Annotated in this window: 47 protein-coding genes and 2 pseudogenes; 35 read left to right on the forward strand and 14 right to left on the reverse strand. The window is 32.7% G+C overall.

Annotated features, from left to right (window positions below; genetic code table 11):
• Positions 1-161: 161 nt before the first annotated feature.
• Complete coding sequence (locus tag HMPREF2658_RS10610; protein ID WP_001030703.1) at positions 162-1,799, reverse strand: APC family permease; 1,638 nt, start codon at positions 1,797-1,799, stop codon at positions 162-164.
• Between the two features lie 180 nt (positions 1,800-1,979).
• On the opposite strand from HMPREF2658_RS10610, the gene HMPREF2658_RS10615 reads away from it, so the two are divergent.
• The 10 genes and pseudogenes from HMPREF2658_RS10615 to HMPREF2658_RS10660 all read left to right on the forward strand — a co-directional run bounded on the left by HMPREF2658_RS10615 (position 1,980) and on the right by HMPREF2658_RS10660 (position 10,788).
• Positions 1,980-2,579 carry a YdeI/OmpD-associated family protein gene (locus HMPREF2658_RS10615; RefSeq protein WP_001291523.1) on the forward strand — a complete coding sequence of 200 codons (600 nt, stop codon included), beginning with the start codon at positions 1,980-1,982 and terminating at the stop codon, positions 2,577-2,579.
• Between the two features lie 34 nt (positions 2,580-2,613).
• Positions 2,614-2,723: pseudogene (locus tag HMPREF2658_RS14635) on the forward strand (hypothetical protein).
• A 79-nt stretch (positions 2,724-2,802) separates the two neighbouring features.
• Positions 2,803-2,922 carry a hypothetical protein gene (locus tag HMPREF2658_RS10620; RefSeq protein ID WP_016528771.1) on the forward strand — a complete coding sequence of 40 codons (120 nt, stop codon included), beginning with the start codon at positions 2,803-2,805 and terminating at the stop codon, positions 2,920-2,922.
• A 326-nt stretch (positions 2,923-3,248) separates the two neighbouring features.
• Entirely contained in the window at positions 3,249-4,475 is a 1,227-nt protein-coding gene (locus HMPREF2658_RS10625) for a betaine/proline/choline family ABC transporter ATP-binding protein (protein WP_000948985.1), read from the forward strand.
• Positions 4,472-5,107, forward strand: coding sequence for an ABC transporter permease (locus HMPREF2658_RS10630; protein ID WP_000569116.1), 636 nt, complete (start codon positions 4,472-4,474; stop codon positions 5,105-5,107). Before HMPREF2658_RS10625 ends, HMPREF2658_RS10630 begins: the two co-directional genes overlap by 4 nt.
• 16 nt (positions 5,108-5,123) lie before the next feature.
• Positions 5,124-6,065, forward strand: a complete 942-nt coding sequence (locus HMPREF2658_RS10635) for an osmoprotectant ABC transporter substrate-binding protein (RefSeq protein ID WP_000721563.1) — start codon at positions 5,124-5,126, stop codon at positions 6,063-6,065.
• Positions 6,065-6,760, forward strand: a complete 696-nt coding sequence (locus HMPREF2658_RS10640) for an ABC transporter permease (protein WP_000399188.1) — start codon at positions 6,065-6,067, stop codon at positions 6,758-6,760. The genes HMPREF2658_RS10635 and HMPREF2658_RS10640 overlap by 1 nt, the downstream gene beginning before the upstream one ends.
• A gap of 292 nt (positions 6,761-7,052) precedes the next feature.
• Positions 7,053-8,453, forward strand: a complete 1,401-nt coding sequence (locus HMPREF2658_RS10645; protein ID WP_000381267.1) for an MFS transporter — start codon at positions 7,053-7,055, stop codon at positions 8,451-8,453.
• Positions 8,454-8,678: 225 nt separating this feature from the next.
• Positions 8,679-9,614 carry a 2-dehydropantoate 2-reductase gene (locus HMPREF2658_RS10650; protein ID WP_000684053.1) on the forward strand — a complete coding sequence of 312 codons (936 nt, stop codon included), beginning with the start codon at positions 8,679-8,681 and terminating at the stop codon, positions 9,612-9,614.
• Positions 9,615-9,936: 322 nt separating this feature from the next.
• Complete coding sequence (locus tag HMPREF2658_RS10660) at positions 9,937-10,788, forward strand: NAD-dependent epimerase/dehydratase family protein (RefSeq protein WP_000034518.1); 852 nt, start codon at positions 9,937-9,939, stop codon at positions 10,786-10,788.
• A 106-nt stretch (positions 10,789-10,894) separates the two neighbouring features.
• Here the strand turns inward: HMPREF2658_RS10660 and HMPREF2658_RS10665 are convergent, their stop codons facing one another.
• Positions 10,895-12,394, reverse strand: a complete 1,500-nt coding sequence (locus tag HMPREF2658_RS10665; RefSeq protein WP_000208573.1) for a serine hydrolase FLP — start codon at positions 12,392-12,394, stop codon at positions 10,895-10,897.
• 231 nt (positions 12,395-12,625) lie between these two features.
• Between HMPREF2658_RS10665 and HMPREF2658_RS10675 the strand changes: the two genes are divergently transcribed.
• Complete coding sequence (locus tag HMPREF2658_RS10675) at positions 12,626-14,455, forward strand: APC family permease (protein WP_000483051.1); 1,830 nt, start codon at positions 12,626-12,628, stop codon at positions 14,453-14,455.
• A gap of 138 nt (positions 14,456-14,593) precedes the next feature.
• Here the strand turns inward: HMPREF2658_RS10675 and HMPREF2658_RS10685 are convergent, their stop codons facing one another.
• Together HMPREF2658_RS10685 and HMPREF2658_RS10690 are read right to left on the reverse strand one after the other, a co-directional pair.
• The gene (locus HMPREF2658_RS10685) at positions 14,594-16,672 is read right to left on the reverse strand and encodes a cation:proton antiporter (RefSeq protein WP_001185675.1); all 2,079 of its coding nucleotides are present in this window, start codon (positions 16,670-16,672) and stop codon (positions 14,594-14,596) included.
• A 137-nt stretch (positions 16,673-16,809) separates the two neighbouring features.
• Positions 16,810-18,219 carry an amino acid permease gene (locus HMPREF2658_RS10690; protein WP_000101538.1) on the reverse strand — a complete coding sequence of 470 codons (1,410 nt, stop codon included), beginning with the start codon at positions 18,217-18,219 and terminating at the stop codon, positions 16,810-16,812.
• A 284-nt stretch (positions 18,220-18,503) separates the two neighbouring features.
• On the opposite strand from HMPREF2658_RS10690, the gene HMPREF2658_RS10695 reads away from it, so the two are divergent.
• Positions 18,504-19,310 (forward strand): metallophosphoesterase, encoded by an 807-nt coding sequence (locus HMPREF2658_RS10695; protein ID WP_000690210.1) that lies wholly within the window; start codon positions 18,504-18,506, stop codon positions 19,308-19,310.
• Positions 19,311-19,372: 62 nt separating this feature from the next.
• Here HMPREF2658_RS10695 and HMPREF2658_RS10700 read toward each other — a convergent pair whose 3' ends face one another.
• The gene (locus tag HMPREF2658_RS10700) at positions 19,373-20,029 is read right to left on the reverse strand and encodes a C39 family peptidase (RefSeq protein ID WP_001080281.1); all 657 of its coding nucleotides are present in this window, start codon (positions 20,027-20,029) and stop codon (positions 19,373-19,375) included.
• 112 nt (positions 20,030-20,141) lie between these two features.
• On the opposite strand from HMPREF2658_RS10700, the gene HMPREF2658_RS10705 reads away from it, so the two are divergent.
• The gene (locus HMPREF2658_RS10705) at positions 20,142-20,615 is read left to right on the forward strand and encodes a GyrI-like domain-containing protein (protein WP_000456491.1); all 474 of its coding nucleotides are present in this window, start codon (positions 20,142-20,144) and stop codon (positions 20,613-20,615) included.
• 122 nt (positions 20,616-20,737) lie between these two features.
• Here the strand turns inward: HMPREF2658_RS10705 and HMPREF2658_RS10710 are convergent, their stop codons facing one another.
• The 3 genes from HMPREF2658_RS10710 to HMPREF2658_RS10720 form a co-directional block, all read right to left on the reverse strand.
• Positions 20,738-21,949, reverse strand: a complete 1,212-nt coding sequence (locus HMPREF2658_RS10710; protein ID WP_001191975.1) for a putative multidrug effflux MFS transporter TcaB — start codon at positions 21,947-21,949, stop codon at positions 20,738-20,740.
• A 179-nt stretch (positions 21,950-22,128) separates the two neighbouring features.
• Complete coding sequence (locus HMPREF2658_RS10715) at positions 22,129-22,788, reverse strand: membrane protein (protein WP_000831298.1); 660 nt, start codon at positions 22,786-22,788, stop codon at positions 22,129-22,131.
• Positions 22,789-22,847: 59 nt separating this feature from the next.
• Complete coding sequence (locus HMPREF2658_RS10720; RefSeq protein ID WP_001176860.1) at positions 22,848-23,990, reverse strand: glycerate kinase; 1,143 nt, start codon at positions 23,988-23,990, stop codon at positions 22,848-22,850.
• A gap of 267 nt (positions 23,991-24,257) precedes the next feature.
• On the opposite strand from HMPREF2658_RS10720, the gene gtxA reads away from it, so the two are divergent.
• The 12 genes from gtxA (at position 24,258) to HMPREF2658_RS10780 (ending at position 34,736) form a co-directional block, all read left to right on the forward strand.
• The gene (gtxA, locus tag HMPREF2658_RS10725) at positions 24,258-24,644 is read left to right on the forward strand and encodes a flippase GtxA (RefSeq protein ID WP_000779354.1); all 387 of its coding nucleotides are present in this window, start codon (positions 24,258-24,260) and stop codon (positions 24,642-24,644) included.
• A 133-nt stretch (positions 24,645-24,777) separates the two neighbouring features.
• Complete coding sequence (locus tag HMPREF2658_RS10730) at positions 24,778-24,885, forward strand: type I toxin-antitoxin system Fst family toxin (protein ID WP_000482647.1); 108 nt, start codon at positions 24,778-24,780, stop codon at positions 24,883-24,885.
• Positions 24,886-24,911: 26 nt separating this feature from the next.
• Positions 24,912-25,079, forward strand: coding sequence for a hypothetical protein (locus HMPREF2658_RS14730; protein ID WP_000301894.1), 168 nt, complete (start codon positions 24,912-24,914; stop codon positions 25,077-25,079).
• Between the two features lie 377 nt (positions 25,080-25,456).
• On the forward strand, positions 25,457-27,196 hold the full coding sequence (locus HMPREF2658_RS10735) for an ABC transporter ATP-binding protein (protein WP_001064831.1): 1,740 nt from the start codon (positions 25,457-25,459) through the stop codon (positions 27,194-27,196).
• Positions 27,197-27,244: 48 nt separating this feature from the next.
• Complete coding sequence (locus HMPREF2658_RS10740) at positions 27,245-28,978, forward strand: ABC transporter ATP-binding protein (protein ID WP_000488492.1); 1,734 nt, start codon at positions 27,245-27,247, stop codon at positions 28,976-28,978.
• A 230-nt stretch (positions 28,979-29,208) separates the two neighbouring features.
• Positions 29,209-29,376, forward strand: a complete 168-nt coding sequence (locus HMPREF2658_RS10750) for a hypothetical protein (RefSeq protein WP_031785511.1) — start codon at positions 29,209-29,211, stop codon at positions 29,374-29,376.
• A 54-nt stretch (positions 29,377-29,430) separates the two neighbouring features.
• Positions 29,431-30,117: a dethiobiotin synthase gene (gene bioD, locus HMPREF2658_RS10755; protein ID WP_001217908.1), complete on the forward strand. Its 687-nt coding sequence runs from the start codon at positions 29,431-29,433 to the stop codon at positions 30,115-30,117.
• Complete coding sequence (bioA, locus tag HMPREF2658_RS10760; RefSeq protein WP_001110067.1) at positions 30,095-31,453, forward strand: adenosylmethionine--8-amino-7-oxononanoate transaminase; 1,359 nt, start codon at positions 30,095-30,097, stop codon at positions 31,451-31,453. Before bioD ends, bioA begins: the two co-directional genes overlap by 23 nt.
• 1 nt (position 31,454) lies before the next feature.
• On the forward strand, positions 31,455-32,462 hold the full coding sequence (gene bioB / locus HMPREF2658_RS10765; protein WP_001046647.1) for a biotin synthase BioB: 1,008 nt from the start codon (positions 31,455-31,457) through the stop codon (positions 32,460-32,462).
• Positions 32,440-33,555 (forward strand): aminotransferase class I/II-fold pyridoxal phosphate-dependent enzyme, encoded by a 1,116-nt coding sequence (locus tag HMPREF2658_RS10770; protein WP_000971558.1) that lies wholly within the window; start codon positions 32,440-32,442, stop codon positions 33,553-33,555. Before bioB ends, HMPREF2658_RS10770 begins: the two co-directional genes overlap by 23 nt.
• A gap of 10 nt (positions 33,556-33,565) precedes the next feature.
• Positions 33,566-34,258 carry a 6-carboxyhexanoate--CoA ligase gene (locus HMPREF2658_RS10775; protein WP_000286884.1) on the forward strand — a complete coding sequence of 231 codons (693 nt, stop codon included), beginning with the start codon at positions 33,566-33,568 and terminating at the stop codon, positions 34,256-34,258.
• A gap of 10 nt (positions 34,259-34,268) precedes the next feature.
• Positions 34,269-34,736, forward strand: coding sequence for a QueT transporter family protein (locus HMPREF2658_RS10780; RefSeq protein ID WP_000200952.1), 468 nt, complete (start codon positions 34,269-34,271; stop codon positions 34,734-34,736).
• A 58-nt stretch (positions 34,737-34,794) separates the two neighbouring features.
• On the opposite strand, the gene hlgB is transcribed toward HMPREF2658_RS10780, so the two are convergent.
• The 4 genes from hlgB to sbi form a co-directional block, all read right to left on the reverse strand.
• Complete coding sequence (gene hlgB / locus HMPREF2658_RS10785; RefSeq protein WP_001056918.1) at positions 34,795-35,772, reverse strand: bi-component gamma-hemolysin HlgAB/HlgCB subunit B; 978 nt, start codon at positions 35,770-35,772, stop codon at positions 34,795-34,797.
• Between the two features lies 1 nt (position 35,773).
• On the reverse strand, positions 35,774-36,721 hold the full coding sequence (gene hlgC / locus HMPREF2658_RS10790; RefSeq protein ID WP_000916696.1) for a bi-component gamma-hemolysin HlgCB subunit C: 948 nt from the start codon (positions 36,719-36,721) through the stop codon (positions 35,774-35,776).
• A 567-nt stretch (positions 36,722-37,288) separates the two neighbouring features.
• Positions 37,289-38,218, reverse strand: a complete 930-nt coding sequence (gene hlgA, locus HMPREF2658_RS10795) for a bi-component gamma-hemolysin HlgAB subunit A (RefSeq protein WP_054194513.1) — start codon at positions 38,216-38,218, stop codon at positions 37,289-37,291.
• Between the two features lie 535 nt (positions 38,219-38,753).
• A complete protein-coding gene (gene sbi, locus HMPREF2658_RS10805) occupies positions 38,754-40,067 on the reverse strand; it encodes an immunoglobulin-binding protein Sbi (RefSeq protein WP_000792549.1) in 1,314 nt (437 codons plus the stop codon).
• A gap of 94 nt (positions 40,068-40,161) precedes the next feature.
• On the opposite strand from sbi, the gene HMPREF2658_RS10810 reads away from it, so the two are divergent.
• The 3 genes from HMPREF2658_RS10810 to HMPREF2658_RS10820 all read left to right on the forward strand — a co-directional run bounded on the left by HMPREF2658_RS10810 (position 40,162) and on the right by HMPREF2658_RS10820 (position 42,574).
• Positions 40,162-40,266, forward strand: a complete 105-nt coding sequence (locus tag HMPREF2658_RS10810; protein ID WP_001791249.1) for a hypothetical protein — start codon at positions 40,162-40,164, stop codon at positions 40,264-40,266.
• 428 nt (positions 40,267-40,694) lie between these two features.
• On the forward strand, positions 40,695-41,561 hold the full coding sequence (locus HMPREF2658_RS10815; protein ID WP_000019132.1) for a cation diffusion facilitator family transporter: 867 nt from the start codon (positions 40,695-40,697) through the stop codon (positions 41,559-41,561).
• Between the two features lie 326 nt (positions 41,562-41,887).
• A complete protein-coding gene (locus HMPREF2658_RS10820; RefSeq protein ID WP_001125208.1) occupies positions 41,888-42,574 on the forward strand; it encodes a 2,3-diphosphoglycerate-dependent phosphoglycerate mutase in 687 nt (228 codons plus the stop codon).
• Between the two features lie 153 nt (positions 42,575-42,727).
• On the opposite strand, the gene HMPREF2658_RS10825 is transcribed toward HMPREF2658_RS10820, so the two are convergent.
• Positions 42,728-42,832 carry a putative metal homeostasis protein gene (locus HMPREF2658_RS10825; RefSeq protein ID WP_000762708.1) on the reverse strand — a complete coding sequence of 35 codons (105 nt, stop codon included), beginning with the start codon at positions 42,830-42,832 and terminating at the stop codon, positions 42,728-42,730.
• 173 nt (positions 42,833-43,005) lie between these two features.
• Here HMPREF2658_RS10825 and mdeA point away from each other — a divergent pair, with 173 nt between their 5' ends.
• The 4 genes from mdeA (at position 43,006) to HMPREF2658_RS10845 (ending at position 46,773) form a co-directional block, all read left to right on the forward strand.
• On the forward strand, positions 43,006-44,445 hold the full coding sequence (gene mdeA, locus HMPREF2658_RS10830; RefSeq protein ID WP_000038955.1) for a multidrug efflux MFS transporter MdeA: 1,440 nt from the start codon (positions 43,006-43,008) through the stop codon (positions 44,443-44,445).
• A 120-nt stretch (positions 44,446-44,565) separates the two neighbouring features.
• Positions 44,566-45,345: a transporter substrate-binding domain-containing protein gene (locus HMPREF2658_RS10835; protein ID WP_070854408.1), complete on the forward strand. Its 780-nt coding sequence runs from the start codon at positions 44,566-44,568 to the stop codon at positions 45,343-45,345.
• Positions 45,326-46,045: an amino acid ABC transporter permease gene (locus tag HMPREF2658_RS10840; RefSeq protein ID WP_000479573.1), complete on the forward strand. Its 720-nt coding sequence runs from the start codon at positions 45,326-45,328 to the stop codon at positions 46,043-46,045. Before HMPREF2658_RS10835 ends, HMPREF2658_RS10840 begins: the two co-directional genes overlap by 20 nt.
• Positions 46,042-46,773, forward strand: a complete 732-nt coding sequence (locus tag HMPREF2658_RS10845) for an amino acid ABC transporter ATP-binding protein (RefSeq protein WP_000615468.1) — start codon at positions 46,042-46,044, stop codon at positions 46,771-46,773. Before HMPREF2658_RS10840 ends, HMPREF2658_RS10845 begins: the two co-directional genes overlap by 4 nt.
• A 96-nt stretch (positions 46,774-46,869) precedes the next feature.
• Here HMPREF2658_RS10845 and fmhA read toward each other — a convergent pair whose 3' ends face one another.
• Entirely contained in the window at positions 46,870-48,120 is a 1,251-nt protein-coding gene (gene fmhA, locus HMPREF2658_RS10850; RefSeq protein WP_054194512.1) for a FemA/FemB family glycyltransferase FmhA, read from the reverse strand.
• A gap of 254 nt (positions 48,121-48,374) precedes the next feature.
• Between fmhA and HMPREF2658_RS10855 the strand changes: the two genes are divergently transcribed.
• The 3 genes and pseudogenes from HMPREF2658_RS10855 to HMPREF2658_RS14940 form a co-directional block, all read left to right on the forward strand.
• Positions 48,375-48,737, forward strand: a complete 363-nt coding sequence (locus HMPREF2658_RS10855) for a DUF4467 domain-containing protein (protein ID WP_000819842.1) — start codon at positions 48,375-48,377, stop codon at positions 48,735-48,737.
• An 18-nt stretch (positions 48,738-48,755) separates the two neighbouring features.
• Positions 48,756-49,355: a DsbA family protein gene (locus HMPREF2658_RS10860; protein ID WP_000162809.1), complete on the forward strand. Its 600-nt coding sequence runs from the start codon at positions 48,756-48,758 to the stop codon at positions 49,353-49,355.
• An 18-nt stretch (positions 49,356-49,373) separates the two neighbouring features.
• Positions 49,374-49,468 (forward strand): annotated as a pseudogene (locus HMPREF2658_RS14940) (hypothetical protein); the annotation flags it as partial.
• Positions 49,469-49,678: the final 210 nt, after the last annotated feature.

Raw genomic sequence — 49,678 nt, forward strand, 5'->3', positions numbered from 1 at the left:
GTAGAGCATAGAACATTGATTTATGTCCCAGCCTCCTCACCATCTTGTTATGTTAGTTATTTATAACCCATTTTCAAAATAAAAAACCAACCAAGATGTTGAAATCAATGGTTGGTTAATGTGTGTGTTGAAATCATATATGGCACTGCATTTTAAAATATTTAATGAGATGACTTTGATTCATTATTTAGTGACTCACGCATCTTCGTATTGATTCGTGTTGCGCGACGGAAATAGACGCTTTCAAATGAACTCGTTGTACCGATGTAATAGAAGATAAGCGCCACAATAATAATAACGATAAAGTCAAATGGATAGTGAATCATATTTAAGCCTTTAAATTCTTTGCTTCCTATAAATGACAGTATTGATAGCACGATTAAATATACAATAATCCATAAGCTACCACCAATTTGTTTCTTTGTATTACGCCAATTCATACGATATTCATAGAAGAAGTAGATTGGTAAGCCAAGTATAATGATTAAAATAACTTCAGCCGTTGTTGGCCACATTGCCCAATATATAGCTAATGAAGCTAATACAAATGATAATGGTGCCATTACTTTTAAAATTTTTGCTCTAAATGGACGAGTCATTGTTGGTCCCATTTTTCTTAATGCAATCACTGTCGTTGGGCCAGTTAAATAGGCTACTAAAGTTGCAGTAGAAATAACTGCTGCTAGCGTACCCCAATCTCTAAATAACGTAACCATAATCATACTAATGATGGCATTAAAGATAATTGCTACACGTGGAATATGATATTTTTCATTCATCTTCCCAAGAAATTTAGGGATATGTCCATTTTTCTCCATTGCTCGTAAAACTCGACCTGTAACGGCGACAAATGACACGCCAGTACCGAATGGTGATACAAAAGCTTCAATATATAGTAAAATTGCGAGCCAATTAATTCCTAATAAGATAGCTAAATCAGCAAATGGTGAATTGAAGTTGATGCCATTCCATCCACTATGTTGTAACATTGATTGAGGCATAGAAGTGATAAACGTACTTTGTAAAATGATGTACAACACTGCACTGATTGACAGTGAGATAGCGATGCCTCTTGCGATATTTTTTTCAGGATTTTTAATTTCTGAACCCATATTAATAATTGTCTGGAATGAATTGAATGAAAAAATAATCCCTGATGCTGTTGTTGCAGCAAAAATTGGTGCACTTCCGTAAGGCATAAATGTGCTTGCCGAATGGCCGTAATTTGAAGTGTCGAATCCTGATAACATCAACATGATGATGGTTAACATGGGTACGCCTAATTTAAATACAGAAATTAAACTCGTAAATGATGTTAAAAGTTTTACGGACCAATAGTTTAATAATGAAAAAATAACAATGATGAGATATACAGCTAGCAATCCGTATGTGCTAATAGAGCCATTTTCCATTAAATGTTTCATTGGTTTCGCCCAATGCCACGGCCAAGAACTCATATATTGAACAGCTGACACAGCTTCGATAGGTATTATTGTCACCAAAGACACCCAGTTCGCCCAAGCAGCAATAAAGCCTAATAATGAGCCATGTGTATACTGGGCATAGTTACTCATGCCACCTGATTGAGGAAACATTGTGCCGATTTCAATGTAGTTATAGGCAATGGTTCCAATGACTAGGAATCCAAGAACCCATGATATGATTGCTGCTGGTCCAGCTATTGATGATGCTTCCCACGCACCAAATAGCCAACCAGATCCTATTAAAGAACCTAACCCTAATAAGACTAATTGGGATAGATTGATTTTGTCGTTGTGCAATTGCTTGTCTTTATTCATAAATACTCCTTCGTTATTGCCGAAAATTCAAAAAATAGTATGCGAAAAATTATACGCTTATTAGTATAATAGTCAAATTTATTTTTTGTAAGAACGCAAAAGCATTTGTAAAATTAGTTTTTTATAAAATTAGGATATATAATACAATGTGTATTGAAAAATAAAATGGAAGTAATGACTATGAGTGAGAAACAATCGAATGAACAAGTTGAGGCATTTTTAAATAAAGAGAGTCAATGGCAAGAAGAATATAAATATTTGAGAACGTTAATCTTTAATGAAACAGAATTAGAGGAAGCGTATAAATGGATGCATCCTTGTTACACGTTGAATAATAAAAATGTAGTACTTATCCATGGCTTCAAAAATTATGTTGCACTATTATTTCATAAAGGTGCCATTTTGGAGGATAAATATCATACACTCATTCAACAGACTGAAAAGGTGCAAGCAGCTCGTCAGTTACGATTTGAAAATTTAACAGAGATTCAAGCACGTACCGAAGAAATTAAATATTATCTAGCTGAAGCAATTAAAGCTGAAAAAGCTGGTAAAAAAGTTGAAATGAAGAAAACAGAGGAATATGTTATTCCTAAAGAGTTAGAAGCTAAGTTCGAAGAAATGCCACAGCTAGAGTCGTCATTTTATAAATTAACGCCAGGCAGACAACATCAATATATATATCATATTGGACAAGCTAAACGCAGTGAAACAAGACAAAAGCGTGTTGAAAAGTATATTAACCAAATACTAGAAGGTAAAGGGATGCATGATAAGTAATTAATGAGTAAAAGCATACCGGTTATACAACAACATACAAGATGACACGAAACAACCAATGGCTCATGCTGTTGGTTGTTTTTTAGGTGTGCCTGTCATGGGCAACACTTTGACGGTGAAATGCCGTTACAGGCTTGGGAGTAGGAACTGTTAGCAAAAGGCAAGGGTGTCTACAATAAATGATGAAGATATTAAAATATAAGGATGACTTTGTGAGTGGCGGATGGACGTTTATCCGCCTGTAACAATGGATGCGTGTGCATTATTACAAAAATTCGACTTTTGTAATAATATTTCACATTTTCGACACTTTTTTGCTATAAAACAACCAATTGAGCGATAATAAATTCGCTTTTGAAAAATATGAGTTATCTATTTAGTTGCAAAAGATAAAATGATAATGTTTAATAACATCATATAGAGTATGTTAGTTTTAAATGTCGAATATACGAATGTGCAAACAAAGTAATCGGTAGAAATTCAACATACATAGCGCCGTTTACTGTTAAGTATTCACATTACAGATGAAAAATATAAAATTCTACATAATCAAGACCATGATGTGTACTTGTTTAACTTATGACTCTATTTGTTTAACAATTGCGATGATGGTCTTTTTATTTTATGCGTATCATTCGTCATATTTTTTATGAGGAAGGAGAAATGATTATGTTAAGTATTAAGCATTTAACGAAAATTTATTCTGGTAATAAAAAGGCAGTAGATGACATCTCTTTAGATATTCAATCAGGCGAATTTATCGCGTTTATAGGAACCAGTGGGAGTGGCAAAACGACTGCTTTAAGAATGATCAACCGTATGATTGAAGCGACAGAAGGACAAATTGAAATTGATGGTAAAGATGTTCGGAGTATGAATCCTGTTGAATTACGTAGAAATATTGGCTATGTTATTCAACAAATTGGCTTAATGCCTCATATGACGATTAAAGAGAATATTGTGTTGGTACCCAAATTGTTGAAATGGACTAAAGAAGAAAAGGATAAGCGTGCAAAGGAATTAATTAAACTTGTGGATTTACCGGAGTCATTTTTAGAGCGTTATCCAGCTGAACTATCAGGTGGGCAACAACAACGTATCGGTGTCGTAAGAGCACTTGCGGCCGAACAAGATATTATTTTAATGGATGAACCTTTTGGTGCATTGGATCCTATTACGAGAGATACGTTACAAGATTTAGTTAAAACGTTACAACGAAAATTAGGCAAGACGTTTATCTTTGTAACACATGATATGGATGAAGCGATTAAATTAGCAGACAAAATTTGTATTATGTCAGAAGGTAAAGTAGTGCAATTTGATACACCGGACAATATTTTAAGACATCCCGCAAATGATTTTGTACGTGATTTTATAGGACAAAATAGACTGATTCAAGACCGTCCTAATGACAAGACTGTAGAAAGTGTAATGATTAAACCAATCACGATACAAGCAGAAGCAACACTGAATGACGCCGTTCATATTATGAGACAAAAACGTGTTGATACTATTTTTGTAGTAGATAGGGATAACCATTTACTAGGATTCTTAGATATTGAAGATATAAATCAGGGTATACGTGGACACAAAAGTTTACGAGATACCATGCAACAACATATTTATACCGTTCAAATTGATTCTAAGTTACAAGATTCTGTACGTACGATTTTAAAAAGAAACGTTAGGAATGTACCTGTCGTAGATGATCAACAGCGTTTAGTAGGACTGATTACGCGTGCCAATGTTGTTGATATTGTATATGACACGATTTGGGGCGATAGTGAGGATACAGTGCAAACAGAACATGTGGGGAAAGACACTGCGTCCTCAAAAGTGCATGAGCAACACACTACTAATGTCAAAGTACGTGACATAGGAGATGATAAATCATGATCGAGTTCCTACATGAACATGGCGGACAGTTGATGTCGAAAACACTGGAACATTTCTATATTTCTATAGTGGCATTATTACTTGCCATCATTGTTGCAGTACCTATAGGCATTTTATTATCAAAAACAAAGCGAACTGCCAATATTATATTAACTGTGGCAGGTGTGTTACAAACTATTCCAACACTAGCTGTACTTGCTATTATGATACCGATTTTTGGTGTTGGTAAAACGCCTGCAATTGTAGCGCTATTTATTTATGTATTATTACCTATTTTAAATAACACGGTACTCGGCGTTCAAAATATTGATAGCAACATTAAAGAAGCTGGAAAAAGTATGGGAATGACACAATTTCAATTGATGAAGGATGTTGAATTGCCGTTAGCCTTACCGCTTATACTAGGCGGTATTCGCTTGTCGTCTGTGTATGTAATTAGTTGGGCTACACTTGCAAGTTATGTAGGTGCGGGTGGATTAGGTGATTTCATTTTCAATGGTTTAAATTTATATGATCCACTGATGATTGTAACTGCAACGGTACTCGTTACTGCACTAGCATTAGGTGTTGATGCCTTATTAGCTTTAGTTGAAAAATGGGTAGTTCCTAAAGGGTTAAAAGTATCTGGATAATTAGGAGGCTAAGATAATGAAGAAAATTAAATATATAGTTGTCGTGCTTGTCTTATCGCTTACCGTATTATCTGGATGTAGTTTGCCCGGACTAGGTAGTAAGAGTACGGAAAATGATGTCAAAATTACAGCATTATCAACGAGTGAATCACAAATCATTTCACATATGCTGCGATTATTAATAGAACACGATACGAAGGGTAAGATAAAGCCAACATTAGTAAATAATTTAGGGTCAAGTACGATTCAACATAATGCCTTAATTAATGGGGATGCTAATATATCAGGTGTTAGATATAATGGCACAGATTTAACGGGAGTTTTAAAGGAAGCACCAATCAAAGATCCTAAGAAAGCAATGATAGCAACGCAACAAGGATTTAAACAGAAATTTGATCAAACGTTTTTCAATTCGTATGGTTTTGCGAATACGTATGCCTTTATGGTAACGAAAGAGACTGCTAAAAAATATCATTTAGAGACGGTTTCAGACTTAGCAAAGCATAGTAAAGATTTACGTTTAGGTATGGATAGTTCATGGATGAATCGTAAAGGCGATGGCTATGAAGGATTTAAAAAAGAGTATGGTTTCGACTTTGGTACCGTGCGACCAATGCAAATAGGTCTCGTTTATGACGCATTAAACTCAGGGAAGTTAGACGTTGCATTAGGTTATTCTACAGATGGTCGAATTGCGGCGTATGATTTGAAAGTACTTAAAGATGATAAACAATTTTTCCCACCTTATGCTGCGAGTGCTGTTGCAACAAATGAATTATTACGCCAACACCCAGAACTTACAACGACGATTAATAAGTTGACTGGAAAGATTTCAACTTCAGAGATGCAGCGCTTGAATTATGAAGCGGATGGTAAAGGTAAAGAACCTGCTGTCGTCGCAGAAGAATTTTTGAAAAAACACCACTATTTTGATAAACAGAAAGGTGGTCATAAGTAATGGAAGGAAGTTTATTACAGCAATTATTCAATTATTATGTTACGAACTTTGGCTATCTATGGGATTTATTTTTCAAACACTTATTAATGTCTGTCTATGGTGTGCTGTTTGCAGCTTTAATTGGTATTCCATTGGGAATCTTGCTTGCAAGATACACAAAACTTTCTGGATTTGTAATTACAATTGCAAATATAATTCAAACAGTTCCAGTCATTGCAATGTTAGCTATTTTAATGTTAGTCATGGGTTTAGGCTCAGAAACAGTAGTTTTAACAGTGTTTTTATATGCGTTACTTCCAATTATAAAAAACACTTATACTGGTATAGCTAGTGTTGATGCGAATATTAAGGATGCTGGCAAAGGTATGGGAATGACACGCAATCAAGTGCTACGAATGATTGAATTACCGTTATCTGTTTCGGTTATTATCGGTGGCATTCGTATTGCCTTGGTTGTTGCGATAGGTGTTGTTGCCGTTGGATCATTTATAGGAGCACCTACGCTTGGTGACATTGTGATTCGTGGTACAAATGCGACGGATGGCACAACGTTTATTTTAGCAGGTGCGATTCCGATTGCTATCATTGCAATCGTCATTGATGTACTATTAAGATTTTTAGAAAAACGATTAGACCCAACGACACGACATCGAAAAAATCAATCTAATCATCGGCCGCAAAGTATTAATATGTAATAGTAGAAGATGTTTATAATTTAGCGATTCCGTTTCATGGTTTATAAAAATGAGGCTACTCAAGGAGCTCAAATAATCTTTGAGTAGCCGTTTTATAGGTTGTATTTGTATGCGTTTACACTAAAATAGCAATTATTATCACGAAAGTTTTTGGATAAAAAGCGTTAATTATTGTAAAAATACTAAAAAATGAGATGTTTTATTTATAATTTTCTGCAAATTTATGATATTGTTTCTTAATATATCATATTAAAAATTTGTTTTTCTTAAACATAGGAGGCTTATCTAATTCATGGACACATCAAAACAATTTAGAGGTGACAACCGATTGCTTTTGGGTATCGTTTTAGGGGTCATTACCTTTTGGCTATTCGCGCAGTCACTTGTTAATCTTGTTGTCCCATTACAATCAACATACAGTAGTGACGTTGGAACGATAAATATCGCTGTTAGCTTATCTGCCTTATTCGCTGGTTTGTTTATCGTAGGTGCTGGTGATGTTGCTGATAAATTTGGTCGCGTCAAAATTACTTATGTAGGATTGATATTAAATGTTGTAGGTTCATTACTCATCATTATTACACCTTTGCCAGCATTTTTAATTATAGGTAGAATAATTCAAGGTTTGTCTGCAGCATGTATTATGCCATCCACACTTGCTATTATTAACGAATATTATATTGGTACAAGAAGACAACGTGCCTTAAGCTATTGGTCTATTGGTTCTTGGGGTGGTAGTGGTATTTGTACGTTGTTTGGTGGCTTAATGGCTACATATATAGGTTGGCGTTCAATATTTGTTGTTTCAATTCTATTAACATTATTAGCAATGTACTTAATCAAACATGCACCTGAGACTAAAGCAGAACCAATCAAAGGTATGAAAGCAGAAGCTAAAAAGTTTGACGTTATCGGGTTAGTCATTTTAGTAGTGACAATGTTAAGTTTAAATGTAATCATCACACAGACGTCTCATTTTGGTTTAGTTTCACCGTTAATTCTAGGTTTAATTGTAGTGTTTATCTGTTCATTAGTTGGTTTTGTATATTACGAAAATAAAATAAAGCATCCACTTGTTGATTTTTCAATTTTTAAAAATAGAGGATACAGTGGTGCAACTATTTCAAACTTCTTATTAAATGGTGTAGCAGGTGGTGCACTTATCGTCATTAACACGTATTATCAACAACAATTAGGATTTAATTCTTCGCAAACGGGTTATATTTCATTAACATATTTAATAGCAGTGTTGTCAATGATTCGTGTAGGTGAAAAGATTTTATCGCAACATGGTCCGAAACGCCCACTATTACTAGGAAGTGGCTTTACAGTGATTGGGTTAATCTTATTGTCGTTAACATTTTTACCAGAAATGTGGTATATCGTATCTAGTATAGTTGGATATTTATTGTTTGGTACTGGTTTAGGATTATATGCTACACCATCAACTGATACAGCAGTTGCAAGTGCGCCAGATGATAAGTCCGGTGTTGCTTCAGGCGTATATAAAATGGCGTCATCATTAGGAAATGCATTTGGAGTAGCAGTATCTGGTACGGTTTATACTGTGTTAGCAGCTAATTTAAATTTGAACTTAGGTGGTTTCACAGGTATGATGTTTAATGCCTTGCTAGCAATTGTTGCATTTTTAGTCATTTTACTATTAGTTCCTAAAAATCAAACGAATTTGTAAAACTGAAATGAAAGCAAGTTATTATGTAAATGTTTTAAAGAAAATTTTGTGAAAGTGAGTTTATCATACACACTTAATGTTGCGTATTGACGTTTAATGTTAGGTGTGTTCTTTTATAGATGATAAAAGCTGTGTGCATATTAAGCGAGTGATTTTCAAATTGACGCTAATATACGAAAGTAGTATTTTAAAAATGAACAACAACGATGAAGAGGGGTTTATAGGATGAAAATTGCAATTGCTGGATCGGGTGCATTAGGTAGTGGCTTTGGTGCCAAACTATTTCAAGCAGGATATGATGTCACACTTATTGACGGATATACATCTCATGTTGAAGCGGTTAAGCAACATGGATTAAATATAACGATTAATGGAGAGGCATTCGAGTTAAACATTCCGATGTATCATTTTAATGATCAACCGGACGAAAGCATTTACGATGTTGTCTTTCTATTTCCAAAGTCTATGCAATTAAAAGAAGTGATGGAAGCTATGAAGCCACATATTGATAATGAAACGATTGTCGTATGTACGATGAATGGCTTGAAGCATGAAGAAGTCATTGCGCAGTATGTTGCTCAATCACAAATTGTCAGAGGTGTTACGACTTGGACGGCAGGTCTTGAAAGCCCTGGACACAGTCATTTACTTGGTAGTGGACCAGTTGAAATAGGTGAACTAGTTGATGAAGGTAAAGAAAATGTTATAAAAGTTGCTGATTTACTTAACGAAGCGGAATTGAATGGTGTCATGAGTAAAGATTTATACCAATCGATTTGGAAAAAGATTTGTGTTAATGGTACGGCAAATGCATTAAGCACAGTGTTGGAGTGTAATATGGCATCACTGAATGAAAGTAGTTATGCGAAGTGTTTGATTTATAAATTAACGCAAGAAATAGTGCATGTAGCGACGATTGATAATGTTCATTTAAATGTTGATGAAGTATTTGAATATTTAGTTGATTTAAATGAAAAAGTTGGTGCGCATTATCCATCCATGTATCAAGATTTAATTGTTAATAATAGAAAAACTGAAATTGATTATATTAATGGCGCAGTTGCAACCTTAGGTAAACAACGTCATATTGAAGCGCCAGTCAATCGCTTTATTACTGATTTAATTCATACTAAAGAAAGTCAGCGACATGCACAGGATTAATTAGTGTTTTTAGGTATGATTATAAGTAAATGACAATCACGTGATAATTATGGTCATTATTAAGATTGAAATGTAATAAATAAAGAACAGCAGTAAGGTACTTTCAAATTGAAATGATCTTGGTGCTGTTTTTCTTAATTGGTCTTCTTCATAATTCAGATTTGTCATAGGTCTACGACATACTACTAGCATTTGCTAGACAGTTTTTACGACGACACTTTGAAAAATTTTGAGGCAAATCATTTGGAAGTCTTACGTGAATTTTGTACACTCATCAAGCAAGTATTTATATTAAAAGACAAATAGAGAAAAGGTGTTTATAATGAGTAAAATTTTTGTAACTGGTGCAACGGGCCTTATTGGCATTAAATTAGTTCAAAGACTAAAAGAAGAGGGGCATGAGGTTGCTGGTTTTACTACATCTGAGAATGGTCAACAAAAGCTAGCTGCTGTTAATGTAAAAGCATATATTGGTGATATATTAAAAGCTGATACCATTGATCAAGCGTTAGCAGATTTTAAGCCAGAGATCATTATTAATCAAATTACGGATTTAAAAAATGTTGATATGGCAGCAAATACGAAAGTACGTATTGAAGGTTCTAAAAACTTAATTGATGCAGCGAAAAAGCATAACGTTAAGAAAGTAATTGCCCAAAGTATTGCCTTTATGTATGAACCGGGCGAAGGATTAGCAAGTGAAACGACAGCACTTGATTTTAACTCAACTGGTGACAGAAAAGTAACAGTTGATGGTGTTGTTGGTTTAGAAGAAGAAACGGCTCGTATGGATGAATACGTTGTTTTACGTTTTGGCTGGTTATATGGCCCAGGTACTTGGTATGGAAAAGATGGCATGATTTATAATCAATTTATGGATGGTCAAGTGGCACTTTCAGATGGCGTAACATCATTTGTGCATCTTGATGATGCAGTTGAAACATCTATTCAAGCTATTCATTTTGAAAATGGTATCTATAATGTAGCAGATGATGCACCTGTTAAAGGTTCTGAATTTGCAGAATGGTATAAAGAACAACTTGGTGTTGAACCAAATATTGATATTCAACCTGCGCAACCATTTGAACGTGGCGTAAGCAATGAGAAGTTTAAAGCGCAAGGTGGTACTCTGATTTATAAAACTTGGAAAGATGGCATGAATCCAATTAAATAATCGGTTTCTGCATATAGCATGTTAATAATGAAGACTTGTTCAAATCGCTAATCCTCATACATAAATATGTATGTTTCGGATTGATGTGCGATTGAACAAGTCTTTTTTATGGTTTCTTAATTGTCGTTGTATGTAGTACTAACAGAATTGTAATTAACATACTGAATAATGCAATAAATGTTGTAGTTAACGTTAATTTAATTTCTATTGGCAGCCAAGTCAGTACAAAAGACCAGTTATTGCTACCGAGAATGAGATATGGTAATGCATATAATATGAGCGCTATAGCGATACATAAACATAAAGTTAGCCAACTTAAAAATGTGGTAAGTTTTGATTTGCGCAGGATGATTTTCCCGTGACGCATTTGCCAAGCACGATAAGCTGAGAATATAAATGCTAATAAAATAAGTGTTGTCATCAAAACGGTAACAATATTAAATTGATCTTTATGCGCGTTCAGTACAGATGCTACAGTAGAATATTGTTTATGATTTAATAATTGTGTGTTAAGATGCTCAACTAATTTGGGTACATATTCCGAATTTAGATTTGCAAGCACAACAATTCCATAATTTTGTTTTGGATTTAGTAAAATAAATGATGAAAAGTTATCGAGCGTTCCTGAATGAAACACTAAATGTTCATCATTATTGGTAAACCAGCCGGAAGCATATGCATTGGCATTAGGTTCACCGATTGTTGATGATAAATTTTTATGTGATTGTTGAACTAATGATTTGTATTTATTAGGTGGATTAAGTTGGAATTTTATCCAATGTTCCAAATCTTCAGTTGATGTCAACATATATGCTGATGGTGTATCCCAAAGGTTAAATTCAGGTTTAGAGACGACAGGTGTCGAACCTTGTAATTCGTAGCCAATAGCATCATGTTTTGATTTGTTATTGGTTTGTTTGAATGATGTATGTGTCATATGCAAAGGCTTGAGCCATGAATTTGTAATATATTTTGTATAGGATTGCTTCGTAACGTTTTGGATAATTAAACCTAATAAATCATAGTTCATATTTGAGTATTCAAATTCTTTTCCGGGCTTATGATGTAATTCATCACCCATAATTGCACGGGTTACATCATTTAAACGATTATTTTTATTTGTTACGGAGTCTTCGCTTGTAATATCACTAGGTATACCACTTGTTTGAGCCAAAAGTTGCTTAATCGTAATAGTTTCATTTTGACCATTATAGTTCATTTTAAAATGAGGCACATGTTTGGATACGGCATCATTTAAGTTTAATCGACCTTCTTGAGCTAATTTTAAAATTGCAAGACCTGTGAAAGCTTTCGTATTAGAAGCAATTTCATACTTTGTTGTGGGAGAAGCTTTGACTTTTTTATCAACATCTTGATAACCATAACCTTTATTTAAAAAAACTTTGCCATTTTTTACTATTAAAATTGATGCTCCAGGAATATGTCCCTTTTGTAAATCATGCTCGATAATTGTATCTATTTGTTGTTGCGAATCATTGGTTAACCGTGTCTTCGTATTGCTATTTAATGTTATATATATAGCAATTGAAATGGCGACTAAAATGATAATAGAAATGGATAGAAAATACAGTTTTTTAGTAGTCATAAACGTTCCTTTTTATATGTTAAATTTACTTAAGTGCCTAATGAGATTTATTTTATTATACCAGTTCTATTGAATAAATTAATTAAAGAGGTATATTTACCATTATTTTTGACACCTTATATGTTAATAGGTGTATAATTACATAAAAAATATTAATTAACTCTCTATACTTTTTGGGAAGATAGGCGTATAGTGATATCCATCAAAAAGTATAAAAAGGAATAGGAGATTATGTTCAATCAATTTAAAAGACTTATTATAGGGCAACCTAAAAAAAACAGAGAACTAAAAGACGAAAAGATATCGAAGTTTAAAGGGTTAGCGATTCTTTCGTCGGATGCATTATCTTCAGTAGCTTACGGTCCCGAACAAATACTGATTACATTATCAGTAGTGGGTGCAGTTGCAACTTGGTATACTTTACCGATTGCAGGTGCTGTTCTGATCTTATTAGCTGCTTTAATTATGTCTTATAGGCAAATTATTTATGCATATCCTAAAGGTGGCGGCGCGTATATGGTGTCCAAGACCAATTTAGGAGAAAAATGGGGATTGCTTGCAGGAGGCTCATTATTAGTCGATTACATACTGACTGTCGCTGTTAGTATATCATCTGGTGCTGATGCATTTGTTGCTGCATTCCCAAGTTTATATGGGCATAAAGTACTGATTGCATGTTTACTTGTACTTTTTATTTTAATATTAAATTTACGTGGTTTAACTGAATCTGCCACCGTATTATCCTATCCAGTATATCTTTTCATTATAGGGTTAGTGATATTAATATTTATAGGTACTTTCCGTGTGGCGACAGGAGATATTCAACCACATATGCATGCATCAGTAGGAACTGCGGTTCCTGGAGTAACATTATTCTTGCTATTAAAAGCATTTTCATCAGGGGCTTCATCATTAACAGGTGTTGAAGCTATTTCAAATGCGGTAACCAATTTTAGAGAACCAAGTGCTAATAATGCTGTAAAAACGTTAATTGCTATGGGTTCAATTTTAGCGTTTTTATTAGTTGGTATCGTTGGTTTAGCATATGTTTATGGAATTATGCCACAAACGGAAACGACAGTTTTATCACAATTAGCTATGCAAATATTTGGTGATAATGCTGCCTTCTATTTTGTACAGGCAACGACCGTGATGATTTTGGTATTAGCAGCCAACACTGGATTTACAGCTTTTCCGATGTTAGCGGCTTCAATGTCTAAAGATAAATATATGCCTAGAATGTTTACTGTTAGAGGTGATCGCTTAGGCTACTCTAACTCGATTATTATTTTAGGTGTATTAGCCATTATTTTAATTATTGTATTTGATGGTATGACTGAAGATTTAATTCCATTGTATGCGGTTGGTGTATTCATTCCATTTACACTAGCACAATTCGGTATGGTTATTAAATGGATTCATGAACGTCCTAAGAATTGGTTAAGTAAGTTGTCTGTGAACTTACTTGGTGGTATCGTGACATTTATTGTTTTTATGATTTTACTCATAACTAAATTTAGCCAAGTTTGGCCGATACTTATTTTCTTGCCGTTCGTGGTAATTTTCTTCTTGAAAATTAACAAACATTATCGAGATATCGCAGAACAATTGCGTTCTGATATTGATGTTCATAATGTAGAAGTAGTAGATCGTAATTTAGCAATTGTTCCGATAACAAGCATTACAACTGCAGTTGATAAGTCTATTTATTACGCACAAATGCTTGCGAATAATGATGTCATTGCAGTACATGTATCATTTGGAGATGAAGATGAAAAAGCATTCCAAGAGAAATGGAAACGTCATTTCCCAGATGTAAGATTAGTTATTTTACACTCGGAATATCGCAGTATTATACGACCAATTTCACGTTTTATCGATAAGATTAATCGTAAAGCCAACGATCAAAACTATATGATTACAGTAGTGATACCAGAATTTATTACTAAGAAACGTTGGCATAATTTATTACACAATCAAACTAGTTTGCGTATGAAATTGTATTTAATTTATCAAAAGAATGTTAACGTATGTACAATTCCATTTAAACTTAAAAAATAGATTCTATAATCAAATCGGATTGATGAAAGGTTATTTACTTTTCATCAATCCGATTTTTTGATGTTGAATATAAAAACCCCGTACATATGAGATGATCATGATTTTGTCTCATATGTACGGGGTGTTGTTATGTCTTGCTTAATGTTTGGACTGTAAAGACAAGACAATTTCGTTGTAATTGATATTTTCTCGAATTTGAGCTGCAACGATATTGTTGATTTTATTTTTGCGAATTAATTCATCTAAAAGATGACGTTGTAAGTACAATGCTTCCAATTTGTGGTTATGGAACATAGCTTGCGGTATGATTTGATTGCTGTTTTCTTGACGTTCTTTTCGACGTTGCGCACGCCACTTTAATGAGCGACTCATATCATAGTAATGATTAATGACTAAGCTAACCTCAAGTACATTTGTACTATTTTGTTCTTCTTTTAAGCGTAAAATAATATTGTGATTCACAATACGCATAATTTTTTGAACATCTTTGAATGAATTTTCAAATTCTTGCTTCTTAGATTCTTTGTTTAAGGATTTGTAGTGCTTCATCGCTTTAAGTCTAAGCCATAACATCTTGAAGAAGTTTGCAAATTTTTCAACAAATGAAGCAGTACGGTGTGTCTCTGTTAATTCGACAATATTGCGGTAATTATTTATATCCTGATATGTTGCCTTACCTTTATCAATTAAACGCTCAAGTGTAGATGTTTCGATTACTTTTGCAATATCTTCTAAACGTTTGAGTTCTTTTGTATTTTGATTATCAGGTTCTGAATTTAATAAAAATAACAATTCTCCAAAGTATTGGTTTAAAACTGGGCGATAATTTGTATCGTTTTTGTCTTTTTTACTTTCGTTTTTAAAATGTTCGATAACTTTTTGGACAATGAAAATTTTGGCAGATTGATAAGTCATACCTTTAAAAGTAGTATCTTCGGCAGATGGTGTAATTAAAGGTAAAACAATTTGCGCTAAGATTAAACTAATTAATACCATGAAAGATGCAATAAACAATAAATCATTACGGTATTCGAATGCTTGTCCTTTTGTAATGATAAATGGTAATGTAAGTGCCATTGAAAGTGAAATTGTACCGTGAATACCACACATGGTCATAATAAATGCGTAACGCACACGAGAAGGTGGTGTTTCATGTGAATCATGTTCCTCGTCTAGATAAGATTGTATATTTTTCGGGAAATAAAAATCTTTGTACCAGAAATAAACCCAAACAAATCGACATACATAAATTGCAATAGCGATTAATATAGTGATCACTATTAAAAATGAAAAGTTGTCAGGCTCTGTTTGGAAAATATCTATGACTACAGTAGGAATCATAAAACCTAATACAACAAATACAAAACCATTTAAGGCATAACTAAATGTATTCCAAATTTGATGGTAATTCATTTGTAGTTCCGTTTGTGCTCTAATTAAACGGTCGCGTTCTAAACCATGGATTAGACCTGCGATTACAACTGCAATGATACCTGAAGCATGAACTTCTTCTGCTAAAAAGTATACGACAAAAGGAGTTAATAATTGAATAAAAGTTAAGGTATTGTTATCTTTTAAACCTTTATTAGCGGTTAAGTCTATACGTATTCTAACGACAACGAATCCAATAATTGCACCAATAAGTACACCTAGTATTGTTGAAATGATAAATTGTTCAACAGCTTGGAATAATGAAAAGGTACCAGTTACTAATGCAGTAACAGCAATTTTAAATGAAATGATACCTGCTGCATCATTGAGTAAAGATTCACCTTCTAAAATCGTCATAGAACCTTTAGGTAATAATTTTCCGCGTGTAATAGCAGATACTGCTACTGCATCAGTAGGACATAAAATTGCTGCTATTGCAAAAGCGGCTGGCATTGGTAAGGCAGGCCAAATCCAATGTATAAAATAGCCAACGCCGACTACAGTTGCAAACACTAGTGCCATTGACATTAATAGTATAGGTTTACGATATTCTAATAATTTTGTTCGAGAGACGTGGGTACCTTCTACAAAAAGCAGTGGCGCGATAACAGCGAACATAAATACTTCAGAGTTGAATTGGAAATCAACTTGTATTGGAATAATGAAAATAATGACACCTAATGCAATTTGAATAAAGGCAGTAGGAATTTGTGGAAATCGATTATTGATAACCGAACTGATAATCACAGCAAAAATAAAAATTAAAAATGCTTCTAATAATGCCATACAATACTCCTCAAAATTTTAATAGTTAATATTTTATCACTTTTAAGGCATAATGACATAGATATATTGATAAAATGAAGTTATTTTCAAAAAAACTCTAGTATCGGTTGAACTGATACTAGAGCAAGATGTTTAAATTATTGATTGTCATATCTGAAATGACCGCTGTCATTTTGTCGTTGTTCATATGCGAGCTTTTCAGCATTCGTTTTATATTTTTTATAAAAGAAGAATAAAAATATAAACCAGAATGGCGAAATATAAATAGCTGCTCTTGTTTCGTCACTAAAGAATAATAAAATGAATACAAAGAAGAAGAACGCTAGAATAATGTAAGCAATAGGCTTACCACCAATCAACTTAAATTTACTGTTTTTATGTGCCTCAGGATGCTTTTTCAAATACATTAGATAAGCGACAATAATCATTGCCCAAACAACTAAAAACAACACAGTTGATAACGTTGTAACGTATATGAATAGTTGAATTGCATTAGGGAAAATGTAGTTTAACAAGGCTGCTATAAGTAATGCAATTGATGAAACTAACATTGATAAATAAGGCACGCCATGACTATTCGTTTTATTTAAAACTTTAGGACCTAATCCTTGTTGTGACAGTCCGAATAAGATACGACTATTCGAATAGATACCACTATTTGTAGCAGAGGCCGCGGCAGTTAGCACGACAAAGTTAACGACACCTGCTGCAAATGGCACGCCGATTAATGTAAAGAGTTTAACGAAAGGGCTACTATTTGGATCGATATCATTCCAAGGTATGACTGACATAATTACTAATAGACCACCGATATAGAATAATAAAATACGGATAGGTACATTATTAATTGCTTTCGGTAAGGTTTTTTCAGGATCTTTCGTTTCACCAGCAGTTACACCTATAAGTTCAATACCAATGAATGAATATACAGCAATTTGGAATGACATTAGGAAACCAAATGTTCCTCCAGGGAACATGCCGCCGTGACTGATTAAGTTTGTGAATGATGCATGTCCATAATGTGTTTTAAATGAGAAAAAGATTAATACAAGACCAACGATAACCATCGCAATAATTGTGACAACTTTAATAATAGAGAACCAAAACTCCAGTTCACCAAATAATCTGGCACCTAATAAGTTGAAGCTAATCAAGATTAAAACAATAAATAGCACGGTAATCCAATTTGGGACTTGTGGATACCAAAATGCAAAGTATTGTCCCATCGCAGTTAGGTCTGACATACTTGATACAATCCAACATAACCAGTAAGTCCAGCCAATGACAAAGCCACCAAAAGGGCCTAAATATTCATTTGCAATATCAACAAATGAATTAAATCTTGTATTGCTCAACAACAATTCGCCTAATGCGCGCATAAAAGCGAATAGTACAACCCCAATAATCATGTATGTGAATAACAGTGATGGACCAGTTAAAGATATTGTTTGACCTGATCCTAGGAATAACCCAGTTCCAATTGCGCCCCCAATTGCTATCAATTGGATGTGTCTGTTATTCAACTCTCTATGCAATTTTCTTGCCATAATTTTCCTCCTCAGGATAAAGCAAATAAAAAAGTTGTGTGTAAGCGTTTTCTTAATTATAAATACTAAAGAAATCCATTTAATAAAGCAATTATTTTTTTAAATATAAGAAAAAACATTTGATAGGTAAGGGTATGATAACTAAAACTTATCGATTTTTTGGAAAGATATAAGTTTTTATGCAAAAATATAAAATGATCATCTAAATGAAGCAGTTAACTATATATATTAGATAAGCTATGGCATAATAAATAACATTTTAATTTGGTAAAGAAGGTATGGGTATGAAGATAGGGACAATCGCCGATTTACATATTGATCGTCATAATAAAAAAACATCCGAAGATTACTTAGAGGCATTGGTTGAAATAGTTAAGTATAAAAATTTGGATATATTGTTGATTGCGGGGGATATCTCAAATCATTATCAATTGACGCACCAATTTATAACGCAATTGACAAAACAATTAGATATACCTGTGAAATTTGTTCCTGGAAACCATGATTTATGGAAAGTTGAAAGTATGACTACGCAAGACATTTGGAATAATTATAAGAGTATGTCACAGTGCTTGGTAGGAAAACCATTTATAGTAAATGAAGAATGGGCAATAATAGGACATACAGGTTGGTATGATTATAGCTTTGCAGCACAACGATTTTCATTAGATGAGTTACAAAGAGGAAAACATTATGGTGCGACTTGGCAAGATAAAGAACGAATATCTTGGGGCATATCAGATCAAAATTTATCTGAAATAGCGGCTGAACAAGTTAAGAAAGATATATTAGAAGTAGGAAATAGACGAGTGATTTTAGTCACACATGTTGTGACGCACCCTGATTTCATTGTTCCTATGCCGCATCGTATATTCGATTTTTATAATGCATTTATTGGGACAAGTGATTTCAATCCTTTGTATGCGATGTTCGATATACCATATAGTATTATGGGCCATGTTCATTTTCGGAAAAGTGTGATGGATGATGGCAGATGTTATCTCTGTCCGTGTCTAGGCTATCCAAGACAATGGCGTTCAGAAGATATTTACCAGGAAATAAATGAGACGATACAAATAATAGAAATTTAAAATGCGCAAACCTGACCCAGTTTGCGCATTTTATGTTTTACACACGCGAGTAATGTGTTTACTTACGTGTGTTTATTTTGTTGCTGATTTTCAATTGTATATGAATGTGGTTGCACATAAATGCACTTTCTTCCTGGTGAATTAAAGCTGTATTCCATTTTCTCTTTACGAATTTTAATAATTTGTTTGCGATTTGGAATGATGGCAGGTAAAACTAGACCACGACGAATATGACTCCAAAGTGGATCGATATAATAGTAATAGTAATCATCGTACCCAATTAGTAACGTTACGTGAATATTTGAAACTTGTTTCGCTGGCTTGTTATCAAAGCGGAAAACACGTAGTAATGGTTTAGAACCAAGATTAGTATGGTATATTAACACAGGTTGACCTTGATCGATAATACCTTTAAGATCTTCTAAGGATTTACCAGTGCCGTCTACGATATTAGGATTGTATTTTTGTAAAAATGGTACATATGCTTCTGGAAATATCGTTTGATGATAATTGCCAAGCTTAATGAATAAGTGATGTCCAACATAACCTTTATGTGGATTGTTCGGATGTGTCGGCCAATGTCTCATAATTTCTGTAGCAGGGATATGTTGGTTATTGTATTGCAACATCATGGCTGCGGAAACACCTTCACACCCCATGACCATAGGGATAGGAAATAGCTGACTGATAGGTTTAACTGGTAATATTTTTCGGTTCATAATATAGTCCTCGCATTGATTCAATAAATATTTAATATAATTATATAGCGTCAATGCAAAATGTCCTAAACATATGTTTTACATGAGTGAATAAAATTAATGGAGTGATAAAATGGAATATCAATTACAACAACTTGCGTCGTTAACGTTAGTAGGTATTAAAGAAACGTATGAAAATGGACGACAGGCTCAGCAACATATAGCAGGGTTTTGGCAAAGATGTTATCAAGAGGGAGTAATTGCGGATTTACAGTTAAAAAATAATGGTGATTTAGCCGGGATACTTGGCTTATGTATACCTGAATTAGACGGTAAGATGTCATATATGATTGCAGTTACCGGAGATAATAGTGCTGATATTGAAAAATATGATGTCATAACATTAGCAAGTTCAAAGTATATGGTATTTGAAGCACAGGGCGCAGTACCTAAAGCAGTTCAACAAAAAATGGAAGAGGTTCATCACTACATACATCAATATCAAGCAGATACGGTAAAATCAGCACCATTTTTTGAGTTGTATCAGGATGGTGATACTACAAGTGGAAAATATATTACAGAAATTTGGATGCCTGTTAAAGGGTAATTGAATAGAAATGTACTTGATATGAAGGCGTAATTTTAGTTGAAGATTGGATCTCATAATTCATAAAGAAGAACCCCGACAAAGATAGATATCTTTGCCAGGGTTCTAATTATGTTGAAGTGTTATGCGACATGTTGCTTTTTAATCATTTTAAAGTAAATGATTTGTAGACTGACTAATAGAATGGCAGTAATGAAGATAATAATCATGTATGGTGATGTATTAAATTCGCCTTTTAAGCCAACTAGTGGTGCAACAGCACCACCTAAGATAAATTGGAATAAGCCAAGTAAACTTGATGCGTTACCACTGCCACCTGTTCGTTCTTCCATAGCCATTGTGAAACCAAGCGGTCCAATTGACGTCACAGGACACACATTTAAGAAGAATGCGATGAGTAAGACCCAAAGTGGTAAATGGAATGTAAGTGTCAGGATAATTAAAGCAACACCTACCACTTGTATAATAGTTAAAATGATTAATAATATGTGGCGATGTAATTTTTCTACTAATAAAGCAACGACTTGACTGACAATGATTAAACCTACACCGTTAACAGCAAACATGATACTAAATTGTTGAGGTGTCATATTATATAATTTTTGAGTAATAAATGGCGATGCAGATGAATAACTAAATAGCATTACATAAGTTAAACCTTGTAATAACATTGGAATAATAAATGCTGGTTTTTTCAAAAGACCTCCAAAGTCTTTAATGACGCTACTAAAATTCACCTGCTTTAATTCATCTTTAGATGTTTTAGGTAATTGAGAAGCGACGCCAATTAAAATGATGAGTGCCACAATTGTTAAAATTGTAAAAATAGAACGCCATGTTGCTACGGATAAAGCTAATCCACCGGCTAATGGTGCAAGAATAGTGATGATGCCATTAACTACCATTAAAGATGCTAAAAATTTAGCGAGTGCGTTGCCACTAAATTTATCACCAGCAGAGGCTTTGGCAATAACGATGACACCACCACCTGTCAAACCTTGAATAAATCGTAAAGTTAAGAATAATGGCAATTGATCAACAAACATAGACAAACCTGATGCCAAAATGAAAATGATTAAAATGGATACAGCAATGCGTTTGCGACCAAAAGCATCGGATAAAGGTCCAAAGATAAATTGGCCTAGTGCAAGACCAATCATTGTGAATGATAATGTTAATTGAATTTCTGATGTAGTAGAACCAAAATCACCTTGCACTTTAGGTAATGATGGTACGTACATATCTATAGTTAGAGGGCCAAAAGCTGTCATGACACCTAACGTGATTAACAATAAAAATGAAAATTGCTTCGTTTTGGAACTCGAAGATTGCATAAACAGACTCCTTAATTTATATAATTATGTAAATTATATACGTTTTATGTGCATTTGTATGTAGTTAGAATATAAGTTTATATAAAAAGTCCTATACTCGCAATGTATCATCATTAATAACGTAGTGATACAGATAAAGTATAGGACTTAATGTTTATCATCAAAAGCAGGTTTAATATTTAATTAGCGCCACCATTGTCATCTTTAAATAAGCTTTCTAATTTAGATTTAATACTGTCGAATTTTGTATTAATATCATTTAACATGCTTTCAATTTTACCTTGGCTTGCATTGTTTTTAAGTGCATTATTTGCCTCTGTCAATTTGTTGATTTGGTCTTGATAAAATTGAGTTAGCTTAGAATCAGCTTTGTTTTGTTCTTGCTGCTTCAAGTTGTCGATTTGATTTTGTAAATTTTTAATAATGTCATCAGTTTTTTGGTTGTTTTTAATATTTTCTTTAGCATTATCGACTTGCTGGTTAATTTGGCCGTCTTGATTTTCAACTTGTTTTTTATAATTTTGAGAGACTTTAGGGTCATTACTAACTTTATCGCTATCATTGTTAAGTAAGGCGCGTGTGACAAAAATAGCGACAATAATTAAGAGAATGGCAATAATGATATATAACCACTTTTTTGAACGGCGGGATTTCTCGTTTTCTTCTTCAAGAATTTGTTCTCTTCGATAATCTCTACCGTTATAGTATCGTTCCGGGTGTTCTTCAGGATCGCCTTTAGCATATTGTTGTCTATACGATGCGTCTTCAGATTGACGACGATGATTTTGGTTTTGATTGTCGTATTGATATGAATCACGGTATTTATCAGTTCTTTTCATGGGTTTCACCTCATCCAAGTTTTAACTGCAAATAATAAAGCTGATGATTTACTTTGACATTATTGTAATTTCAGAATACGAGCAATGTCAGTTGCAGTGTTTAATAAATTTTGTTCGCTATTTTGTAGGACATCTTCTAAAGTGCTAGGTGAAGAGATTATAGAATAGGCACTATCAATACCGAAATCGTAAACATGTTGATAATTTTCGCCTAGACTGCCACAAATCGCGATGACAGGAATATGATATTGTTTTGCAGCTAACGCAACGCCTACGGGTGTTTTGCCAAAGATGGTCTGATAATCCATGCGTCCTTCTCCAGTAATAACGAGGTCTGCATCTTTAATTCTTTGATGAAAATCTGTAATGTCAAAGATGACATCAATACCTTTTGTTAAAGTTGTCTCACAAAACGCTAATAATGCTGCGCCCATACCGCCAGCTGCACCAGAACCTGGTATTTGATTAACGGACTTTCCTGTGCACATTTTTATCTTATCATGATAATGCGACATTGCGAAATCCAACTTTGGTATCATCTTTGCATCAGCACCTTTTTGAGGACCATAAATATAGGTAGCACCATTTTCACCCAATAAAGGATTTGAAACATCGCAGGCCACTTTAAAGGTCACTTCTTTTAATCGCGAATCTAGATTGGTTATATCGATTTGTGCAATGTGAGCAAGATTAGCACCATTCATTTGTAATAAGTCCCCGTTTACATCAGTAAACTTTACGCCTAGTGCACTTAGCATACCTGTACCACCATCATTTGTTGCACTGCCACCAATCCCTAAAATAATGGTCTTAGCACCATGATTTAATGCATCTTTAATTAGTTCACCGGTACCATATGATGATGTGTATAAAGGATTACGTTCCTCTTTTTCTAATAAATCCAAACCTGACGCTGCTGCCATTTCAATAATTGCAATTTGTTGTTCGTCTGCGCGTGCATAACATGCTTCAATAGGTCGCATTAAAGGGTCATTAACGATGACTGTATACTTAGTAGCACCTGTTGCATGCATTAAAGCATCTGTGGTACCTTCACCACCATCAGCCATCGGAATGATATCATAATGAAGGGTATTCCCATAAACATTAGTAAATGCCTGTTTTATAATATTGCCAACTTGCTGTGCGGTCATACTTTCCTTAAATGAGTCAGGAGCGATGACAATTTTTTGTAATTGCATAGTAGACATCCTCTCATTACTGTTGTCGCTCTTATTGTATATAAAATTACTAGTGAACTAAAGTAATCTCTATAGTGCTAATGAGTCGCGCGATAAATCAGTTACATTATAATGTCGTATAAGGATGAGGGGAAAGAGACTAAATTTGCTGTGAAAGGGTATAAAAACTGAAATAAGTATATTTGAAGAGAAGCGGATTGGCTCGCATATTCGAGTATGTTGGAGAACGCAGTTATACATATATTTTGATGTTGAGGAGTTACACATATGAAACTAACACAAACGCATGCTGAAATTTTAAAATTTATCATTGTTGGCGGTATTAATACGTTAAATTATTATGTTGTCTATTTATTGCTGTTAAAATTATTACACATTGAATATATGATTAGTCATATTACCGGATTTATAGTCGCTTTTGTGATTTCGTATTATTTGAATTGTTATTTTGTTTACAGGGTAAAACCTACTTGGAGAAAATTCATTAGTTTTCCAATTACGCAGATTGTCAACGTAAGCTTACAAACAGTTTTATTATATGTATTTGTATCCTGGCTAAATTTGCCAGCAGAAATTGCACCATTTGCTGGTTTAATTATTACGATACCCATCACATTTGTATTATCTAAATGGATTTTAAAAGATAGTAATTAAAGTAGCGTAAACCACTAAAAAACGCTTTACTCGAACTTTAATATTGCGTGAAATATAATAAATAAATGATATAATATAATGGTCGCCTAACATCTCGGGCGTTACTTTAACGCAGAGAGGAGGTGTATGACGGATGTTCAATTTATTAATTGACATCATGACTTCAGCTTTAAGCGGCTGTCTTGTTGCGTTTTTTGCACATTGGTTACGAACGCGCAACAATAAAAAAGGTGACAAATAACCAACACCTAAATAAATCCCCTCACTATGGCAGTAGTGAGGGGATTTGGTGTATTTAGATGTTCAATTTATTATGTAACTAATTATAGCATTGATGAACAAGGTGTGCAATGTATTTTCACAATATTACAATTAATGAATTTAATTATATTAGAATTAAGTATTTTGGAAAATGATTTAATAGTTGAGTTATAGGATCATTAGATAAAGAGAATAATCAATTATTGAGAGCTTGGGGCGGGCCCCAACACAGAGTATTTCTTATGCATGAGTTTTACTCATATATTCCTATTTTTAAGTACATATTAGCTGTGGCTAAGGATAAAGAACCACTACATAATAAATCATTAGTAGCTCTTTATCATTTCTACCCCATAACCTTGTGAATTTTTAAAAGAAATATGTCACAAATCCATGTGACATTGATAATCGTTATCAACTGATATATGATGTACTTGTAATAAGTATTAATTTTTAACAAATAACAAATTTATATTATGTATATCATCCAGTGAAATAAATAATATAAGCGGCTTAATTTAGATTATTAATTGAAAGGAGTTACATATACGATGAACAATCAGACAAATTGGATAAAGATACTCAGCGGATTTGCTTCTGATAGTAAATGGAAAATTATGTTATCAATTTTGTTGTCTATCATCAGTGTCTTTTCTGGATTAGTTCCATATTGGGCAGTCTTTAAAATTATTTTAATGATGATTAACAATGCATATACGATTAATTCGATTATGGTTTATACCTTTATTGCTTTAATCGCTTATATTTCACAAGTGTGTTGTTTTGGAGCGTCAACGATGCTATCACATATTACGGCATATGAAATTTTATCTGAAATTCGTAAAAAATTAGCTCGAAAATTAATGCATCTACCTTTAGGGGTAGTAGAGTCTAAGAAAATCGGTGAATTAAAAAATATATTTGTCGATAAGGTCGAAACAATAGAATTACCTTTAGCACATATGATTCCTGAAGTTATAGGAAACTTACTTTTGTCAGCTGCTATCTTTTTATACATAATGCTTATTGATTGGCGTATGGCTTGTGCCTTATTAGTAACTATACCAATTGCGTTGTTTGCCTTTAACAAATTAATGTCTGGATTTAATGAGACATATGCAAAACAAATGCAATCGAATAATTATATGAATAGCGCCATTGTTGAATATATTGAAGGTATTGAGGTAATTAAAACATTTAATCAATCTCAAAGCTCGTATAAAAAATATCAAGATGCAGTAGATAATTATAAAATACATACTTTAAATTGGTTTAAAAATACATGGGGGTATATGAATTTAGGAGCTAGTGTATTACCTTCAACATTTTTAGGGATTTTACCGGTCGGCATGTATTTGATATCTATCAACCAATTAAACTATGCGGAATTTTTCCTATGCATCGTATTATCTTTAGGTGTAGTAGCACCGATTAAGAATTTTACTAATTATGTGAATCATTTAAAATCAATCCAATACGCATTAACTGAAGTAAATCAAATATTAATCTTAGAAGAGTTAGCATTGTCATCACGATTTATGGAACCTCAAAGTTATGAAATTGCTTTTAATAATGTTGGCTTTTCATATACAAATGATAAGGACGAAAGAGTCTTTAAGAATCTATCATTTACGGTACCAGAAAATCATTTTACAGCGATTGTTGGGGAATCTGGTAGTGGTAAGTCAACTATAGCTAAGCTCATATCAAGGTACTGGGATGTAACGACTGGAGAAATCACGATTGGTAATGTAAACATAAAAAATATAGAACCAAAGCAACTTAACGAATTAGTTGGTTATGTAGGACAAGATAACTTCTTATTAAATCTTACTTTTAAAGAAAATATTAAATTAGGTAATCCAGAGGCTAGTGATGATGCGGTTGTAAAAGCTGCCAAGTTAGCACAATGTCATGAATTTATCAAAAAGTTACCAGAGGGATACGATACGAATGTAGGTTCAGTTGGCGATAAGTTATCAGGTGGAGAAAAACAACGTGTCACTATCGCAAGAATGATATTAAAAGATGCACCTATCATCGTGTTAGATGAAGCTACTGCTTATGTCGATCCAGATAGTGAACAAAAAATTCAAGAAGCATTAAATGTGTTGACGCAGGATAAAACATTGATTGTTATTGCACATCGGTTATCTACGATTCAACATGCAGATCAAATTATTGTATTAGGTAATCAACAAATTTTGGAGAAAGGCTCACATCAATTGTTACTAAAATTAGAAGCTCATTACAAAAATATGTGGGATATGCATATGCATACAAAAGACTGAGGTATCAATACCGAAAGTAATTAAGTTGATGAGTAAAGGAGGTTAAACATGTTTAGGATTACATTTAAGATTTTAAATTGGGTATCGCCATATAAAACAAGGATGATTTTAGGATTTATCATGTCATTTTTAAATGCAATATTTATTGCACTGCCTATTTTTTTGGCTTCACAAATATTTAATAATGTAGTATCTCATAAATCTATATATGGAAAAGATATTTTTAATGTTGTAATCATCATGATTATATTAGTACTTGGTCGGTTTATTACAGCATATTTGAAAAGTAAAAATCAGGAAAGTATTGCTTATGAAATGAGTGCGAATGAACGTTTAAATATTGGTAATAAATTAAAAAACGTTCCCTTAGGATATTTTAATACGCATCACTCAAATGAGTTAACAACTATTGTTACTACAGATTTAACATTTCTAGAAAACTTTGCCATGAAAATGGTGGATATTGTCATTAATGGATACATATTAATTTCAGTACTTATCTTGTCTTTATTGGTCGTATCATGGCAAGTAGCATTATTAGCATGCATTGGTGTATTATTATCATTTTTAACTATTCAATTATTGGAAAACAAGAGTAAAAAAAATGCGCCAACGTATCATTATGCACAAAATCAATTAATTGAAAAAGTGGTAGAAGTTATCCGTGGCATTCAAGTGATTAAATCATTCTCGAAAGAAAATGCAAGTCTTAGAAGTTTTAATCGAGCTGTTAATGAGAGTAAACGTGTTAATACAAAAATTGAAATGCAGTACATTCCATTTAATTTACTACATTTACTTAGTTTGAAAGTTACTTCGATATTAATTGTGTTAGTTGCGTGCTTATTATTTATACATAATAGTATTGATTTACCTACATTCATTATGATTTCAATTTTTTCATTTGTAATTTTTGATAGTGTTGAAAATATTAATAGTGCAGCACACGTACTCGAAATAATTGATATGACATTAGAAGACATTGAAAAGATAAAAAGTGCGCCAGAGTTAGATAAGAAGGGAAAAGATTTAACGATTGAAAATGATGATATCGCTTTTGAAAATGTGAATTTTTCATATGATGACAAACAGGTGATAAAGAATGTAAGTTTTGACATTGCTGCAAACACTTCAACAGCTATCGTCGGGCCATCTGGAAGTGGAAAATCTACTTTATGTCATTTACTTTTACGCTTTTACGATGTTAATGATGGATTTATACGTATTGGTGGTATTGATATTAAAGATTTGAAATTAAGTTCGCTGATGTCACAAATTAGTGCAGTATTTCAAAAGGTATATTTATTTAATGACACGATTGAAAATAATATATTATTTGGTAATCCAGATGCGACGGAAGAAGAAGTCATTCGTGCAGCAAAACAGGCATGTTGTCATGATTTCATAATGAAGTTACCTGATGGATATAAAACAGTATTACATGAAAAAGGCAATAATTTATCTGGTGGAGAAAGACAGAGAATTTCTATCGCGCGGGCAATTTTGAAAGATGCACCAATTATTATTTTAGATGAAGCAACAGCAAGTATTGATCCTGAAAACGAACAGCTGATTCAAACGGCAATTAATGAATTAAGTAAAGGCAAAACAGTAATTACAATTGCACATAAACTTGAAACTATTAAAAATGCAGATCAGATTATAGTGCTCAATGAAGGTGAAATAATTCAAAAAGGTAGTCATGATGAATTAATTCGAAAACCAGGAATGTATCAAGACTTTATAAGAATAAAAAGTAAATCAGCAGGCTGGAAATTATAAATAATAGTTTAATATGGAATCAGAATTTGGAAATAAAAAGGGTGATAGATAATCAACAGCAAAATAAATCCCATCACTAGGGCAATAGTGAGGGGATTTAGTGTATTTAGATGTTCAATTTATTATGTAACTAATTATAGCATTGATGAACAAGGCGCTCAACGTAATATTACAATTAATGGATTGTTTCACAACATGGTAAAGCTAGGAAGTCTTTTTATTAAGAAATAATGCAATTATTAATTTTAACTGACATATTTTATCGAATCGCTGTTTATATCTGCCCGAATTTCGTAAGAAGCCTTAGTCATTTCAATAGCAAGGTCAAAATTTTGCCAAAATTTATAGTTATACTGAGAAGTTTAAATTTATGTTTTCTTGAAAAACACACGCCTTAAATGTAAACTTATTAATTATAAAAGTTTACATTTGGATTGAGGTGCTTATTTTTTATGAGGATTTTTATTACAAGTACGAATACTGATGTAGGCAAAACCTATGTTACAAAGCATTTATACCATGCTTTGAAAAGACGTGGTCATCGTGTTTGTGTTTTTAAACCATTTCAAACTGAGGAACGCCAAGACGGGACGTTTCCAGATTTAGAAGTATTTAAAAATGAATGTGATTTAAGCTATGACATAACGTCACTTTATACTTTTAAGCAACCTGTATCACCACACCTTGCATTTAAAATGGCAGATCAAATTTTTCTAAATAAGCAGCGTGTATTAGATAAGGTAAAAGTTTTAGATAAGGAATTTGATTTTATCTTAGTTGAGGGTGCTGGGGGAATTGGCGTACCAATATATGAAGATACAGATGATTTCTACATGACTAAAGATCTAATCAATGATTGTGCAGATTGTGTCATCAGTGTGTTGCCATCAAAATTAGGTGCTATTAGCGATGCCATTGTTCACCAAGATTATGTTAATCAGAATGTATCGGTGAATAATTTTTTAATCATGAATCGCTATACAGACAGCTATATTGAAAAAGACAATCAAATGACGATTGAAAAATTAACAAATAAAACAGTCTATACATTTGAAGAACATGCCACGTATGAAAATTTCTCAGAAGCATTTTTAAAACAATTAATAGGAGTTAAAAATGAATTACACACAACAACTTAAACAAAAAGACTCAGAATATGTTTGGCATCCATTTACACAAATGGGTGTATATAGCAAAGAAGAAGCAATCATCATTGAAAAAGGAAAGGGTAGTTACCTTTACGATACGAATGGCAATAAATATTTAGATGGTTATGCATCCTTGTGGGTCAATGTGCATGGTCATAATAATAAGTACTTGAATAAGGTAATTAAAAAGCAACTCAATAAAATTGCCCATTCTACGCTGCTAGGATCATCAAATATTCCGTCAATAGAACTTGCGGAAAAATTAATCGAAATCACGCCAAGTAATTTAAGAAAAGTATTTTATTCTGATACAGGCAGTGCGTCTGTTGAAATCGCAATAAAGATGGCATATCAGTATTGGAAAAATATTGATAGAGAAAAATATGCCAAGAAAAACAAGTTCATAACACTAAATCACGGCTATCATGGCGATACGATTGGTGCGGTAAGTGTTGGTGGTATCAAGACCTTTCATAAAATATTTAAAGACTTAATATTTGAGAATATTCAAGTAGAAAGCCCATCTTTCTATCGCAGTAATTACGATACTGAAAATGAAATGATGACAGCTATTTTAACGAATATAGAGCAAATTCTAATTGAAAGAAATGATGAAATCGCAGGGTTTATATTGGAACCGTTGATTCAAGGTGCGACAGGCTTGTTTGTTCATCCTAAAGGCTTTTTGAAAGAAGTCGAGAAATTGTGCAAAAAATACGATGTCTTATTAATTTGTGATGAGGTAGCAGTTGGTTTTGGAAGAACTGGAAAGATGTTTGCATGTAATCATGAAGATGTTCAACCGGATATTATGTGTTTAGGTAAGGCGATTACAGGTGGCTACTTACCACTTGCAGCTACATTGACATCTCAAAAAATATACAATGCATTTTTAAGTGATTCGCACGGTGTGAATACCTTTTTCCATGGTCATACATACACCGGAAATCAAATCGTTTGTACGGTTGCTTTAGAAAATATAAGACTTTATGAAAAATGTAAGTTATTGTCGCATATAGAAACGACTTCATCAACACTTGAGAAACAGTTACATGCGCTGAAGCGTCATCGAAATGTTGGTGATGTAAGAGGACGAGGCTTAATGTTTGGCGTTGAATTAGTTACAGATAAAGATAGTAAAACGCCGTTAGAAATTGAAAAAGTTGAACGTATTGTACGTAATTGTAAAGAAAACGGGCTAATGATTAGAAATTTAGAAAATGTCATTACGTTTGTGCCACTGTTAAGTATGTCAAATAAAGAAGTGAAAACGATGGTACGTATTTTTAAAAAGGCAGTACATAACATTTTAGATAGGAAGTGTTAATATGAATTTGGCTAAACGCATATTACAAGGGGAACAATTAACAAAAGAGACTGTATTGAAAATTTATGAGGATACTAATATTGATACCTTAGATTTATTAAATGAGGCGTATATTTTAAGAAAACATTATTTCGGTAAAAAAGTAAAATTAAACATGATTTTAAATGCCAAAAGTGGGATATGTCCTGAAAACTGTGGTTACTGTGGACAATCACGAGATATTAAACAAAAACAGCGATATGCCTTAATTCCAGAAGAACAAATTATTGATGGTGCGAAAGTGGCACATGACAATCATATTGGTACCTATTGTATTGTTATGAGTGGTAGAGGCCCAAGTGATAAAGAGGTAGATCACATTAGTAATACAGTAAGAACGATTAAGTCACAACACCCACAATTGAAAATATGTGCATGTTTAGGATTAACGAATGACGAACAAGCTAAGAAACTTAAGTCAGCTGGTGTAGACAGATATAACCACAATATTAATACAAGTGAAAATTACCATGATAACGTCGTGACAACGCATAGTTATAAAGATAGAACAGATACGATAGAACTAATGAAAGCGAATAATATATCACCATGTTCAGGCGTGATTTGTGGTATGGGAGAATCTAATCAAGATATTGTTGATATGGCATTTGCTTTGAAAGAAATGGATGCCGACAGTATTCCGATTAATTTTTTACATCCAATCAAAGGCACAAAGTTTGGAAGCATGGATGATTTAACACCAATGAAATGTTTAAGAATCGTAGCATTATTCCGATTAATCAATCCTACGAAAGAAATTCGTATTGCTGGAGGAAGAGAGGTCAACTTACGTTCGTTACAGCCATTAGCATTAAAAGCGGCGAATTCAATATTTGTCGGTGATTATCTAATTACTGGTGGACAACCGAACCAATTAGACTACGATATGATTAATGATTTGGGCTTTGAAATTGATTATGGCACTTGTGAAAATAAGGAAAACAAGAATGATGTTTCAAGAGCAAATTGATTTATTACAACAGAAAGGGTTATATCGGTCTCTTAAAACGGTAGGGTATATAGATAGACAGTATATTGAAGTAGAAAATCAACGATGTACGAACTATACATCTAATGATTATTTAGGATTAGGTCAAATAGCGTTTGATAAGAATGATTTCGAAAAATTTATGCGGAAGTATAGTTATCACTTATCAAGTTCAAGATTAATTAGTGGAAGTTCGGCAGCTTATGAAGAGATTGAAACAATGTTAGCAGGTTGGCTCGGATATAGTGCATGTACCATCTTAAATAGTGGTTATGATGCTAATTTGACGTTATTTAATATTTTCAAAAATACAAATTGTGTCGTGTTTTCAGATCAAGAAAATCATGCGAGTATTATTGACGGTATTAAGTTAAGTGGTTTAGAAAAAGTGATATATAAGCATTTAGATATTGCTGATTTAGAAAAAAGGTTAGCGGAATGCCCTAATCAAAATATACAAAAAATAATCATATCTGATAGTGTATTTTCAACGAATGGCGACGTTGTGGATATTGGTCAATTAGTCTCATTAAAACATAAATATAACGCAACACTGATACTCGATGTTTCACATAGTTTTGGAATAGAGAATTACTCGAATTATCAAGGCGTAGATATACTCACTTCTAGTTTGTCTAAAGCATGTGGTGCATACGGGGGTGTGATTTTAAGTTCAAATGATGTGAAGGATATGTTAATTAATCACGGTAGACCACTTATCTACTCAAGTAGTTTGCCAATTTATAATTTGTATTTTATAAAAAGAAATATTGAAAAGTTAATAAATGCTGATGATAGACGCACTAAATTAAATAGTTTGAGTAAATATTTTAACCAAAAGTTAAAATCACTCAATGTTAATTATAATAGTTCAAACTCGCCGATTAAGTTTATTGAGTTTGATGACATAGAAGCGGCTGAGAACATTCATCAAATATTATTAAAGCATCATGTGTTTACAAGTTATTTAAGGTATCCAACTGTGACTAAGCCAATGTTAAGAATATCATTGTCATATTTTCATACTGAACAAGATATAGATAGGTTGTTTGAAATTTTGCATCAAGAAGATTGAGGTGATCGTCATGTATAGTATAAAAATGCGTTCTAGCAATCAAGATGTTCATATTAGTGGTGCTGAAACGATTTGTGAGTTTGACAAAATAGAACAGACGGTACAAAGGTTTTATAATAAAGGTTTTTTTCATGAAAATGGGCAACCAGATTTTCTCAATATAAAAATACAAAAAATCATGGAACCGATTCAACAAATAAAAGCATTACAAATTATTGAGGATGATAAAGCAAATCTCCAAAATTTAACACAAGAATGTGGTGTCACTGAACAAGCGCTAAATCAAGGGATGACATATATTAAAAATGAAACGGTTTATACAGGAGCTATTATTCTATCTGCTATATCTGGTAAACGTTTAGATTCATTTGGACAAAGGGGGATTAGGGCAACACATTTTTCGTTTGAAGATATAAATAATAAAGGTGATCTTAATGAAAGAGTGACTGATGCCTTAGCAATTGCTAGTTGTATCAATGCGCATCCGTATGTCAAAGGAGAACTTTGCGTGTCCGATGACTTAACGTATACGACAGGTTATTTTGCCTCTGCTAAAATTGGTTACCATCGATTATTTGATATTAAACCAGTTAATACGAGATATGGAGGCAGAATAATATTTGTGGACGATCGTATTGATTTAAATCATTACATATCATTTTTAGAAAGCACACCGAAGCAAGTTGTTTATGAAACGGTATAGGGGTTTTAGTATGACATCAAAAGATATTACTCAAATTAGTGTCATTGCTGCGATTTTAACCATTTTGGCAGTTTTGAAAATACCATCCATTATACCAGGATTAGATTTTCAATTATCTGCACCGGCAGCATTATTAATATTAGCTTTCTTTGGAATTAAAAAGTACTTTTTAGGTGGGCTTTTATCAAGCGTATTATTGCTGATATTTGGCGTATTTAATCCAATTAATGTGATTATTTCTATTATATTTAGAGTTATAGCTATTGCAGTTGTTTATTTATTGAAAATAAATGTACTATCATTAGTTTTAGCAAGTGTATTAGGCAGCTTGGTATCAAGGTTGATACTATCGGTCATTTTAAATTTACCTGTGTGGGTCGTGTTATTAAACGCGATTCCAGGCGTAATATTCACTTTAATTGTAGCTATTCCTTTATATCTCACATTGAGAAAAAGAATGGCAGTCTTACTAAGGTGAATTTAACAAAATTAAAACACGGTCGTCACAATTAGTGTGGGCGACCGTGTTTTTGTACCTATTTATTGATTTCAGTTTCTTTTGTATCTAACAATTTCACTTTGTGATTTTCCCAATCGATTTCATATGTTGATTTGAATGTTCTTGTTTTGTAGTTTTTATAATTCGCGCCTGCCCAGTAGAAGCCATTCCAACGAATTTGGTATAAGTCCATTTCACGTTGATAAGTTACTGTAATTTTAGATTTTTTAGCGCCATCTTGTCTGTGTGATAGCACGCTTAAAAATTCTGGATTAAAGTTGCTTCTTGATAGTAATGGCATTTGGTGTTGCGCTATGAAGTTTTGGCCAGCGTATGCACTGCTTTGTCTGCCAGCTAAGAAGAGTTCATTACCATATGTTGGGTGGAAGCTATCTCGTCCATAAGGCCCCCAACCATTATTCATAATTTTATGTGCTTCTACACCCCAACCGACATTTTTATAATTTGTGTTGCGACTTAAAGTTGTTCTGTAACTTTCTTGTTTGTAATTGATTGTTTCAGAAAAAGCAGTGTTTCCGTTAAGTCCGCCAGATAAACCATTAGAGATACTAATGTCACCACCGAATGTATAGCCTAAAGTGTTTTGAACTTGAAATTCTTCATTTTGATTTTTAGGTGCATAGTCTACTACGTTAACCGAATCATTAGATTGTGAACTGATAGACACATTGTATTTTGCACCCCAATATATTTTTGAAAAGTCGTAGTCTTTAGGATTTGGTCTTTCATAACCTGAGTTAATATTACCTGCAGCTTTAAGCACTAAAGTATCTTTATCATAACTTTTATCTTTGATGAAATTGAATGTTAAAATCTGTGAAATTTTGAATTTATCTGAATCTGCTGTAGCTGTAGTTTTGTATAAAGTAACTTTATCATCTACTTTTTTGACGCTAACTGGTGTGATTTTGCCTTCAGCATTTGCAGTATTAGAAAGTAATAATAATGCCATAGACGTAGCAACGGATGATTTGACTAATTTATTCATGTTCATATCAATTCTGTCCTTTCACTTTGATTTCGTGAGTCTTCCAATTGACTTCATATTTCACAGTGTAGTTTCTATTTTTAAATGCATTATGGATTCTGTGACCATCTAAATAACTGTTGCCATAATGTGTTGATCTTTTAATGGCATGAGTGACATCCATATTTCTTCCATAAGTGATTTCAAATTCGCTCGTGTCGCCTGAACCTTTTTCATGAGATACTGTTGCGATAAATGAAGGGTTAAAACCACTTTGCACTAGAGGTGGTAATTCGCTGTCTGGAACAAAATAATCTCTTGGATCTTTGCTATGTGGTTTGTATCCTACGAATAAATCGCTATCAAATGCTGACTTTTGACCTGATGCAGTGACAAATGAATTCGCTTTGACACCCCATAAAACACTTTTTGAGTTTTGTTGTTCCACTTCACTAACATAATTTTGTTGTGTATAGCTAATCGATTTTGAGTAGTTAAAGGATCCATTACCACCGAGTGATGGGGCTGATTGGAAATTACCGCCGATGTTGTATCCTAATGTTTGACTCACATTTGTAGATTCAATTTTATTTTTCGGTAAATAATTGATTAAAGAAACATTTGGATCATTTGTTTTTAACCCAATATTATATTGGAAGGGCCAACGCATAGATTTAATATGATTTGTATTTTTATAGTTATAATATGTTGTTCGAGAGCTAATGAATCCTTGCATCTTTAAGATCAAAGCATCTTTGTTATATTTTTTATCCTTCACAAAGTCGAATTGGATATTTTGAGTCACGCCCCATTTATTACTTGTTTTATCTTCTGTCCGTTTGATAATTTCTACATCGTTTCCTTTACCGATGTCTTCAGTATCATTGGCAGCTTTAGCTTTTTCTAATAACGGATTGGCAAGAGGGGCAAGTAAGCTCACAGATAAAGTTGTAGCTAATATTTTATTTTTAAGCATAAGTTTCACTTTCTTTCTATAATTTTATTTAACTTAATTAAATAATAATATATTTTGAACGTTATTATAATTAACTGTTCATTAACAATTGACCATTATCAACTTTTTTTGCAATTAAGTTAAAAATGCCATAATTCCGTTCGATTTAACCTTTTTTGTTTGGAATGCTAAAAGCTAATTTTGTGAGAAATATAGTTAATAAAACCTTGGTATTGTTGACAGTTGTAAACATTTTAAGGCAACCGATTGCACGAATGTCTTGCTTTTATTTTTAATTAATGTTTGTAAAATGCAAATTGTTCTTTTTTGCGATTTTTGATGAATCCATCTAAAAGTTAATTATTTATTAACTTGAGAATATTTATTTAAGCTTTCAAGTTAAATTGCTTCATTTGTATTATTTGTTTATCTATTATGGTGCGATACTTTGTTCTTATAAAAATCAGTTGTTATTATTAAATTTAATGTACGATAAAATAATTTAATGTTATGAGGCTGATTCAATATGTTAAAAAATCCTGAGACAAGTATGAAGTGTCCCAGGATTTTATAAAATGATTGAACTGTTTACTTAGGTGTGATGCTTTTAATTTTTACTTCATGTGTTTTCCAGTTCACTTCATATTTAACTGTAACGTTTCGGTTTTTAAAAGCATCATGTTTTCTATCAACGGCTAAACGATGTCTTGTCACGTATGCATATGTAGCATCCATGTTTCTGCCGTAAGTGATTTCAAACTCGCTTTTATCACCTTTACCTTTTTCGTGTGACAATGTTGTAATAAATGATGGATTAAAGCCACTTTGAATTAAAGGAGGTAGTTGATTATCTGGGACGAAATAGTCTCTTGCTGCTGGACCAGTTGGGTCTTGTGCAAATAAGTATTGATCATATGCAGATACTTGACCATTCGGTGTAACGAATGAATTTGCTTTCACTCCCCATTTAACACCTTTAGAGTTCTGACTTTCTACTTCAGTAACATAGTTTTTTTGATTATAACTAATTGTTTTAGAGTAGTTGAATGAGCCACTGCCTCCGATTGATGGCGCTGATTGGAAGTTTCCACCGATATTATAGCCTAATTTCTGACTAACATCTGCTGAATCAATTTTATTTTTAGGAAGATAATTGATTAAATCAACATTAGAGTCTTTCGTTTTCAAACTGATATTATATTGAAATGGCCATATCATTCTTTTAATATATGGATATTTTTTTAAGTCTGAATATGTTGTTCTAGAGCTGATGAAGCCTTGCATCTTAACAACTAGGGCATCTTTGTTATATTTTTTATCTTTTACAAAATCAAATTGAATGTTTTGAGTTATAGCTAATCGTTTGCTAGTAATGTCTTGTGTTCTTTTGATGATTTCTGCACCTTGGCCGATATCTTCTGTCTTATTTTCTGCTTTAGAAATTTCTATAAATGGATTGGCTAAAGGGGCGATTAAACCAACTGCTAAAGTTGCTGTTAATATTTTATTTTTAATCATAGAAATCACTTTCTTTCTATTTAATTTTAAGTTCATATATATAATAATCTATTTGTAAGCGTTTTCGAATTAACTATTCGTTAAAAGTTAATTACTATCAACATGTATTGAAGAGACATTTTTAGTATTGTTAAAGGATGTTTTTACATTAAGTTATGTTTAAAAGATTTATTGATTGCAGGCGTTTATATAGCGACATAACTATGTTTTGCAAGTCTTATTCTATTGAATTGTTGTTTAATTAAGGTGCTTGAAGTGGAAGAGGAATGAACTACGCAATAGTTTGTGAAAATTTGAAGTTAATAAAGTTGAGCTGATTCAACTAAATGATGAACTATTCGTTAACGATGTAAGGATTATTTAACAAGTTGCAGGTAAAAAAGTGAGCTGACAAATAGCGAAGAAACATTTAATTGATGGAAAATGAAAAAAGAACCGCAGATTCGATTGAGAATCAACGGTTCTTTTTAATCACGGTTTATTACGAAAATTATTTAAAAAATGATGTAAAACTAGAGAAGATATTTTTGATAGATTATTTCCAGAATGATTTGAATATGCCTGTTAAAGCGTTTTTGAAAGTTGTTGCTGTTTCTTGAGCTTTAATTGCTGTTTTTACTAATTCTGGTTTTTGGTAAAATGCGTATAACACTTTACCAGTGTTGATTGACTCAGTTACATAGTTTCTTACTTGTGCATATGATTTAGCTAAATTCCCGCTTTCTTTGCTTACTTCAAGAGGTTTAATGTATGAACCATAGCCACTACCGATAGTTGTTAAAACTGTTTTATCAATCAAACCTTTATATTGGTAATATTTATTATAGTAGTACTTTGCTGTATCATATTTTTCTTTATAGCTTTTATAAGTATCTGTTAAATACTTGTAACCATAGTTAAATGAATCTTTTAATGATTGGTAGTAACCTAATAATTTAGATTGAGGAACCTCAACTTTTGGTGATTGAATTTGAGGGACTTCAACTTTCGGTGATTCTGCTTTAGGTTTTTCAATTTGTGGTGATTGAATTTGAGGAGCCTCAACTTTTGGCGCCACTTTCTTTTCAGCATCTTTTTGAGCTACTAATGCGTCTAGTTGTTTCTGTAAGTGCTCTTTTACATCCATAGGTGCTTTGTTAACTTCACGTTGTGCTAAACGTCTGTTTTCAATTGAATCTTTTTCATTTAATTTTGAGATTGCATCATTTGCTGATTTCACACGCTCATCATGACGAACGATTGCTTTTTCAATTGAAACTTTTTCTACAAAGCGGTTATTTTTATCACGTAAATCTTTAGGTAATTTTGAGTTAGCTTCATATGCTGCTGATTTATCGTGTGGTGCTTTGTTATCTTGGAAATCTTTAATTGCTTTATCCGCATTTTCAATATTTTGACGTTCTTTAGCTTTAGAAGATTGTACTGATTCTACCCAAACTTGTTGGCTTCTATCAGGGTTTTCTTTAATTTGTGCAATGTAATTATTTTTTTCTTGTTCAGTTAAGTTATCATTTTTAAGAACATTGTAAAAAGCGTTTTGTTGTGCAACACGACGATCAGGGTTCTTACTGTCTTTTAGTGATTCAGAGAATACTTCTTGAGCACGTTCTGGGTGTTCACGCAATGTTTTGATGTATTGGTTACGTTGTTCTTCTGTGATACCTTTTAGGTGTAATACTTGATAAAAAGCTTTTTGTTGATCTGTTACATAGTTGTTTTGAGTTGTTTGGTGCTTAGTTGAAGATTGTTGCGTGTTTTCACTCGCTTTTGCTTCCCCATTTGAAATCATTGTAGCTAAAGTAATTGTTGCTGCCCCAACTAGCAACTTCGAGATATATTTATTTTTCATGTGTATTCCCTTTCTTTTTACATATTAAATTTATTGTATGCTTTTAGAATTTATCACATGAGAATACAAATGGAAATTAACTAATTATTAACTAATGTTAACTAATAGATTAACTAGTGTTAACTATGTAAAAAAGCGTTTAATTCAGAACATTCAGCGTATTTTAAGTAAGAAAGTACTATATGGAGAAATGCAATAGTTTGCTAATAAATAGAGGAGAAAATTGTCTTTCGAAGAGAGTTTGGTAGAGTAGAAATCTCATTTGATTTGTCACTGAGGCACTTTTTCTTCTATATAATTAGGTCACGACATTAGATAGCTTCGCAACTCATGCATAGGGTCCCAACATAGAAACTTTCGAGACGAAAGTTAACAAGCAGGAAGGGTTGGGCACCTTTCTAACAAATAAATTTGAAGAAGACGGAGGAACGCAGTTGGACGTAAAACGTCAACTGCATAAGCCTTTCTAACAAATAAATTTGAAGAAAGGCTAAAAAATATTTTTAGGGGTTGCGAATGAATAAATTAGTTTAATTTTATAAAAATTTATAAAAAATAAAAACGTTGTAAATTTAAAATAAATCATTCATAATGTTGTTACTATACTAATTCAAGGTGGTTCAACGCATGTCTCATAATGAAAATCTTAAATTGGCGCAACGCGGTGCTTATTTGAGTTTAATTGTATATATAATCTTATCTATTGTTAAGTATGTCACGGGTTTTGTCTTTAACTCTGCAGCTGTAAGAGCCGACGCATTAAACAATATGACGGATATTATCGTTTCTTTAGCTGTTATTATTGGATTGAAAATTTCAATTAAACCTGCCGATCGAAATCATCCTTATGGCCATTTGAAGTCTGAAAATATTTCTTCATTATTGGTGTCATTTGTCATTATGTTTGTAGGTATCCAAGTAGTTATTCAAAATGCACCTCGTTTGTTCAAAGAAGATGACGTTGTACCTAACGAAATAACAATTATCGTCAGCTTAATCAGTGGCCTTGTAATGTTGATTGTATTTGCAGTCAATCAAAGACTAGCGAAAAGAACGAAAAGTAGTTCTTTAAATTCTGCTGCCAAAGATAATTTATCAGATAGTTTAGTCAGCATTGGAACGGCGATAGGATTAATTTTTACGCAAATCGGTTTCCCAATTGTCGATATTATTTTAGCAACATTGCTAGGCTTACTAATCGTTTATACTGGTTTTGGTATTTTTAAAGAAGCAATTTTTATGTTGAGTGATGGTTTCAATGAAACTGAATTAGAAGCGTATCGAAATGATATTTTAGAAGTTGATGAAGTACAAGAAGTTAAAAGTATTAAAGGCCGTTACCATGGAAGTAGTGTGTTTATTGATGTCACAATTGTTGTAGATGCTAACCTTTCCTTAGTAGAAGCGCATCAAATTTGTGACAATGTCGAACATCATTTGCACAAAAAAGGTATTTCCTCAGTATATGTTCACCCAGAACCAGACCATCTATAATGTATTTAAACGTCTTCATAGATATATAAATATCTGAGGAGGCGTTTTTATTACATTTATTTTTAGGTGCACCTAAAAATATTTTTTAAACCTTAGAAAAATGACGGACAAAGGTGTATAATATGATTTGTTATTAGGTGGTTATTGATTCATTTATGAATTAAAAAATGAAAATGGGGAATAGGATTTATGTATTTAATGTCTAGTGATAATTGATTTAATCATTGAATTTTAAAACATATTGAAAAGAAAATTGCTAAGATTAAATCATCTTAAAATATCCCTGAAATAACGTCCTAAAGATTAAAGGAAAGAGGTTATAAGTTATGCCAAAATTAATTTTATGTCGTCATGGACAAAGCGAGTGGAATGCTAAAAACTTATTTACTGGATGGGAAGATGTTAATTTATCTGAACAAGGTATTAATGAAGCGACTAGAGCAGGTGAAAAAGTAAGAGAAAATAACATTGCCATCGATGTAGCTTTTACATCGTTATTAACACGTGCTTTAGATACAACGCATTATATTTTAACTGAATCTAAACAACAATGGATTCCAGTATATAAAAGCTGGCGTTTAAATGAACGCCACTATGGTGGATTGCAAGGCTTAAATAAAGATGATGCTAGAAAAGAATTTGGAGAAGAACAAGTACATATTTGGCGTCGTTCTTATGATGTGAAACCACCTGCTGAAACCGAAGAACAACGTGAAGCTTACTTAGCTGATCGTCGATATAATCATTTAGATAAACGTATGATGCCTTATTCCGAAAGTCTGAAAGATACTTTAGTTCGAGTGATACCATTTTGGACAGATCATATTTCACAATATTTGCTAGATGGTCAAACGGTATTAGTTTCTGCACACGGAAATTCAATTCGCGCATTGATTAAATATCTTGAAGATGTGTCAGATGAAGATATCATTAATTATGAAATTAAAACAGGTGCACCGCTTGTTTATGAATTAACGGATGATTTAGAAGTTATAGATAAATACTACTTATAAAAAAAGAGCTGCATATACACAAGGAGTGAGTGTATATGCAGCTCTTAAATATGTGAAGTAATGTAAGGAAATAGTTAAGTATAGAGCTTATATTAACGAGCTAGGGATACTCGAAAATATAGTTAGACATACAATATAGTCAAATTAAAACAATTATTTCGCTCTTTTGTGTTGCTTAATAATCTTTAAAGCACGCTTTCTTGTTTTAATGTTAGGGCTATTTAAATTACGACGAGCAGTCTGTAAATCTAATTTCATCTCTATCCCTCCTTGTAAATATATTATGACTGATAACTACTCATATGTAAATAGTAATGATTACGTTTTAAAGAAATTGTAATAAAGTCGTGCTAATTTTTTTGAAAATGGGTATAATTACCGGATATCTAAAAATGTGTGTCGTTTTTTAGATGGTGAGGGGGAAGCTTTAAATGTCGAAGAAACAAAAATTAACGATGATTATTACTATGCTGATGGGTGGATTTTTTGGATTATTAAATGAAACACTATTAGTGACGGCTTTACCAAGTATTATGAAAGATTTTGAAATTTCATATACACAAGTTCAATGGCTGACAACAGCTTTTTTATTGACTAATGGGATTGTTATTCCTTTGTCCGCGCTTGTTATACAACGTTATACAACAAGACAAGTGTTTTTAGTGGGTATTTCTATCTTTTTCTTAGGTACATTACTCGGCGGTTTGAGTCCGCACTTTGCAACATTATTAGTTGCTAGAATTATTCAGGCGTTAGGTGCAGGTATTATGATGCCATTGATGATGACAACGATTTTGGATGTTTTCCAACCGCATGAACGCGGTAAATATATGGGAATATTTGGTTTGGTAATTGGTTTAGCACCAGCTATTGGACCTACACTTTCAGGTTACCTTGTTGAATATTTTAACTGGAGATCGCTTTTCCATGTTGTCGCTCCAATTGCAGCTGTGACATTTTTAATTGGATTTAAAACGATAAAAAATGTTGGAACTACAATTAAAGTACCTATTGATTTTATTTCTGTCATTTTTTCTGTACTAGGTTTCGGCGGGTTATTGTATGGAACGAGTTCAATTTCTGAAAAAGGTTTTGATAATCCTATCGTATTAGTATCTATGATTGGTGGTATTGTTTTAGTCGCATTATTTGTATTACGTCAATATCGGCTATCAACACCATTATTAAATTTTGCAGTATTTAAAAATAAACAATTTACAGTTGGTATCATTATTATGGGTGTCACAATGGTATCGATGATTGGTTCGGAAACGATTTTACCAATTTTTGTGCAAAATTTATTGCATCGTTCAGCTTTAGATTCTGGGTTAACTTTATTACCAGGAGCAATTGTTATGGCATTTATGTCGATGACTTCGGGTGCTTTATATGAAAAGTTTGGTCCTAGAAAGCTTGCTTTAGTAGGTATGGCGATTGTTGTTATTACTACGGCTTATTTTGTTGTAATGGATGAACAAACATCAACAATCATGTTGGCAACGGTTTATGCGATTCGAATGGTTGGTATCGCCTTAGGTTTAATTCCTGTTATGACGCATACAATGAATCAATTAAAACCTGAAATGAATGCACACGGTTCATCTATGACAAACACAGTACAACAAATTGCTGGTTCTATCGGAACAGCTGCATTAATTACTATTTTATCTCATGCAAGTAAAAACTTTTCTCCAACTATGTCAGACTATAATGGCATGAACAAAATTGAGATGATGAATCAAATTAAAATTGATACGATGTTACATGGTTATCACGCTGGATTTTTATTTGCATTATTGATTACAGTGATTAGTTTCTTTTGTTCATTTATGTTACAAGGAAAGAAAAAAGAAGTTGATTCACATCAATAAATATAAGTTGCTAGCTATATAACGCTTTTTAGCAAAAGTTCAACATATTGACTTATCTGGCGATTCAGATTAAAATATTTTTATTCCGATTAGAATAATAAGAATAAGGAGATATATTCTATGAAAAGACTTTTATTTGTGGTGATAGCTTTCGTTTTCATATTAGCTGCATGTGGGAACAATTCGTCTAAAGACAAGGAAGCTAGTAAAGATAGCAAGACAATTAATGTTGGTACTGAGGGGACTTATGCACCATTTAGTTTCCATGATAAAGATGGTAAGTTAACTGGTTATGATATCGATGTTATTAAAGCAGTGGCTAAAGCAGAAGGATTAAAACTTAAATTTAACGAAACTTCTTGGGACTCTATGTTTGCAGGTTTAGACGCAGGGCGTTTTGATGTAATCGCGAACCAAGTGGGTATTAATCCTGATAGAGAAAAGAAATATAAATTTTCTAAGCCTTACACATTCTCGAGTGCTGTTTTAGTTATTCGTGAAAATGAAAAAGATATTAAAGATTTTGATGATGTTAAAGGTAAGAAGTTAGCACAAACATTCACATCTAATTATGGTAAATTAGCTAAGGATAAAGGTGCTGATATTACAAAAGTTGATGGCTTTAACCAATCAATGGATTTATTATTGTCTAAGCGTGTTGATGGTACATTTAATGATAGTCTGTCATACTTGGATTATAAAAAACAAAAACCTAATGCTAAGATCAAGGTAATCAAAGGTAACGCTGAACAAAGTAAATCTGCATTTGCATTTTCTAAAAAAGTGGATGACGAAACAGTTCAAAAATTCAATGATGGCTTGAAAAAAATCGAGGAAAACGGTGAATTAGCTAAAATAGGTAAGAAATGGTTTGGTCAAGATGTTTCTAAATCTAAATAGTGAACAACTACATGCACTTGATGCTGCAAAACAAGCTTTTGGGCCTATGCTCGAAGGTTTGGTGAAATATTCAATTCCAATTACCCTCGTAACATTTGTATTAGGGTTAATCATTGCATTATTTACAGCATTGATGCGCATTTCAACGAGTAAAGTTTTAAGAAGTATTGCACGTGTCTATGTATCTATTATTCGTGGGACACCTATGATAGTACAATTATTTATCATCTTTTATGGTATTCCAGAATTAGGTAGATTATTAACCAATGATGCAGATAATCAATGGACATTGGCGCCTGTGGTCGCTGCCATTATTGGCTTGTCATTAAATGTAGGTGCATATGCTTCAGAAATTATTCGCGGCGGTATTATTTCTATACCAAAAGGACAAACGGAAGCTGCATATTCTATTGGTATGACATATCGTCAAACGATACAACGCATCATCTTACCGCAGGCAATTCGAGTATCGATTCCTGCACTAGGTAATACATTTTTAAGTTTAATCAAAGATACATCATTATTAGGATTTATTTTAGTGGCTGAAATGTTTAGAAAAGCTCAAGAAGTTGCGTCTACAACATATGAATATTTAACAATTTATGTGTTAGTTGCGCTAATGTACTGGGTGGTATGCTTTATTATTTCAATAATCCAAGGTATCTACGAATCTTATATTGAAAGAGGGTATCGCTCATGATTCAATTGAACAATATCCATAAATCATTTAATGATGTTGAAGTCATCAAAGGTATTGATTTATCTGTTGGCAAAGGTGAGGTTGTAACCTTAATTGGCCGATCTGGGTCAGGTAAAACAACGTTGTTACGAATGATTAATGCGTTAGAAATTCCAACTGAAGGTACAGTTTATGTTAACGGCAAAACATACACATCTAAAGATAAAAAATCACAAATAGAAGTTCGTAAACAGTCTGGTATGGTATTTCAAAGTTATAACCTTTTTCCGCATAAGACGGCATTAGAAAATGTAATGGAAGGTCTTATCACAGTTAAAAAGTTGAAAAAGGATGAGGCGCGTGGGAAATCACTTGAGTTACTTGAGAAAGTTGGTTTAACACATGTCAAAGATCAACGTCCACATGCATTATCAGGTGGTCAACAACAACGTGTTGCTATTGCAAGAGCACTAGCAATGAATCCTAAAGTGATGTTGTTTGATGAACCAACATCTGCACTTGATCCTGAACTTGTGAATGATGTGTTAAAGGTTATTAAAGATTTGGCTAATGAAGGCATGACAATGGTCATTGTGACACATGAAATGCGTTTTGCTAAAGAAGTATCTAATAACATTGTATTTATTCATGAAGGCATGATTGGAGAACAAGGGGCTCCTGAAGAGATTTTTAACAATCCAAAAACTGAAGAACTAAAACGTTTTTTAAATGTTATTAATGAAGAATAAACAAATAGAACCACGTATCATGTTTTAATATGGCGATGATGCCATATACATGATGCGTGGTTCTTTGTTATATTCTAGATGTTACAGCATAAACTGTTAACGGCGTTTATGTTTTAAGTATGTTTGTAATTTGTGAAGCATAGGTTTGATAGGCTTAATAAAGTCACCGATATACTCTTCTACGTGTGCGTTAAATCCTTTTTTGAATTGTTGTACGCCATAGTCTTCTGCTGACTCTGAAAAATCACCAGTAATGCCATAAAAATTATAGCGATCAATATGATGCGCTTTAGCAAACTTAATCATTTCCCACTGCAAATGGTAGGCACCCATATAAGCATTATATTTAGGATTTGAACCACTAGATAAGTAATAAACTTCATGTTCATTGTAGATAAACAAAGCAGAAGCTAAGTTTAACACTGCACCATCTTGTTCAATTTGTTCTATTGTATTATCGATTTTACGCTTATTGCTATTCAGCTGTTGTTCTAGCTGTGTGCGTTTCGTTTTATTTTTCTTTGAATTAGGACTTTCTTCCAATGCCTCTTCAACACCTGAGAGTTCAGCTGTTAGTTGCTGTTGCTTTAATTGTAACGTTTTTAAATACTCGTTTAAATCAATATACGCCAACTTTAACATGGCGTGGTCATCGTATAACTTTTGCATTTCTTCAAAGTATGGTAACTCACGGAATTTGAAACCATGCTTTTCTTCGGCCATATGGAATAAGTCGAAAAAGGTTTGCGTTTCATCAATCGTTAACGTTTTAGTTTTGACACCAATATCATATGTTTTTTTAATATTACGTCTCGTTTGATAATCCATTTCTTTTAATAACTGGTCTTCTGTTTTATCCTTTAAATCTAATACAGATAACCAACGGATTTGACTCATTGAATCATAACCGACTGGAAAACCTTGATGCTTATAGCCTAATGTGTCCATTGTTCTAACAAATGCTCGGTTGTCATAAGACTTAACAATTTCACCTTCTGCATTGCGTAAATTTTCAATTAAATATGGATCTATAAGGACATATAAACAATTTTGTTTCTTTAAATATGACGTTAATGCTTTAAAGAAAAATGCTACTAATGATTGATTTGTATAATCCATCACTGGCCCGCGATGAGTATAAAAATATTTGAAAAATTTAAGTGTGCGTGCTTCTGTCAATAAGCATCCTGCAATCACTTGGCCATTGTCATCTTTAACCCCTACAAGATGCACATCGCCTTTTAAATCAACTCTATGATTGTAATGAATAGCTGATTGTGTGTAATGTGAAAAATGCTTTGTTGTAAACGCATTGAACTCATCCGAAGTCAACGTTACAAAGTTCATTTTATCCCATCCCTCTCTGAATTGAACTGTAATTTTTGAATTTATATATAATGCTATTTTTTTATTTTATCAAAAACTGATTGCAAATACACATAGAAAATGAAATATATTTTTCTTTGACTATACATAACTGTTATTTCTTTGGATATTTATATTAAATGCATTGGTAGTAGTTGTAGCGCATTGATGTTTGACGGTGTATAGTATTAATTATATTGAAAGTTAGTTGGAAGTTGATAGTAGGAGTGGGAACATTGAAGCGATTTGTGGCGACGGTATTATTATTACTAGTCTTTATATCAGGATGTGGTAATGATAAATATGTGAAAGAAATAGATGAAGCAGTTAAAATTCAAAATCAAAAACAAGAACAACTTGCCAAAAAAGGCAACGGTGATCGTGTTGATCATTTTGAACGCAAAGATGCTAATATTTATGTCTATGATAAGGATAAAATTATCATTTTAGCTTATAAACCTTTGAGTAATGATGATGAAGTGCATTATTATGCATATGATTTTAGTGATGAACGTGTATCATATAAGCAAGATTTTGATTCGAGACGATATTATCAACAACATGATGCGGATTATCATGAAGAAAATATGACGAACTAGATATGAACAGGAGTTATTATGACTAAAAAATTACTAACATTATTTATAGTGAGCATGTTAATTTTAACAGCTTGCGGTAAAAAAGAATCAGCAACGACATCTTCGAAAAACGGCAAACCATTAGTTGTCATATATGGCGACTATAAATGTCCTTATTGTAAAGAATTAGATGAAAAAGTCATGCCAAAGTTGCGTAAAAATTATATAGATAATCACAAAGTGGAATACCAATTTGTCAATTTAGCTTTCTTAGGTAAAGACTCAATTGTTGGTTCGCGTGCGAGTCACGCAGTATTGATGTATGCACCTAAATCATTTTTAGATTTTCAAAAGCAATTATTTGCTGCCCAACAAGATGAAAATAAAGAATGGTTAACAAAAGAACTATTAGATAAACATATTAAACAACTGCATTTAGATAAAGAGACGGAAAATAAAATTATAAAAGATTACAAGACAAAAGATAGCAAGTCTTGGAAAGCTGCAGAGAAAGATAAAAAAATAGCTGAAGATCATCATATAAAAACGACACCAACTGCATTTATTAATGGCGAGAAAGTTGAAGATCCATATGATTATGAAAGTTATGAAAAATTATTAAAAGATAAAATCAAATAGTCTTAATTGTTGAGATAAGTAAGTGATACCAATTTATTAGGACAATATGAAAGGCAATTTCTATTAGCAATATGATAGAGATTGTCTTTTTTCTTATATTACGACGTTCGTAAATACTATAAAGTTTTCTGTATCATATTTGTACAATAGTCATGTATTAGATAAAACGAAAAGTGGTAAATACCTAAAGTATGATTCGACTTTATATTATTTATAAAAACAGTGCTTGTATTTTAAGTAGCATGAGTATATAATTTTAAAACGTAAAGATTACTATTTAGGAGGGTGACTATGAAAAAGAAATTAGGTATGTTACTTCTTGT

It is taken from the genome of Staphylococcus sp. HMSC062H10, assembly GCF_001836945.1.
GTDB classification, from domain to species: Bacteria; Bacillota; Bacilli; order Staphylococcales; family Staphylococcaceae; genus Staphylococcus; species Staphylococcus aureus.

Bases quoted from the DNA above. Each gene is read 5' to 3' on its own strand.
- sbi (WP_000792549.1), bottom strand. From the start codon at position 40,067: ATGAAAAATAAATATATCTCGAAGTTGCTAGTTGGGGCAGCAACAATT.
- mdeA (WP_000038955.1), top strand. From the start codon at position 43,006: ATGTCGAAGAAACAAAAATTAACGATGATTATTACTATGCTGATGGGT.
- hlgA (WP_054194513.1), bottom strand. From the start codon at position 38,218: ATGATTAAAAATAAAATATTAACAGCAACTTTAGCAGTTGGTTTAATC.
- HMPREF2658_RS10770 (WP_000971558.1), top strand. From the start codon at position 32,440: ATGATGTTTCAAGAGCAAATTGATTTATTACAACAGAAAGGGTTATAT.
- HMPREF2658_RS10825 (WP_000762708.1), bottom strand. From the start codon at position 42,832: ATGAAATTAGATTTACAGACTGCTCGTCGTAATTTAAATAGCCCTAAC.
- HMPREF2658_RS10710 (WP_001191975.1), bottom strand. From the start codon at position 21,949: ATGCAATCTTCGAGTTCCAAAACGAAGCAATTTTCATTTTTATTGTTA.
- hlgC (WP_000916696.1), bottom strand. From the start codon at position 36,721: ATGCTTAAAAATAAAATATTAGCTACAACTTTATCTGTGAGCTTACTT.
- HMPREF2658_RS10690 (WP_000101538.1), bottom strand. From the start codon at position 18,219: ATGGCAAGAAAATTGCATAGAGAGTTGAATAACAGACACATCCAATTG.
- bioA (WP_001110067.1), top strand. From the start codon at position 30,095: ATGAATTACACACAACAACTTAAACAAAAAGACTCAGAATATGTTTGG.
- gtxA (WP_000779354.1), top strand. From the start codon at position 24,258: ATGAAACTAACACAAACGCATGCTGAAATTTTAAAATTTATCATTGTT.
- HMPREF2658_RS10720 (WP_001176860.1), bottom strand. From the start codon at position 23,990: ATGCAATTACAAAAAATTGTCATCGCTCCTGACTCATTTAAGGAAAGT.
- HMPREF2658_RS10705 (WP_000456491.1), top strand. From the start codon at position 20,142: ATGGAATATCAATTACAACAACTTGCGTCGTTAACGTTAGTAGGTATT.
- HMPREF2658_RS10820 (WP_001125208.1), top strand. From the start codon at position 41,888: ATGCCAAAATTAATTTTATGTCGTCATGGACAAAGCGAGTGGAATGCT.
- HMPREF2658_RS10675 (WP_000483051.1), top strand. From the start codon at position 12,626: ATGTTCAATCAATTTAAAAGACTTATTATAGGGCAACCTAAAAAAAAC.
- HMPREF2658_RS14730 (WP_000301894.1), top strand. From the start codon at position 24,912: ATGGCAGTAGTGAGGGGATTTGGTGTATTTAGATGTTCAATTTATTAT.
- HMPREF2658_RS10695 (WP_000690210.1), top strand. From the start codon at position 18,504: ATGAAGATAGGGACAATCGCCGATTTACATATTGATCGTCATAATAAA.
- HMPREF2658_RS10780 (WP_000200952.1), top strand. From the start codon at position 34,269: ATGACATCAAAAGATATTACTCAAATTAGTGTCATTGCTGCGATTTTA.
- HMPREF2658_RS10740 (WP_000488492.1), top strand. From the start codon at position 27,245: ATGTTTAGGATTACATTTAAGATTTTAAATTGGGTATCGCCATATAAA.
- bioD (WP_001217908.1), top strand. From the start codon at position 29,431: ATGAGGATTTTTATTACAAGTACGAATACTGATGTAGGCAAAACCTAT.
- bioB (WP_001046647.1), top strand. From the start codon at position 31,455: ATGAATTTGGCTAAACGCATATTACAAGGGGAACAATTAACAAAAGAG.
- HMPREF2658_RS10815 (WP_000019132.1), top strand. From the start codon at position 40,695: ATGTCTCATAATGAAAATCTTAAATTGGCGCAACGCGGTGCTTATTTG.
- HMPREF2658_RS10750 (WP_031785511.1), top strand. From the start codon at position 29,209: ATGCAATTATTAATTTTAACTGACATATTTTATCGAATCGCTGTTTAT.
- HMPREF2658_RS10835 (WP_070854408.1), top strand. From the start codon at position 44,566: ATGAAAAGACTTTTATTTGTGGTGATAGCTTTCGTTTTCATATTAGCT.
- HMPREF2658_RS10810 (WP_001791249.1), top strand. From the start codon at position 40,162: ATGTTAACTAATAGATTAACTAGTGTTAACTATGTAAAAAAGCGTTTA.
- HMPREF2658_RS10615 (WP_001291523.1), top strand. From the start codon at position 1,980: ATGAGTGAGAAACAATCGAATGAACAAGTTGAGGCATTTTTAAATAAA.
- HMPREF2658_RS10860 (WP_000162809.1), top strand. From the start codon at position 48,756: ATGACTAAAAAATTACTAACATTATTTATAGTGAGCATGTTAATTTTA.
- HMPREF2658_RS10625 (WP_000948985.1), top strand. From the start codon at position 3,249: ATGTTAAGTATTAAGCATTTAACGAAAATTTATTCTGGTAATAAAAAG.
- HMPREF2658_RS10730 (WP_000482647.1), top strand. From the start codon at position 24,778: ATGTTCAATTTATTAATTGACATCATGACTTCAGCTTTAAGCGGCTGT.
- HMPREF2658_RS10665 (WP_000208573.1), bottom strand. From the start codon at position 12,394: ATGACTACTAAAAAACTGTATTTTCTATCCATTTCTATTATCATTTTA.
- fmhA (WP_054194512.1), bottom strand. From the start codon at position 48,120: ATGAACTTTGTAACGTTGACTTCGGATGAGTTCAATGCGTTTACAACA.
- HMPREF2658_RS10640 (WP_000399188.1), top strand. From the start codon at position 6,065: ATGGAAGGAAGTTTATTACAGCAATTATTCAATTATTATGTTACGAAC.
- HMPREF2658_RS10630 (WP_000569116.1), top strand. From the start codon at position 4,472: ATGATCGAGTTCCTACATGAACATGGCGGACAGTTGATGTCGAAAACA.
- HMPREF2658_RS10700 (WP_001080281.1), bottom strand. From the start codon at position 20,029: ATGAACCGAAAAATATTACCAGTTAAACCTATCAGTCAGCTATTTCCT.
- HMPREF2658_RS10845 (WP_000615468.1), top strand. From the start codon at position 46,042: ATGATTCAATTGAACAATATCCATAAATCATTTAATGATGTTGAAGTC.
- HMPREF2658_RS10840 (WP_000479573.1), top strand. From the start codon at position 45,326: ATGTTTCTAAATCTAAATAGTGAACAACTACATGCACTTGATGCTGCA.
- HMPREF2658_RS10610 (WP_001030703.1), bottom strand. From the start codon at position 1,799: ATGAATAAAGACAAGCAATTGCACAACGACAAAATCAATCTATCCCAA.
- HMPREF2658_RS10620 (WP_016528771.1), top strand. From the start codon at position 2,803: ATGGACGTTTATCCGCCTGTAACAATGGATGCGTGTGCATTATTACAA.
- HMPREF2658_RS10635 (WP_000721563.1), top strand. From the start codon at position 5,124: ATGAAGAAAATTAAATATATAGTTGTCGTGCTTGTCTTATCGCTTACC.
- HMPREF2658_RS10650 (WP_000684053.1), top strand. From the start codon at position 8,679: ATGAAAATTGCAATTGCTGGATCGGGTGCATTAGGTAGTGGCTTTGGT.
- HMPREF2658_RS10660 (WP_000034518.1), top strand. From the start codon at position 9,937: ATGAGTAAAATTTTTGTAACTGGTGCAACGGGCCTTATTGGCATTAAA.
- HMPREF2658_RS10735 (WP_001064831.1), top strand. From the start codon at position 25,457: ATGAACAATCAGACAAATTGGATAAAGATACTCAGCGGATTTGCTTCT.
- HMPREF2658_RS10685 (WP_001185675.1), bottom strand. From the start codon at position 16,672: ATGGCATTATTAGAAGCATTTTTAATTTTTATTTTTGCTGTGATTATC.
- HMPREF2658_RS10645 (WP_000381267.1), top strand. From the start codon at position 7,053: ATGGACACATCAAAACAATTTAGAGGTGACAACCGATTGCTTTTGGGT.
- HMPREF2658_RS10775 (WP_000286884.1), top strand. From the start codon at position 33,566: ATGTATAGTATAAAAATGCGTTCTAGCAATCAAGATGTTCATATTAGT.
- HMPREF2658_RS10715 (WP_000831298.1), bottom strand. From the start codon at position 22,788: ATGAAAAGAACTGATAAATACCGTGATTCATATCAATACGACAATCAA.
- hlgB (WP_001056918.1), bottom strand. From the start codon at position 35,772: ATGAACATGAATAAATTAGTCAAATCATCCGTTGCTACGTCTATGGCA.